Here is a 56,399-nt window from a genome sequence, read left to right as displayed (position 1 = left end):
ATCCAACCTCGACCATCCCCACCGTCGGCGCCTCCGGCGCCATCGCGGGTGTCATGGGGGGCTACTTGCTGCTGTTTCCGAAGGCCCGCATCGACATTCTCGTGATCCTGATCATAATCTTCCGCATCATCCCGCTGCCCGCGTGGATCGTGCTGGCGCTGTGGTTCGGCATGCAGCTCTTCGGCGGCTTCGGCAGCCCGGCCGGAGCGGGCGGCATCGCATATTGGGCGCACGCGGGGGGCTTTGCCATCGGCGTCGCCCTCACCCTGCCGCTCTGGCTGCGGCTCGGCGGCCCGCTGTTCTGGCAACGCACCCATGGCCACCCGCCGCATCCCGTCGCCCGCTATGCTAATTCGACAACCCGCATCCCAAGGATCCCGCGCCGATGACCGACCCCGTCAAAGCCACCTGCCACTGTGGCGCTGTCGAACTCCGCATCACGCTCTCCGATGGCTTCAATACCGCCCGCCGCTGCGACTGCTCCTTCTGCCGTCGCCGCTCCGTACCAGTTGTCTCCACTCCGATCGACGGCATCGATATCGTCCGAGGAGCGGACAGGCTGACGCTATATGAATGGGGGACAAAAACAGCCAAGCACCACTTCTGCTCGGTCTGTGGCATCTACATGTTCCACCGCCGCCGCTCGAACCCCAACGAATACGGCGTGAACCTTTATGCCATCGAAGGCGTCGAACCCAAGGACATCGAGCCGGTGCGATGGAACGATGGTGTCAACCACCCATCAGACCAGCCTCGGGACTGAACCCCACCAAAAATTGGATATTTGAACAGAGAAGAAACAAAGGGCGCAGCGCTCCAGACCGGCACCGCGCCCTTGGCTTCTTTTCTGCAAAAATATCCCCGCCGGAGGCGGTCCTACCCGTGGCTCAGACCGAGCGGATGATTTTCGCGAAGGGGTCGAAGATGTTGTTACTTGCGCAGAGGATTGAGCCGGACTCAAGCGGGTCCTGATCCTTGCGTACACCCTCCAGAAGCGCGCCCGCTTCCTTGGCGATCAGCGTCCCTGCGGCGATACGGTACAAGTCCAGCTCGCGCGCCCAGTAGCCATCGAAGCGGCCCGCAGCCACATAGGCCAGATCGAGCGCCGGGGCACCCCACTGGCGGGCGCCGGCGCATTCGGGCATCAGTTTGGCGAGGTCCTTGATCGTTGCGGGCAGCGTGCGTTTCGTGCTGTGCGGGATCTCTGTCGCAAAGAGTGCCTCCACCATGCGGTGACGGCCAGACACACGCATGCGCTTGGAGTCGTTGAGCCACGCACCCGAGCCGCGCTCGGAGTAGAACATTTCGTCCTTTGCCGGATCGAAGACCACGGCAGAGACGATCTGCCCCTTGTGCTCCAGCGCGATGGAGATGCACCAATGCGGCAGGCCATGCAGGAAATTGGCCGAGCCGCCGAGCGGGTCGACAAGCCAGCGGCGCGTCGGGTCCTGCCCTTCGATCTCGCCCGCCTGACCGCCCATCCAGCCGTAGCCGCGCACGCTCATCAGCTCTTCGCGCAGGATTTCTTCGCAAGCCGTATCGGCGCGGCTGACGAAATCGCCCGCCCCGCGCAGCGACACCTGCAGGTTCTCCACTTCGCGGAAGTCCTTGACGAGGCTGCGGCCCGCCTTGCGCGCCGCCTTCATCATGATGTTGAGATTTGCGCTGCCCTGCATCGGTACGGCCCTTCATATGCAATCAGGCCGCGCGTATACGCGGCCTGACCCGAAATGCCAAGAGCGCGCGGACCCTGCCCGCGCCGCTATCGTATTTAACGGTAAATCACACCCTTTTCGCCCGCGGGCGCGTAGGCTGTCGGGGCCTTGCGCTTCGGCTGCGCCGTGTATTTCGCCTTGCCGGCGCGGTTGATGTAGGGGCCCGCGTTCGGCGAGCCGCAGCAGATCACACCGCCCATGGTCACCGGCTGCAGACCGGCGGGGCAAAGGTTCTCCGCCGGGTAGCTGTGCATCAGGAAATTCGAGTTCGGATCGTTGGTGGCGTCGCCCATGTACATGTCGCCCCAGGCGAAGGCCGCCCCGGCGGTCATGGCAAGGCCCGCAGCAAGGCCGAGAGTTCCGAGAATACGCATGATGTCCCCCATCGTGACCGGAAAAAATAATGTGCTGACCCTCAGGCTACCAGCCATCCTGCGCAAGTCAATTTTTTACTGAGGGAAAACGGGGATTTAATCGCTCGGTTTGCGTGCATCTCGGGATCGGGCAGGCCCGCGCGGCGTCTGTTTCCAGCGGTGTTGCCAAAATGGCGCAAAGCGGGCGAAGCCCGGCCGGCGGGTCTGCAGGCGCTCAGGCGGCGTCACGGAAGAAACGGTCGGCACGTAAATAGAAACGTCAAAACTGTTCGGAAAGTCTGCGCCATGGTCCGGGCGCGGGCGGAGGTAGATGAGCAAGAGCGGCGTTCTGCCGTTCAATCAGCTCTTTGCCGGTAAAGCACGGACCCAGCGGCCTTCTGCCTGCGGGGTTCGGCCTGACGAGGCTCAGTAAATGTACCGGATCTGATCGGTCCAATACCGCTCGACGCGGCGCAGCGAGTTGGTGATCTCGTCGATGCCGTCGATGCTGAGCACATTGCGCGACTGCAGCCCCTCGGCATGACGCCCGAACAGGTCGGTCACGATGTCACGGATCTCGCGGCCGCGTTGCGTGAGACGCACCCGCACAGAGCGCCGGTCGATCTCGCAGCGCTGATGGTGCATATAGCCCATCTCGACCAGCTTCTTGAGATTGTAGCTCACGTTCGATCCCTGGTAATAGCCGCGCGACTTCAATTCGCCCGCCGTCACCTCGTTCTCGCCGATATTGAACAGCAGCAGCGCCTGCACTGCGTTGACATCAATGATGCCGAGCCGCTCGAATTCATCCTTGATCACGTCGAGCAGTAGCCGATGGAGCCGTTCCACCAGGCTGAGCGCGTCAAGGTAACTGGCCATGAAACCCTGCTCACCGGGTTTGGCCACCGAGGAATGTATGCTCATATTTTTCTCCGCCGTTATTCGGTGCCAGCGGAAACTGCGATGGAAAGACCAATATAGCGTTAAATCAGGGCGATAATGTGGAAAATGCGACGGATATTTTCGTCGCATTTCAATCGAACCGAACAGGGATGGCGGGCCCGGCGCGGCGGGCCGGCGCCGGGATCAGCCCGCGCCAGAGGCCACCTCGCGGATGCTTTCGATCAATGGAACAAGGGGTTTGGGCGCCGGGACCTGCCCGGAAATCCACTGGTAGAGATCCTGGTCATTCTCCTCCAGAAGCGCCTCGTAAGCGTCCAGTTCGGGATCGCTCATCGTGGCCAACCGCGCGTCGCTGTAACGGATCAGAAGGATGTCCATCTCCTTCGTGCCGCGCCGCATCGACCGCATGGCGAGCCGTTTCTTCCGAGTCTCGCGATCCTCAGGCATCTCCGTTCTTGTCCTTCAACAACAACCGCAGGGACTTCTCCAGACGTCCCAGCTTTTCGGCCTGCCCCTTCATCTTGGCCCGCATCGCGCGGATCTCGCCGAGAATATCCGCCACTTCGGGCGACAGGGTCTCTTCGTCCGGGGAGCTGACACCCTCGCCTTCACCCGTGATCAGCCAGACCATCGACACGTTCAGCACACCCGACAGCATCGACAGCTTGTTGGCACGCGGCTCGGACACATCGTCCTCCCAGCCCTGCAACGTGGTCAGCTTCACGCCCAGGCGCTTGGCCAGAACCGCCTGTGTCATGCCCGCCGCTTCGCGCGCGGCGGCAAGACGATCGCCAAATGTGGCCGCGTCAGGGCCGTACCAATCGGTATCCGCAGTGGTCTCGCTCATGTCTTCCTTCCTTTCCGGGGAATGCCCCGAGGGCCACGGCAAATCCCGCCATGGCGATGTGACGCGCCCGGATTGCAGCCTTGAATGCTCGTCGGGCGCAAACTAAGACAGACGGCGGCACATTACAAATGGATGACCCGCATGTCCTTCCTCTCCGAAACGCTTGCGCGTGTGAAACCCTCGCCAACCGTCGCCATTTCGCAATTGGCGCGGGACCTCGCAAGCGCCGGCCGCGACATCATTTCGCTGAGCGCCGGTGAGCCTGACTTTGACACGCCGGACAACATCAAGGCCGCAGCGATTGCGGCGATTCAAGGCGGGAAAACGAAATACACCGCGCCGGACGGCATTCTCGAACTGAAACAGGCGATTTGTGCCAAGTTCGAGCGCGAGAACGGGCTTGGCTACAAACCCGGGCAAATCTCCGTCTCCACGGGGGGCAAGCAGGTGCTGTTCAACGCCCTGCTGGCCACGCTGAACCCCGGCGACGAGGTGGTGATCCCTGCGCCGTACTGGGTCTCCTACCCTGATATGGTCCGCCTTGGTGGCGGCGCGCCCGTCATCGTCACCGGCGAGCGCGACACCGGCTATAAAATCACCCCCGAGGCGCTGGAGGCGGCGATCACCCCGGCGACCAAATGGTTCATCTTCAACTCGCCCTCGAATCCGACCGGGGCGGGCTATACCCGAGACGAGCTGAAGGGGCTGACGGACGTGCTGCTGCGCCACCCGCACGTCTGGGTGATGTCGGATGACATGTACGAACACCTTGCCTACGACGGCTTCGAATTCTGTTCGCCCGCGCAAGTGGAGCCAAAGCTCTACGAGCGCACGCTGACCGTCAATGGTGTGTCCAAGGCCTATGCCATGACCGGCTGGCGCATCGGCTATGCCGGGGGGCCGGAACATCTCATCGGCGCCATGCGCAAACTGCAGTCGCAAAGCACCACGAACCCGTCGAGCATCTCGCAATGGGCGGCGGTCGAGGCGCTGAATGGCCCACAGGACTTCCTCGCCGAGCGCTGCGCCGCGTTCCTGCGCCGCCGCGACCTTGTGGTGGCCGGGCTGAATGCCTGCCCCGGTGTGATTTGCCCGACGCCAGAAGGCGCGTTTTACGTCTACCCCGACATCACCGGCTGCATCGGCAGGACCAGCAAGGGCGGCACCCTGATCGAGGACGACGAAACCTTCTGCAAGGCGCTGCTCGAAGAGCACGGCGTCGCCGTTGTCTTTGGCGCGGCCTTTGGCCTCTCGCCCTGCTTCCGCGTCAGCTACGCCGCATCGGACGAGGACCTGACAGAGGCCTGCGCACGCATCAAGGCGTTCTGTGACGGCCTGAGCTGACCTGTGCCGGGGCGCCCCCTGCCCCGGCTCTTCCCGCTTCGATGGAGGGTGCCATGTCAAACGACCTGCCCGAGTTCTACTTTCGCACCCGCGACAATGGCGCGATGGTCTACCGCGTCGATTCCGAAAACCGCCAGCGCCGCATCGACCTCGACCAGATCGCAGTGGTCAACCTCAACAAGGGCGAGATCCGCCCGCACGGCGACCACAGCCTGACGGAGGCCGAGACAGCGGCCATCGAACAATGGATGGACACCCGCCGCGCCACCCTCGCCGCGCGCGAGTTCGACGACATCCGCCGCACCGTGGACCAGCTCCACCACGCCGCCCAATGGGCACAAAGCCGCGCCACCGCCGACGCGCTTGAGGCGGTCACGGACGATCTGCTCCTGGCCATGCACGACCTGCGCCTCGTGCTGGTGCGGAAAAAGGCTGACCGGCTGCTGAAGGACTGATCCGGGACGCGCATTTTGCCAAATAGCTGCGAGGGGGGGGCGCGGCACCGGGAGGTTTTGGGCGAGGGGCAAGATGTGGCAAAGGTGTTGGAGCAGATCGCTCTTGCATTCGGGGCCGTTGCTGCTTTCCTGGCGCTATGGTGAAACTGGTTCTATTGCACAAGGCCGACTCGATTTACGAGGACGAGCCGGACGTCGTCTACGATTTCCCACGGACGTATCTCAAGGCTGTTCAGGCCGCCGTCGGCGATTGGATCATCTACTACGAGCCCGTCAAAGCCGGCCCGCGCGGCTATTTCGCCGTTGCCCAGATCGACCGGGTGATCCCCAAGCCCGGGGTCAAGGGGCGCTTTCTCGCCCTGATCCGCGAGGGGAGTTTTCTTCCCTTCGATCAAACCGTGCCGCGTCTGATTGACGGCACGCCACTGGAGACTGCCCTGACCGAACCGGATGGCTCTGCGAAAAAGGGCGGTGCGGTCCAGTTGGCGGTTCGCAGGCTGCCCGACGCGGACTTCGCCCGGATCGTCGATATTGGTCTGCCGCAGGACCTCGAACAGATCGAGGCGATCCGCTACAATCCGCGCGGCCCCGGTCTGGACGACAGCGCACAGCCTTTTGACCGCCCCGTGCTCGAACGCCTCACCCGCCGTCCCTATCGCGATGTAGCCTTTCGCAGGAGGGTGCGCGCGGCCTACGGCTACCGTTGCGCCATCTCCGGGCTGATGCTGCGCAATGGCGGTGGACGGCCTGAGGTCCAGGCCGCGCATATCCGGCCCGTGGAAGCGAAGGGCAGCGATTCTGTCCGTAACGGTCTTGCCCTCTCCGGCACACTGCATTGGATGTTCGATCGCGGTTTGATTTCGGTGGCGGACGATGACCGCACGATCCTCGTCTCGCACAACAAGGTGCCGCGCGACGTGGTGAGCCGCCTACTTTCCCCGGATGGCCAGCTCATCACTCCCGAAAACCCGCAGGACGCGCCACATCCTGCCAACCTGCGCTGGCACCGCGAAAACGTCTTTGGTCGTGTAATCGCCGAGGAAGCCGCGCCCTGGGAGTGACCCGACGCACACCCTATTGGCCCGATTTCCTCCGGCGCAGTCGCCCGCAAGGTAGCGGAGGCAGCGCCTCCGACTACCGCCGTCCAGACAGAACCATCACCTGCAATTCGCGCTTGAGCTTGCGCACCATGGCCGCCTCGAAATCGGCAAAGCCCAGCGCGGTCTCGACAAACGCCTGCTCTCCTTCGATCACATAAGCCCGGAAATAGCTGACCAGCGCCTCCGGCTCGCTCCCCGTCACCACCAGCGCATTGATCGTCACCCCGCCGGGGCGCACGTCCTGAGGGCGCGGGCCGGTGTTACTCTCGCCATCGCCGGACAAGTCCAGCACCCGCCGCCAACAGCCCGCCTGCGGGGCAAGCAGCGCCGCGCCGTAGCGTTTCGCCTCGCCCAGCGCCGTCGACGGGTCCTGCGCCACCCGCGCCGTGCCACGCAGCCGCTCCGCCACATCCGCCAGCACGCCGACATCCGTGACCGTCACCCAATCCTGCAATCCCCGCTGGGCGAACTGCCCGCTCCATTCAAAAACCGCAAGGCGCACCGGCGCATCCGGCATGGCAAGGAACGCCGCCACCACCTCCGGCGTCTCCAGCGCGGCGGCCAGCCCATCGAGCTGCAGCCGGTACTCCTGCGCATCGACCGAGCCGGACACATCCAGCCCCAGCGCCAGAGCCTGACGGCACGCTGCCTCCGCGCCCCCCGCCCAGAGCAGCAACAGCCCGGCCAGCAGCCGCCTCATTCCACCGATCCCAGAATACGCACCGCGATCTCGCGCAGCAGCTTGCGCTCCATCGCCTCGCGGAAGCCTTCGTAGCCGTCAGAGGTTTCGATAAAGGCCCCCGGCCCCTTCAGGACGAAAAATTCGTAGTGATCCCGCACGCCGGGATCTGCACCGAGCACCGTAAGCCCGTTCACCGTCACCCCGTCGAACGGGAAATGCTTGTAGGCCAGATCCGGGCCGAAGCCATCGTTGGTGATGCCGTCGCCCGACACGTCGATCACCTGCCGCTCGCACACCGGCGCGCGCTCCAGCATGGTCGCCCCGAACCCCAAGGCAAAGCCCAGCGCCGTGGGAAAGCGCGTGTAGGACCGCTGTGCCCCGCGCAGCCTGTCCGCCGCCGCAGCGATATCCGCCTCGCCGCGCAGCACGGTCCAGTCGAGGATCACCGTCGACTGCCGCCGTCCGCTCCATTCATACACCCCGAGGGCCACGGACCCGCCGCCGCCCTCAAGGATCGCCCGCTTGACCGCAGGCGACATCAAAGCCGCTGCCGTGCCATCACGCTGCAGCGCATATTCCGCCGCATCGACGGAACTCGACACATCCAGCGCCAGCAACAGCGCAAGGCGGCAATGGCTCTGCGCCTGCGCTGCCATCGGCAGCACAAGCAGCAGCGCCAGAAGCCGCCAGAGCCTTACCAATGCCCCGTGTTCTCCATCGAGGCCCAGGGCTCCTGCGGCGGCAGCGCGTCGCCCTCCTGCAGCAGCTCGATCGACACGTTGTCCGGCGAGCGCACAAACGCCATATGGCCGTCGCGCGGCGGGCGGTTGATCGTCACACCGGCGTCCATAAGCGACTGACACATCTCGTAGATATTCGGCACCGTATAGGCCAGATGGCCGAAATGCCGCGAATCCGACGGCAGCCCCTCGTCGCCATCCCAGTTGTAGGTCAGCTCCACATCCGCATGGCCGTCCGCCTGCTCCGGCGGACAGAGGAAGACCAGCGTAAAGCGGCCCTTCTCGTTCTCGCTGCGGCGGCGCTCGACCAGCCCCAGCATCTTGTAGAATGCGATGGATTTATCCAGATCCTTGACCCGAACCATCGTATGAAGAAAGCGCGTTCCCATAAGAACTCCCATTTTCCTTGTCATCCGAACGCCGCACCCGGGGCGTCTCCCCGATGCATCCGCCTCAAACGAGGCTCAGAATACCGACTTGAGGCCCAGCCGCAAATCGGCACCCTGCGTTTCGTACAAAGAGTAATTGGAGCTTCGGTCGCGGAAGGAAACCCCGACCTCCGGCGCAAACCCGAGATAATCCATTTTCGGCAACAGCACGTCCACCGACAGGCCCCATTCCTCGTCCCTGCGCGGGTCCACCCACCAGGCAAAGGGCGATTGCTCGTAATCCACCGCCTCATAGCTCAGCGTCAGGCTCGGCAGCAGGCCCATGACCGGGCGGGTCATCGCGTATTTCACCGCCGCGCGCTGGCTTCGCCGCGCCACAAGCCGCGAATCCGAGTGCACATCCGCCGCGCTCAACGACAGGCTCACCGCGCTCTTGTCGAAATGCCGGGCCAGCGTCAGCCCGACCTCACCGGTCTGCGCGCTGCGCAGGCTGGCATCCTTCCGTGTCTCATCCTCAAGCGCCAGCCGCAGCGCCCCGGTCCAGCCTTCGGCCAGCCGTCGCGAATACCCAAGGTCCAACCGCGCTGCGTCCGAAATATGATGCCCCCCGCCCCAGTAGCGCGACACAGAAAGCTGCGCATGGGCCAGCCAGTCCTTCTGCGCGCCCATCCGTTCATAGCCGACCGAAAAGCCAAGCCGGTCACGGCGGAAATCCGCATCGTCGATCCACGGCACCCTGTCCCGCGCCGAGGCGGAGAACCGCACCCGCTCGATCCCGCCGGTGGCGCCGAGCGTGATCCGCGCGCGCGCGCCGGTTGCAATACGATAGGTAAAGCGCGCATCGCCGCCATAGCGCAGCCCCGACAGCGGCACCGCCGCCGGGTTCACGAAGGTCAGCCCGGCAAAACTGAACTCATTGGTCTTCGGCGCGGCGTTGAGATTGTCGGACGGCTCCGCGAACAGGTTCAGCTTGAGCCGCCACGGCGTGCTGCTGCGTACAAAACGAAAATCGCGCACCGCCATCGCGCGCATGCCTTCCGTCGGCGCAACCTCCGCCGCGCGGCGCAGCCAGTATTGCGCAATGCCCTTTCGCCCGTCGGAGGCCTTGGCCTGCGCCGTCACCAATGCTGCGAAAAAGCGGTCCTTGTCGGTGCCTGCGGCGCCCCGCGCCTGCGCCGCCACGGCATCGGCTTCGCCAAAACGCCCCATGTCGCGCAGGGCGCGGCTCTTGAGCACCAGCGCCGGCACATCGTCCGGCAGCCCCTTGAGAATGCCCTCCGCCAGCAAGAGCGCCTCGCGCGGGCGTTTTTGCTGCAACAACAGCCCTGCCATGTCGCGCGCCGACTCGACGCTCACACGCGTCTCGGCCTGTGCCGCCTGCGGCAGCACCAACGGCCCCGCCGCCCCGAGAAGGCCAAGCCCCGCAAGCGCCATCACGCGCAGCGCCCCGCGCAGCGCCCCGCGCAGCGCCCCGCGCAGGCGTCCGGCGCGCCGGGGCAAGGCCCCTGCGCCGGACCCGTGTCGTCTCGGGGCCTGTGTCAAAACGGAACGCAGGCCATCCTGCAAGGCCATGTCCGGATCACCGGGAGCCGACAAATCCGCCAACTTCGCGGACCTGGACTTCGATATACTCGCCGGTGGCGGGATCAATCCCGATCGGACCGTTGCCCTCGACCACGACAACCCCGGCAACCTCTTCGCCGTTCGGACCCGCGAACAGGCCCTCCCATGTGCCGGTCGCGCCGACACCATTGGTATTGTTGCCGCCATAAACCGACGCGGTCGAGCTCTCGATCGTCCAGTTGTCAAAGTTGATCTGCGCCGTGCCAAGCGAGATGCGCTCGTCGCTGCCGTTCAGATCGTTGATCGGAATGCCCGCATTGTCAAAGAACGTGCGATTGGCAATGAAGCCCTCGACAGCGCCAATGTCGTCAAAGTCCTGAATATCGACGCGCACGCGCGCCGTGCCGATCACGTACTGAATCTCCGAGCCGGTATCGGGGTCAATGATCGTCCGCACGGCGGCATATTCGCCGTCATAGATATAGCTCTGGTTGCTGTCCGGCAGCGCCCCGTCGCCCGACAAACGCTGCGCCGCAGCCCCGCCAAAGCCAAAGGTGACATAGTTGTCCGTGCCGACCGCCGTGACCTGCGCATAGGCCTGATCCGACTGGCGGAACACGGCGTAATAGCGGTTCGTGCCCTCGGTGTTGCGATAGGCGTCAAAGCTCGATCCGGCGGTCTGGAACGCCGCCGAAGCCCCCGCCGTCCGTGCATAGCTGTTGTTGCCATCGAACGGCAGGTTGTTGAGAACAAGCTCCCCGGTCGCCGCATCGAACTGAACGTCGTTCATCGTCAGGTCATCTTCGATGTCGCCGCCATACACGTCCGGCCCTGTCGTACCGCCGCCCTCATCGGGAACGGTCGTCGGCATCGGCTCATCGACCAACGGCTGCGTGCCCGTCCCGATCCCGTCTTCACCGTCATTCGCCGGGTTGCCGCCCGAACAGGCGGCAAGCACACTCGTCAACGCGAGCGCTGCAATATATCGTTTCATCTGACTGCCTCAGGTCTTGCCCGTTTATATTTTCCCACCAGCCTGCGCATCCCGCCCCGCACTGTCAAATCCCCGCCCCCGCAACGCCGCAATTTCATCAAATGTGAGGCAATTCCGCCTCTACCGCATCTCGCCCTCCCCCTCCCGCTCCACACCAGATATAGTCAAACCCGACTCATCCAGTGCAGCCTTCCCGGGAGCCTCCCATGCAGCAATATCTCGACGCCCTGCGCACCGTGCTCGACCACGGCACGCCCTCCACCGACCGCACCGGCACCGGCACCACCTCCTACTTCGGCCTGCAGCAACGCTACCCGCTGGCCGATGGCTTCCCCCTCGTGACCACCAAGAAACTCCACCTCAAATCCATCATCCACGAACTGCTCTGGTTCCTGCAGGGCGACACAAACATCCGCTACCTGCAGGACAACGGCGTCTCGATCTGGAACGAGTGGGCGAATGAGGACGGCGATCTCGGCCCCGTCTATGGCCACCAATGGCGCCACTGGCCCGGCCACACCGGCGAGATCGACCAGATCGAAACCCTCCTGGACATGATCGCCAAAACCCCGGATTCCAGACGCCTCATCGTCTCCGCATGGAACCCCGCCGACGTGCCCGACATGGCCCTGCCCCCCTGCCACACGCTCTGGCAGGTGCGCATCGCGGGGGGCAAACTCCACCTGCAACTCTATCAGCGCTCCGCCGACATGTTCCTCGGCGTGCCCTTCAACATCGCCTCCTACGCGCTCCTCGCGCACATGCTCGCCCATGTCACCGGTTATGAGCCCGGCGATTTCATCCACGCCATCGGCGACGCGCATATCTATTCCAACCATATGGATCAGGTCGCCGAGCAGCTCTCCCGCGCGCCCCGCCCCCTGCCGACCCTGCGCATCACCCGCGACGTCAAATCCCTCTTCGACTTCCGCTTCGAGGACTTCGCCTTCGACGGCTATGACCCGCACCCGGCGATCAAAGCTCCGGTGGCCGTCTGATGCTGACCCTCATCGCCGCCCGCGCCCGCAACGGAGCCATCGGCCGCGCCGGGGACATCCCCTGGCACGCGCCGGAAGACCTCGCGATGTTCAAACGCGAAACCCTGGGCGGCGCTTTGATCATGGGCCGCCGGACGTGGGAGAGCCTGCCCGTCAAACCCCTGAAATCCCGCCTGAACGTGGTGGTCACGTCAAACCCGGACCTCACCGAACACACCGCCCCCTCCGTCAAAGCCGCCTTGGAGATCTGCCGCGCCGAAGGCTATTTCCGGACTTACGGCATCGGCGGTCAAAGCATCTACGAAGCTTTGCTTCCCATGGCCGACCGCCTTCTGGTCACGGAAGTGGATTTGTTCGTGGATGGGGCGGATGCGTTTTTCCCGGCGTTTGATGAGGGAGAGTGGCGCGAAGTGGCGTCAGAGATGTTGAGGGAAGAGGGGCCGGGGTGTAGGGTGAGGGAATTGGTGAGGGGGTAGTGGGATGAGAGTTTCCGAGCGTTTTTCCTTAGCGGCGAATTTTGAAAGCTTTTGCATCGAAGTGCTGAAGATGGCAGGAGCAAGCATCACCGAAATCGAGGGCTTTGGCAACGGACGCGATCAAGGTTATGACTTTATCATTAATACAGAACGAGGAGCAATCGCCGTCGAGGTGAAAACTCGCTCAAAGCATAACCTCTCCTACCGAGAAATTCGATCAATATACGAAAGAATACACAATGGCTCTGAGGTGCATTCATTTAAATACTCGCTCCTAATCACCAATACGGAAGTGACCGACAGCCAATTCGAAGAAATTCGACGTGAAATGCCGCACCTGATTGTCTTGGATGCGGGTAGCCTCTGGGAGTTAGTCGCAGGCGACGAAAAGACTCTCAGAGATTTGCAGGGAATCCTAAGCAACCTCAATCCTTTCACCGGAAACTCACCCACCACGCACAGGTCAAACGAGGTCACTTTTCGGCTACTTGGGTTGACGCCCATCGGTGTGCCAACTGACCTTCTGCCACCATTTTTGTGCAATGATTTAAAGGCAATACCCTCCGGTCAGCCGAATTCCAGTAACTTCGAAAATGCACTCACTGAGACTTTGAAGTTCCTGTTTGATGGCGAACTCACGGCGTGGTCGTTCCAACAGAGGACGGACACGGGCATGTCCATCAACGATTTACTTGCTCGCAACAACTCATCCCAAGGTTTTTGGAAAACCCTAAGAGAACACTTTGAAAGCGTTTATGTAATTTTTGAGTTTAAGAACTATTCGAATGCCGTTGCACAGTCCCAGGTATATTCTACCGAGCGATACCTTTACCGATCCGCGCTTCGCAACACGGCAATAATTATTTCCCCAAAGGGGTTAAATGAGAACGGCCAGAAAGCGGCACGAGGTGCTCTTCGCGAGCATGGCAAATTAATCTTGAGCATTACAGTAGATGACGTGTGCAAAATGATTGCAGCCAAGTTGAACGGTGATGATCCGTCGATTGTGCTCTCTGAGTTGCTTGACACCATGTTAATGAAAATCGAAAGATAGATTCTGCATCGCATTCCTTTGCGTAGAGAAAAAGTATAGCTAGTAGCCGCACTATTTCCCCGCAGTCCCGGACTTGATCCGGGACCTCATCGGGGCATGTGGCTCCCGTAGCCCCCGGAATGACTCCTGTGTGGGCGTCGACACTTTTGCGGGCAAAAGTGCGACCTTGCCCACTGGCCGAAAAAGACGGGGCTTTTTCGGCCGGATTAACCTTCTTTCTTGGTGTTTTTTGGGGACCGGCAGAACAAAACGGCATTTTGTACCAAACTCGGCGGAAAACGTACCAAACGTCTCTCTACGTGTCTCCGGGGCCCCGGACCGGCTCCGGGAAATAGTACCAAACTCGACGAATTTTGTACCAAAAAACCGACAAACGCCCCACGCAACGGGGCAGCGAGCGCTCCGTTACTGTCAACGCACGGTGCCTTAATCCGCGCTTTTCCCCCGCCCCCTGCTCTGCCATACTGAGCCTCAATCCCATAAGAACAAAAAGGGCACGAGCATGGCCGATGATCTGTTGAACGTTGCGGCAACCAGCGACTACGACGCCTCCTCCATCGAGGTGCTCGAAGGGCTCGAACCCGTGCGCAAACGGCCCGGCATGTACATCGGCGGCACCGATGAACGCGCCCTGCATCACCTCGTGGCGGAGGTTCTCGACAACTCCATGGACGAGGCCGTCGCGGGCCATGCCAACCGGATCGAGATCACCTTACACGCTGATTATGCAGTGGAAATTCGCGACAACGGGCGTGGCATCCCGATTGATCCGCACCCCAAGTTTCCCGGCAAATCCGCGCTCGAAGTCATCCTCTGCACGCTCCACGCGGGCGGCAAGTTTTCTGGCGACGCCTACGAGACCTCCGGCGGTCTGCACGGCGTCGGCGCCTCAGTCGTCAACGCCCTGTCCGATTCCATGGTCGTGCAGGTGGCCAAGAACAAGGAACTCTACGAGCAGCGATTCTCCCGCGGCATCCCCCTTGGCCCGGTCGAGAAAATCGGCGCAGCCCCCAACCGCCGCGGCACCACCGTGACCTTTCACGCAGACGAAGAAATCTTTGGACATCATAGGTTTAAGCCCGCCCGCCTGTTCAAGATGGTGCGCTCGAAGGCCTATCTTTTCTCCGGCGTGGAGATTCGCTGGAAGTCCGAGATCGACGACAAGGAAACCCCGCAGGAGGCCACCTTCCACTTCCCCGGCGGCCTCGCCGACTACCTGACGGAAACACTTGGAAAGTCAATGACTTACAGCGAGCGCCCTTTCGCGGGCGTGGTCGATTTCAAGGAGAAATTCGGCGTGCCGGGCAAGGTCGAGTGGGCGATCAACTGGACCCCATCCCGCGACGGCTTTATCCAATCCTACTGCAACACCGTCCCCACCCCCGAAGGCGGCACCCACGAAGCCGGTTTCTGGGCCGCGATCCTCAAGGGTGTGAAGGCGTACGGCGAGTTGATACAGAACAAAAAAGCCAGTCAAATCAATAGGGACGACCTGATCACCGGCGGATGCGCGCTGGTCTCCTGCTTCATCCGAGAGCCGGAATTCGTCGGTCAGACAAAGGACCGTCTGGCCACCACCGAGGCCCAGCGCCTCGTTGAAAACTCCGTCCGCGATCATTTTGACAACTGGCTCGCCTCTGACACCAAATCGGCCGGAGCAATCCTTGATTTTCTGGTACTTAGGGCCGAAGAGCGCCTCCGCCGTCGCCAGGAAAAAGAGACCGCCCGCAAGTCCGCCACCAAAAAGCTGCGCCTCCCCGGCAAATTGACCGACTGCACCGCCAAGAATCGGGCGGGCACGGAGCTGTTCATCGTCGAGGGCGATTCGGCCGGCGGCTCCGCCAAAGGCGCCCGCTTCCGCGAAACCCAAGCCCTCCTGCCCCTCAAGGGCAAGATCCTCAACGTCCTTGGTGCGGCCTCTAACAAGTTGACATCTAACGCGGAAATCCGCGATCTCTGCGAAGCTCTCGGCGTTGGACTGGGCACGAAATTCAACGTCGACGACCTGCGCTATGACAAGATCATCATCATGACGGACGCGGACGTCGACGGCGCGCATATTGCCTCGCTTCTGATGACCTTCTTCTTCACCCAGATGCGCCCGCTGATTGATCAGGGCCATCTCTATCTCGCCTGCCCGCCGCTCTACCGGCTGACGCAGGGCGCGAAGCGCATTTATGTCGCAGATGACGCCGCGAAGGAGGCGGCGATGATCAAGGGTCTGGGTGGAAAAGGAAAAATCGACGTTCAGCGCTTCAAAGGTCTGGGCGAGATGGACGCGAAAGACCTGAAGGAAACCACAATGGACCCGGCGACCCGCACCTTGATCCGCGTCACGATCGACGAGGACGAACCGGGCGAGACCGGCGATCTGGTGGAGCGCCTGATGGGCAAAAAGCCGGAACTCCGCTTTCAATACATTCAGGAAAACGCCCGCTTCGTCGAAGAGCTGGACGTCTGATCGTTACTCGAATGTAAATCGGGCGAGCGCCCGAGGGATAGGCGCTCGCCCGAAATTCTGCTAAACTTCTGTCAGAGTTCAGCAACCCACTTGTCGAATTCCTGTTCGGCTTCTTCGCGGGTTTTGCCGTACTTGGCTTGGATCTTGCCGACGAGCTGCTCGCGCTCACCGCGCGCTTCCATCACCTCGTCTTCGGTTAGCTCACCCCATTGTTCACGGGCTTTACCGACCAGTTGCGACCAGTTGCCTTTGACTTGATCAATATTCATGAGAAACTCCTTTGGTTCGTGTGCCTTTGATTGGTAACGCGCCGCACCTGTCTGAGTTGCATCCGGCACAAAAAATATCCGGCTGATCCCGGCTGCCCCCTTGCTCTGGCGGCGCGCACGCGGTCAGATCAAACCATGCGCATCGTTCTGTTTTTCCTGCTTCTTCTCTCCGCGTGCGGCCGCCCTCTGACCACATCAGAGACGGCGTACCTGAAGGCTATTCAGGGTGATCAAATCAACACTGGGCGCATCCGCGTCATTGATGGGCATTTTGCCGGGAGCTACGTCTACACCATCCCGGTGCGTCCAAGGACCACCTGTCAGGAGCGCATCTGGCCGCCGCTGGACAAGGCCAAGACCATCGAAGTCTCGCCCGCGGCCAGCGTCGTCGGCAACACGATGATGATCCGCAAGGATCTCTATGCGGAGGATCTCATGCAAGGTTGGCCGAAGCAGATCGACCTGTTCCAGGCCATGCTGTTTGCCCATGAAGCCACCCACGTCTGGCAATGGCAGAACCGGGCGCGCACCGGCTACCATCCGATGAAGGCCCTGTCGGAACATGCGACAAGCGCCGATCCCTATCTCTTCGATCCGGACAACACGCGCGATTTCCTGAGTTATGGCTATGAACAGCAAGGCAGTATTGTCGAAGAATACGTCTGCTGCCGTCTTCTGGACCCGGACGCGCCGCGCACAGCACGGCTGCGCGACATGATTGCCCGGCACATGCCCGTGGACGGGTTGGACCGGGCGCTTGGCACCGGGACGGTGAAATTGCCGTGGTCCGGGGTCGAGACAAAGGGCATCTGCCGCCAATAGCGGCGCCCGTCATTCGACGATCTGGATCTCCCGCAGGTAGGCGACGAGGTCGACCACCGGCTGCGAGGTCAGCACAGGCTGACCTGACGGGGTCTTCATCGGCACGTCAAAGCTGCCGTCGAAGTAGTCCCCGTAGACCGGCATGGGCGAGCCATGGCTGACGAGTGGTTCGCGCCCGTCGATGCGTTTGATCACCCGCTCAAGCGGAAACCTCCCGCCGGTCTGGGCCGCAAGCTCTGTAAGGTTCACCGGTTTGATCAGCATCACCCCGGCCATCGGACCATCACCCCGACCCTCAAGCCCATGGCAGGTCGCACAGTGGGTCCGATAGAGCGCGCGCCCGACATCGGCGTCCTGCGCCAGAACCGCCCCCGGCAAAACCAGTGCGGCAAGAATCGTGCAAAGTGTCTTCATCGTAAGGTCCTCCGGTGCCCCGGGGACCAATGTTGCACCGTTTTCGGAGCGCCGCCTTGATCCCGGTCAAGCCACCCTGACCGGCCCGCAAAATGCGGCGGGCAACCGCCGATCAGACGACCGCAGTCAGATGCACCTCCGGACGTTTGGAAAAGTCAGGCCAGCCGAGCCATTCAGCCCCGGCCCGCAGCGCGGCATGTCCGCGCCCGATGGACCGTGCCTGCGCCACAAGCTGCAGCGACCGGCCGTCGAAGTCACGCAGTGACAGGCTGGCGGGCCGGTTGTCCGCCTCCAGTGTCTCGCGCAGAAGCTGCAGGGCTATGGATTGGCCAAAGCGCATGTCCTGATGGTTTTCCGCGGGAAAATAGCCGCCGGAGATCACGCGGGCCATGGCAAAATTGGCCACTGCCTTGTCCAGTTCGAGCCCGAGGTCCATGCCGGTGTCCACCGACCCAACCAACTGCAGCCGACGCGGCTGGCTCGTGTTGAAGACCGCTTTGATCAGCGTGGCAAGCGCTCCGGCCACGATCAGATGCGCGGCGGCATCGGAGGGGTAGATCGGCGTGTCGCAGCGCCCTAGCGGCAGGAACAGGCTTCGATCAAACCGGCGGCGGCCACGCGACAGCGCATTGGCGCTCCCGGCCCAGTGCAGCAGATCGGGCGCGGCAGCGGCCAGATCATCTGCGGCCTCTCGGTACGGTGCAGAGACCGGCGCGGCACTCCGCTCTTCCTGCGCGAGATAGACCGTCATTCTGGCGCCGGTAACCGCCGGGCGGGCGGCCCGATCGGTCGCCGCCAGCCGCGTCAGCGCAGCCCGCCGCGCCCGGCGCTCGGCCTCGGCCAGCAAAGCAAAGAGGCGCGCTCCGGTCCAGGGAGTCTCGGCCCCCTCAGGCGCGCGCAAACCTTCATCGACCGGCGCCGCATTGGCTAGTGCACTCAGGGTCACGCCGTGAAACAGACGGGCGGCGGGCGCGGCGAGGACATGCGCAGCCATGCGTGCCGGTGTATCGAGCACAACGGGCGCAGAGCCATTCCCGGGCAGGCCAAGCGCGGCACCACTGTGCCTGGCGCACCAGCGCACCCAAACCGACAGAGGCGCGGCCTCGGACGGAGCCGGCAGCGGCCCTTCGATGTCCGACACGGCGTGATCGCAATCGAACAGCGCCGAAAGACCGGCCTGCCCGACCGGCAGCGCGACACCGCAGCGCAACAACGTCCCAAGCGTGAGCTGCCGGTCGTCGTTCCAGCGAAGCCTGCGCCGCTGCTGGGCCTGAAGATCGCCGCCCGAGCCCGCCTCCCCGGCGAGAACGGCGGCATCGCACCAGGGCACCGTCCGCATCTGGCAGAGCAGTTCGTGCACCGTGAACCGGGCCTCCGGCGCAAGGTGCACCGTGGCGTGCGGGTCGGCGTGGCGGTCGAACGGCATGTCGGCCAAAAGCGATACCGCAAGGATTTCCGCCATGTCCGCGGCAAGCTCCGGCGCACAGAGAACCGGCGCATCGGGAGGGGCGACGCTCGATTGTGGCGGGAGTGGGGCGGATGTGGTACAGTCGATCACTCGGAAACAACGGTCGTTCTGGAGCGTGGGGCGTGTCATTGATGTCACCTTGTGAGGAGCAGCGAGCAGAGAAGGTCAGTTAACCATGCGTTAACCTCACATTGCTCACCGCGCGTGACCGGTCCGCAAATCCTGCGTGAACACTTGGTGAATCCCGCATAACACGGGCGAAAAAGCCCCCACTCACATGTGAGGGTGCGTGAATTTTGCGTAAACGTCGGGCGGTTTCTTGACGGCGCGACCCTGCGCGGCCTTACCTGACTGCATAGACGACAGGACCTTTTCAGGGAGTTTCCCATGTCACTTTCATGGACGAATCCGACGACTGCCGATTTTGACGATGCCTACCTCGATTGGTCCGGCCTGCTGGACCGCCGACGCGCCGCCCTCGCGCCGCAGGAGCCGGATGAAGGGAACCTGTACACGCCGATTTTTGTCCGGTTGACCGGCCCAGAGGCCCGACCGCGCCTCCTCGACGCGCTTCAGGGCAGTGATGCCCTTCTTATGGATGGTCATGAATTTGCTGAACTGAGCGCGCGCGCCGCGTCAAACGATCCGCTCAATGGGCTCGCGGATGAATACGCACTGTACCAAAAGGCCGGGATCGCCGGCGCGCGCTACGACTCGCTGTTCACGGTTCTGGACCGGGGCGTGCCCGTGCGGATCTTGCCCGGTGGGGCGCCGTATGCGCCGTCCAGACCCGCAGCTCCGACCACATGCCCGGGCGCGCCGATTGTAGCGGTGATCGACGATGGGCTCGGCTTTCTGAATGCGCGGTTTCGCCGCCGCGCATCGTCGGGCCAGGATACCAGCCGGTTTCACGCGCTCTGGGTACAGGCCCTGGAACAACGCAGCGGCAGCGATCGGGTCGTTCTGGGCGAGGTGCTGACCCAGGACGAGATCACAGCCCTGCTGCCTCAAGAAGAAAGCGCCGCCTATGCCGCGTTGAATGCACGCCTGTTTCGGGGCGACGCGCGGCAGATTACCGGATCTGGCACCACCCATGGCACGCATCTTCTCGACTTGGCCGCCGGGGCTGACCCTGCTTCGGACGATCCCGCGCGGGACTGGCCGCTGCTTGCGGTGCAACTGCCGCCGCAGGCCATTGAGGACACCTCCGGCGCGCGCTTCGAAAGCTACGTGGTACAGGCGGTACGCTGGACCCTGCGCCGGGCGGGCGAGGTTGACAAAACCGCGCCCGTGATCATCAACCTCTCGCTTGGAGTTCTGGCCGGACCGAAGGACGGCACCCGGTTTGTCGAGTATCAGGTCGCGCGCGAGGCCGAGGGTTGGGAGCGGGTGACCAGGCAGCCGGTGCGCATAGTCTGGTCCTTCGGCAACAATCATCAAAGCCGCCTCGTCGCCCGCCACGCCTTTGACCCGGCCAAGGCGGGTTGTGACCCAGAGCGCAGCCTGACGTGGCGTGTACAGACCTGCGACCAGACGCCGAGCTACATGGAGATTCGGGTGCCACGCACGGACATGGCGGCCCTGGCCGTGGCTGTCGAAGCACCGGGCGGCGTGGCCTCCGGATTTCAGGAAATCGCACCGGGGCAGTATCGCAGCCTGACCGCAGCGGGACAGCCCGTCGCCCGCATCTACCACATACCGGCGCGCGATTTCGGACAAGGCACGGTCAGCCCGGCACATTTCGTCATCGCCCTCGCGCCGAGCGAGGCCCGCAAATGCGGTGAACCGGAGGCCCCGTCCGGCGCTTGGCGGATCGCCCTGCGGCACGACGGAGCCGACCCGCTGGAGGTCATCTGCCAAATCCAGCGCGACGATGGCTTGCGAGGCTACCGCGCGCAGGCACGTCAAAGCTATTTCGACGATCTCGGGGCATATGCCTGGGATGACACGGCACAGGAGTACTCGGGACTTTCGGACGATACCCCGCTCACCCACGCGGGAAGTCACAGCGCCATGGCCACGGCTCCGGCGCGGCAGGTTTTCAGCGTGGCATCGGCCATGGGCGGCGCACGCCATGAGGACGCGCACGCCGCGCGCTATTCCGGTGCCGGAGCCGCTTGGTCGGTGGACGGGCCGAGCCTTGCCACGATCGCCGAGGACTCCCGCTCTCACTCCGGCGTTCTGGCCAGCGGAACCTTGAGCGGCAGCGCCCGCGCCCTCGGCGGAACCAGCGCCGCCGCGGCGCGGTTGACGCGGGCGCTGGCGCTTTGTGCGCCGAAGATCAAGGCCAATTCGGGCGGCACCCCGCGCCGCGCCGATTTCGATCCGGCCAAGGTGACGTTGGTGCCCGTGGCATCAAAAGACAGGGCGCGGCTTGGCGACACCCTTGTGATCGTCCGGGACCCGTTCGACCGGATCATGCGTGACAGCGCCATCGGCGGCCTCGTCTGACGCCCACAAAAAACCGGGACGCCCAGAAGGCGTCCCGGTGCACTGGGTAACCATCAGAAAGGACAAACGCCCCATCCGCACCTACAAAATACTGATTACCACTCGCCCTTTGCCGTCTCCCACATGGTGGACAGCCAGCTTGGGACCTGATCACTCGGCAAAGGCGCAGTGCCGGACTTGACGACCGAGGCGTCGTCCAAAGCCGAAGAAAGCAAAGAAAGATTAAAATCCCCCTTATAAGTATTGCCGAAGTATGCGCGTGTGGCGGTTTCCGACTCTCCGTCGAGCAATCTCACCAGCGCCTCCGCGACCGTCACGCCGAGCACCGCTCCCGCCATGCTGTCGGTCGGGAAATGCACGCCTGCAACCGTGCGGTTCATCGCGATCCGCGCTGCGTGGCGATAGAGTTCATTGCCGGCAGCGATCTCCGCTTTTGGATCGAACGCACGGTTGTAGAACAGCCGCGTCAGAAGCGTAGCCAGCGCAAAGGATTCGGTCGCATGACCCGAGGGCCAGGCACCATGGCCCGGGGTCTGGATGATCGGCTGCACCTTGTAGGACATCGAAATCGGCCGGGCGACGTCAAAGCCGAACTTCAGAGGGTGCTCGATGCTCTGGATCATGCGCAGAGCCGCGAAATGCAGCATCAGCGTCCATTTCGTCGCCGCCGGTGACATATGCCCGACAAGGCCAAAGAACGAACGAAGGTTGCTGATCTGCACCGATATCTCACCGATCCTGTCAGGCCGGAGATCAGCTGCGGTACGCAGGTAATGCAGCTGATTGTCCGCAAGAAAATCATCGGTTGGCTTGTTGAGGGTGACGATCGTCTGACCAAAACATTGCACGGTTCCGCAGGTGTTCGCTTTGTCGGCATCGCTCAGCGTGACATCGAAATACCCGCCAAGCGCTGCATCCAGAACCTTTGCCTTGGGCTTGCTGCCAAGTGTCTGGTAGGCTTCCCAGCTGCTGCGCCCAGTGCTTTTCGGGGTGCGATCCGCAGTGCCGTTCCAATACCCTACGGTGCCATCACGGGCCGTCCCAAGAGCGCCACTGGGCGCCCGGCGTGCGCCGCCGTCGTACCCATCGTAGCCATCATATCCGTCGTAACCGTCATAGCCATCGTAACCATCGTATCCGTCGTAGCCAAAACGCGGCATAATCCATCCCTTTTGAAATACATTTCTCCCCTTTTACCACAGGTCAGGCCGGGTCAAAGCGCGAAGGCGCACCAGCACTGGTATTAACGGAAAATTCACGAGTGTTGCCGGGTGATCGGCGTGGTGCTAGGCTCGCGCGATATTTCAAAGCTTATTGGTGCCATGACCGATCTGCAAAAATCCCTTCATGTTTCAGTCTTGGGTCCATTTCAGCTGACTGGCCCGGACGGGGAATCGCTTACGCCAAAAGGCGCCAAGAATCAGGCGCTTATCGCGCTGCTGACGCTCAGCCCCCGCATGTCGCGACCGCGCCGCTGGCTGGAGGACAAGCTATGGTCCACCTTCGGCCCCGAACAGGCCAGCGCAAACCTGAGGCAGGCTCTGAGCAAGCTGCGCACCGCGCTCGGCCCCTGCGGTGCGCTTTTGCAGGCCGATCGGACGACGGTCTCTCTTGAGCGTTCCAAGGTCAGCGTCGATATGCTGGACGAGATGCTCGCCGTCGATGAACGGATCGAGCTTTTGCAGGGACTGGACGTGCGTGATCCGGAATTCGAAGAGTGGCTGCGCATGGAGCGCGCCGAGCTCGAAACCCGCATCAGCCGCGCCCGCCCCGTGCCCGCCACCGGCATCTTGATCAACTGCCAGTCCGTGAGCGACGGAACCGTGCAGGAGGCGATCATGGGCGAAGTGCTGGCCAATCAGGTCGGTGAGAACATCAGCGAGCAGATCCGCGCGTGGCGGCAATCGCAGAACACGCCGGAACTGGCCGAACATATGCCCGCCGCCGATGTCTCCGTCACGTCGCAGCTTTTGCGCGACGACACCGGGCATTCGATCTTCATCAAGGCCGTGCACCAATCCAGTGGCCGCATTTTGTATTCAAAACTGCAGCACGTCGACCGGCTGAATGACATCCTCGAAACCCATGAAGACATCGGCAAGACCGTTTTCGAAGCGGCGGATCAGATCATTGGCAAGCTGCCGCAGGTTCTGGATGGCGGGCGGCCCGAGGCCCGCGCCACCGCCCTGTCGCGACTTGGACTTTACCGCATGTTCAGCTTCGAGCGCAGCGCGCTGCGCGAGGCGTATGGCCTCATGACGCAAGCCTATGATCACGATCAGAACGGCATTTATCTCGCCTGGACCGCGTTGATCCGGACGATCCAGATCGTCGAACTGGCCGAGGGCGACCCCGAAGCCCTGCGCGAAGAAGCCGTCGATCTGCATTACAGGGCGATGGAGCTCGGCGCGGACAATGCGCTGGTTCAGGCGCTCGCGGGCAAGATCAGGGGCACCGCGCTGCGCGACGGCGCGGGCTTTTTCGAGCTGGCCAAGCGCGCGGTCGAACGCAATCCGGCCAATGCCATTGCATGGAATTCCCTGGCCGAAGCGCATCTCTTTGCCGGCAATCACGAGGCGGCCCTCTCCGCGTCAAAACGCGCCAGCTACATCGCCTCGACCTCCCCGTTCAAGCATTGGTGGGACACCGGGCGGTGCCTCATTGCCATCGCTTGCAACAAACCGGACGAAGCGATCGAAGCGGGTGAAGCCGCGACGCGCTCCGCCCCACTGTCTCGCCCGGCCCACCGCCAGCTACTGGCGCTTTATGCGATGAAGGGTCAACTGGAAAAGGCGCAGGCCGTCGCCGACAAGCTGACGAAGATCGAACCCGGGTTCTCGCTCGACCGTATCGTCAACGATGGGACTTACCCGGTCACGACCCTGCGCAACAATGGCATGCTGGAGCCGATCCGGGCGCTGCTCTGATCCAGCTTATGTCACGCGCGCCAGCAGGGCTTTCGACGGCGTTCCGGTGACCGGCAGCCCCTCGGCCTGCTGATAGGCGCGGATTGCGGCCTCTGTCTTCTTGCCGATCACGCCATCCGCCTTGCCCGCGTCATAGCCGCGCCGCGTCAACCCGGCCTGCAGGGCCTTGCGATCCTCCAGCGTCATGCCGTTGCGGTCCGGTCCAAAATCGCCGGAAAGCGGCCCGGTGCCATTGAGGCGGTCCGCCATATAGCCAACGCCCAGCCCGTAATTCTCCGACGGGTTGTAGCGCAAGATCATGTTGAAGTTGTGATACACAAGGAACGTCGGCCGCCCCGTCCCCATCGGGGCCAGCAACGCGGCCGGCCCGTGATCCGGCAGACCGCCGCCCTTGGCAGCCCGGATGCCGAGCGCTTGCCATGCCGAAACGCTCTGCCGTGTGCCGCGCCCGGTCGGACCGGAATAGCCCTGAGGCACCGTCACTTCGAGCCCCCAGATCTGCCCACGGCGCCACCCGGCCCGCGACAGGAACCGCGCGGTGGTGGCCAGTGCGTCGGTCGGATCATCGGTCCAGATGTCGCGCTTGCCGTCACCGTCGAAGTCGACAGCGTTGGCCTGATAGGCGTTCGGGATCAATTGCGTATGGCCCATGGCTCCGGCCCAGCTGCCAACCAGCTGCGCGGGCCGGGCGTCGCCGGTCTGAACGATCCGCAGCGCATCCATCAGGTTGGATTCAAAAAACGTTCCGCGCCGCCCTTCCCAAGCCAAGGTCGAAGTGGCGGAAATCACCGGGATGGTGCCGCGCTTTGTCCCGAAATAGCTCTCAAGCCCCCAGACAGAGGCCAGGACATGCGGTGGCACGCCATATTTGGCTTCGATCTGCGCCAGTGTCCCGCGCTGCCGGGCAAAGAGCGGGCGGCCGAAGCGCACCTTCTCCTCCGGTGCCACGATGGCCAGATAATCCTCCAGCGAGCGCGTGAATTCGGTCTGGTTGCGGTCCCGCTCGACCACGCCGGGCAGGTAACCCTGCCCGCGAAAGGCCGCGCTCAGGGTCTGGGCGGTGATGCCCCGCGCCGTGGCCCGCTCCTTGAATGCGGCCACCCAGGCGTCGTAGGACGCGTTCGGTTGCGGTCGCAAACCGGGGTCGCTGGCCGGGTCCGGACGGGACACCGAGGGCATCGTGCCAACGCCCACCCCGCCACATCCGGCCAGCCCGAAAGCCATTGCACCAAAAGAAAAATGTCGCCTGTTGATTGACATGTCCGGTCCCCCGTCCTGCCTGTGCCCGTTGTTATCTGTGGCGAGCGTATCGCGCATTTGGCGCAACGGAAAGTGCGGTGCGCTGCATCGGCGGGTATCGGCGTGATTACCCTTCAATCAACTTCAGGTCGTTGACACAGAGACCTGTCGCGCGCAAAATCTGCCAGAGGAGACCGGGATGAGCATGCGTAGGCTGTTTCTTGTTCTGGCGGCGCTGATCCTGTTCGGGAGTGCCGCCGCGCTTGCCGAGGCATGGCTCGGCGGCGCTGTTCATCGGCGCGACGCCAGTACCGTGCTCGCCGGTTTTTTCGTTGCGGCCGTGCTGTCCCTTATGGCCGCGCTTCTGCTCCGCATCGCCTTTTGCAAGTCTGACCCGGCAGAGCCGCACCTCGGCGAGCAGGAAGACCTGTCGCCCAACCCATGACGACCTTCAGAGCGCCGCCTGCATGATACGGTTCAGCGCCGCCTCATCCAGCATTACAGGATTGGCCTTCATCGAGGAGGAGCTTGCCGCCATGCGCGCAGCAGCTTCGCGATGCTCAGCGGTCACGGCCAGCGCGTCCAACCCCGGCAGCCCCTGCTCCCGGGACCACCGCGCAAGACTGTCAAACGCGTCCGAAGGCGCGCAGTCCAGGGCGTTCGCGATCCAAACCCGGATTTCGGCGAGGCGGTTGCGCGGCTGTGCATCCGTGACCGCCGCGTCGTTCGCCGCCAGACAGTGGGGCAACAGCGCGCCACAGATCGCCCCGTGGGACGCGCCGGACAGCCCGCCGAGGGGACCGGCCAAACCGTGCACCACCCCAAGACCGGCATTGGCAAGCGCCAGACCGCCACTGAGGCTGACCCAGGCCATGGCGTCGCGCGCCGCCGCGTTTTCGCCCTGCATCAGGGTCCGGAGCGCGCTCAGCCCGCGCGGAATCGCATCGCGGCAAAGGGAGTCGGTCAAGGGGTTGGCCTTGGTACAGATGTAAGGTTCGATCACTTGCGTTATGGCATCGAGCCCCGAAGCGAGGGTGATCGCGCGCGGGCAATTGTCCGTCAACGCCGGATCCACAATGGCCAGCGCCGGAAGCATACTGGGATCGCGCAGGGACACCTTGCGCTGTGCGTCCGGTACGGCGATAACCGCGTTGCGCGTGACCTCCGCACCCGTGCCCGCCGTGGTTGGAAACGCCGCGAAAGCAAGGGGCGCCGTGCGCAGGGGCAGCCCTTTGCCCACCACCTCAAGATAATCGAGAATCGGGCCGCTGGCCGGAAGGAGCGCAGCAATCGCCTTGCCAGCGTCGATCACTGCACCGCCGCCGATTGCGATAACGGAGGTCGCGCCGACCTGCCGCGCGGCATCGATCCCCGCTTCGATCAAGGCGACATCCGGCTCGTTTGGAACGGGAAAACACATGACAGAAACGCCCACCTCGCCGAGCGCCTGCACCAGCCATTCGGCGCGTTTCGGCAAAGCGCCCGTGACAAGCAAGGCCCGCCCCCCGAAGCTGGCGAGAGTCGGAACCGCCGCCCGCGCCGCGCCGCGGCCGAACCGGATTTCCGTGGCGGTGGCAAAGCCAAAGGCGGGCAACGGTCCCATGTCTCAGACCTCCAGCGCGGCGATCATCCGCACCGCGTCGGCCGCCTCTGCGCCCTTCTTGACGAAATGCTCGGAGAAGAAACCGATGTGCTCCGCCGTGGGCTGGAAGTGATGCGGGGTCAGCGACACCGAGAAGGTCGGCACGCCCGTCTCCATCTGCGCCTGCATCAGCCCGTCGACGACGGCTGCGGCGACAAAATCGTGGCGATAAATTCCGCCATCCACCACCAGAGCGGCGCAAACGACAGCATCAAAACGGCCACTTTTGCCCAGTTTCTTCGCCAGAAGCGGCATCTCGAACGCGCCGGGGACGTCATAAGCCGTAACCTCGCACGCCTCACCCAAAGCCGCCATGCGGTCTTCGAAGCCTTTCAGCGCCTGATCGACGATTTCGGCGTGCCAACGAGCCTTCACGAAGGCGATTTTCAGTTTTTCAGTCATGGAACCATCCTTGAGCTTTACAAAATGGCCCCAAGGCGTCTCCAGCCGGACAGGTGCCCTGCACCCGCCGGTTGGTTCTCTTCCATCCGGACTATGACCGTCGGCGCCGGAATTTCACCGGACTCTGCTGACCCTTTCGAATTGCTCCGAAAGGCGCTCGCGGGCTGTAACCGCCGGTAGGGAATTTCACCCCGCCCTGAGAACGGGTGCAGGTTTGGCCGTCGCAGCGCCGGAAAGCAAGAGACAAAAGCCGGTTTTCCGGCATCGTGAGAGACTGTTGATCCCTCAGGCCCGTCAAATCAACTTGCTTTCGCATTGGGCTGCATGAACCGTCCAATGCACATGCTCACAAGCGGCTGACAACGGATGAAGGCCAACCTCCGGTCCGAATACGCAAACGGGACCGTTGAGTGTGGTTGACACGGAAAAGGCCCTGCTCTGCAGGTTCAAATCGCCAGGCGGGACAGCGGCCTGTCGGTCAGAGCGTGGTTATTGGCGATCCCTGAAGGACTCGAACCCTCAACCTGCTGATTAGAAGTCAGCTGCTCTATCCAGTTGAGCTAAGGGACCGCACGTTGCTGTGTTTGCCGATTTTCGCGGGGCGGGGCAAGCGTCTGCGTCCGTTGGCAAGCGAAAAACTGTTCACAGCTTGCGCACCATGAAGACGCTGAGCGGATCGGGCACGTAATCGGCGAACGGGGCGCAGTAGTCGAACCCGGCGCTTTCATAGAGCGCGCGTGCCGAGGCAAAACCGGCCTCTGATCCGGTTTCCAGATAGGCGACGTCCATGCCGTCGCGGCGGGCCTCTTCGATCAGATGCCGCAGCAGGCTCCTGCCATGGCCGCGCCCGCGTGCGTCAGCCAGAACATGCATGGACTTGAGCTCGACCGCACCGCCGCCTATCGGCTTCAGCGCGCCGACAGCACAAAACCCGCCACCATCGCTTGCCATGGCATAAACCCGCGCGCCGGACGCGCGCAAAGCTTCGGAGGTCATCACATGGCAGCTCTCCGCCGGGGTCGCCTCCGCCATGGCCTGATAATGCGCGGCGAGGATCGCCTCGACTGACGGGTCCGCGCTTTCGATCCGGACGATACGGCTCATTGCAGTTTCCTCTCGACGCTACACCGAAAACTTTGCCTTCCAAGTCACTGCTGGCGCAAGACAAACTGCCAAAAGGATGCAAATTTGCAGCAGTTTGCCGGCAAGGCTTCGCCCAGACCGCCTGCCAGACGTCATAAAACCGTGCGTTTGCAAAGGTTTTCGCCTATTGTGGAAAAAACACATGAGGCGGGGGGCCGGATTTGGCCGCAAACCCCCATAGCAGTGAGCAGAGCATGATGCAGTGCGCGATGCGATCCGGGCTTGAGTCCGGCAACGCCGTCAATCCGGCCCGTCGGACCCGCGGCCTGAAACCGTTTGTTTTCGTTATTCTTTCCCTTGCCTTGTCCCTGTCATCCATGGAGGCGCGGGCCCAGGTCACGTTGAACCTGCGCGATGCGGACCTGCGCAATTTCGTCGAAATCGTCTCGGAGGCCACGGGCCGCAGTTTTGTCCTGGATCCCGGGGTTCGCGGCACCGTCACGGTGCTCTCCCCCGACGAGATGTCCAACGCGGATCTCTATGAAGTCTTTCTCAACGTGCTCGAGCTGAACCGGCTGACCATTGTTCAGGGCGTCGGGGCCGACCGGATCGTGCCGATGAACACCGCGCGGGAACTGGCCTCCGGGCTGACCGCCCTGCCCGGCGGCTTCGAGACCCGCGTGATCCGGGTTACCAATATCACCCCGCAGGAGGCCATCGAGGTCGTCCGCCCGCTGCTGCCCTCCGAGGCGATCATTTCATCCGTGCCGAATTCGCAGCGGCTCATTCTGTCGGACCGCGCGGCGAATATTGCCCGGATCAGCGCGCTGATTGATCAACTGGACAAACCAAGCGCGACCCAGCCGGTGGAAATCATCCGCCTGCAAAATGCCAATGCCGCCGACGTGTTGCAGGTGGTCCAATCCATGGAGATCATCGAAAACGGCGCCGCGGTCAGCGTCGATCGCCGCTCCAATGCGCTGTTGGTTTCCGGCTCGGAAGCCATGCGCCACAGGGTGCGGGTCCTGGTGTCAGAGCTGGACACCCAGCGCGACACCGTCGTCAGCCGCGCGATTGCGCTGAACTATGCCGATGCGGCCTCCATCGCCGATGTGGTCACCCGGACCCTGACCACCGAGGATCCCACCGGGACCCGTGCGCCCATTCGTATCGTGCCGGAATTGCAGACCAATTCGCTGCTGGTCTCCGCCCCACGCGAGCGCATCAACGAGATCGCCGAGATGGTCCGCTACCTCGACAAACGCCCGACGCAGGTACTTGTCGAGGCGGTGATTTTCGAGATGACCGTAGAAGGCCTGTCGGATCTTTCGGCGCAGTTCGGCGCGGTCCTCAACGATGCGCTGATCGGCGGCACGCAGTTCACGCTGCCCGGCAGGACCAGCCTTGTGAACCTTGTTTCCTCCCTGAACTCAAGCGGCACGGCGGACCCGGGCCCGGGCGGCTCTGTCGGCATTGATCGGCGGCGCGGTGACAGTGGTTTTGTCGGCCTTTTGACCGCGATCACCTCGGTCAATTCCACGCGGTTGCTCTCAACGCCCTCGATCCTGACCCTGAACAATCAGGAGGCGGAAATCGTCGTGGCGCAGAACGTGCCCTTCGTGACCGGAAGTTTCACCACCGTCAGCGACAGCGCCGTCGAAAACCCGTTCCAGACCATCGAACGGCAGGACGTGGGCCTGACCCTGAACGTCACGCCGCAGATCAACGCCGACCGCACCGTGCGACTGCTGATCAAGCAGGAGGTGTCGAACCTGACCAATTCCAACGCCTCCTCTGGGGGCGAGATCACCACGAAGCGCTCGCTCTCGACCACGGCTCTGGTCAGTGATGGCGCGGTGATCATGCTGGGCGGCCTTTTGGAAAACGGCAATGGCACATCCCGACAGGCGGTTCCGGGCCTGTCCAAACTGCCGCTTCTCGGCGGACTGTTCCGGGGCAAGAACGCCAATCGCAGCCAGCGCGTCCTGCTTGTGATGATGCGGCCTCAGGTAGTTTCGAACGATCATGAGGCCCACCGGATTGCACAGCAAATGGCCCGCAAGGCCAAGGAAACCGCCGCTTCCATTGCGCCGCTGGATGATGGAAACTACCCGGCATCACAGATCAACACCCTGCCCTTCGACGGGGTTGACCTGAACCAACCTTTTGATGCCGGATTCATTGATGACGTCGCCCAAAGCAGAAACTTCCCCCCGCTCCCGGGCCGCCTCCGCTTCGACGGCAAGTAACGGCAGCACCGCCGGGCATCTGCCCTTCGCCTTTGCGCAGGATCAGCAGGTCGTGCTTGAGGGCGCGCGGGTGACGCTTGGGCCGAACGCGACGCAGCTCGGGCTGCGCGAGGTGCAGCGGCGGGTCGGACTTGATCCCGTCGAAGTGGTCACGGTCGATCAGATCGCCTTCGACAAGGCGCTTGCCGATGCCTACCGCGATGGGGACCACAGCCGCGCCGCAGCCGGAGACGACATCAGCTTTGATCTTGAAGAGGCTGAATTTGCCCGCCGCCAGCGCGACCTGCTGGACGAGCCGGGCGATGCACCGGTGATCCAGCTGGTCAATCAGCTTCTGCGCCGTGCCGTGCAGAGCGCTGCCTCCGATCTTCATATCGAACCACATGAAGGCGGTCTGCGCGTTCGGATGCGCATCGACGGGGTATTGGAGGAGGTGATGAACCGGCCCGACGTGCCGGTCCGCCGCATCGTCTCGCGCCTGAAAGTCATGGCCGGTCTGGACATCGCCGAAACCCGCCTGCCGCAGGACGGGCGCATTGCGCTCTCGCTCGGGGGACGGGTGATCGACACAAGGGTCAGCTCCCTGCCCGGTCATTACGGCGAACGCATCGTGCTGCGGATTCTGGATCGCTCCACCGGCCTCATGCCGCTCGCCGATCTGGGCCTGTCTGAAACGCAGGAACGCCTGCTGCGCCGCCTCGCGGCCTTTCCAAACGGCGTGATCCTTGCAACCGGGCCAACCGGGGCGGGCAAGACGACGACATTGTATTCCCTGCTGCAACTGGCCGACCGGGACGCGCGGAATATCGTCACGGTCGAGGACCCGATCGAATACGACCTGCCCGGCGTCAGCCAGAGCCAGATCAATTCGGAGATCGGCATGACCTTTGCCGCCGGTCTGCGCGCCACGCTGCGGCAAGACCCCGATGTCATCCTTGTGGGCGAGATCCGCGACGGCGAAACCGCCAGCACCGCGGCCCAGGCCGCCCTGACCGGACATCTCGTGTTTTCCTCCCTGCACGCCAACAGCTCGGTCGGCGCGATTGTCCGGCTGCGTGATCTGGGCCTGGAGAACTTCCTGATCGCCGCCACTCTGCGCGGCGTCATCGCGCAGCGGCTCTTGCGCAAGCTCTGCACGGCCTGCGCCCGGTCGAAGCCGCTCGACCGGGAGGACAAACGCCTGTTCGACCGGCACAAGATAGCAGCGCCCAAGGTCACGTTTCACCCTGTTGGCTGTGAGGCCTGTAAAGGATCGGGCCACGCGGGCCGTATGGGGATTTTCGAGATCACCGAAGTGGACGAACGACTGCGCGCGGCCATCGACGGCGGCGAAAGCGAAGCCGCGATCAAGACCATCGCCCTGGCCCCCGGCGATACGCTGACCGGGCAGGGCCTGCAAGCTGTCGCAGGTGGCCGTGTCAGCCTCGAAGAGGCCCTGCGCGTTGTCGGGGACACGGCGTGAGAGCCTACAGCTACATTGCCTACACCAGTGCCGGACGGCGAAAAACCGGGACGATCGTCGCCGAGACCGAGGCCCATGCCACGGAACAATTGGCCGCGCAGGACCTTTTCACCTCCGAGCTGAGCGAGACCGGCGCGGCGGGAAAATCCGGGCGCCGGGCGCTCTTTGCCCGCAAGCTAATCCCCGACCTGCAGGCCGTTTTCACCCGGCAGATGGCCGTGATGTTGATGGCGGAGCTGCCCGTGGATGCCGCGCTGGAGGCCGTGCGCACGGGAGGACATCCGGCGCTTGAGGCGGTGGCGGCACAGACGCGGGCCGAATTGCTGGACGGCGCGGCGCTCTCGGATGCGCTCGAAGGCTCAGGCGCGGGCTTTCCGCCCTATTACCTTGCGGCATTGCGCGCGGGCGAGGAGGCGGGCGAATTGGGCGCCGTCTTCACCGAACTCGCCGACCACCTGGAGCAGGAAAACACCGGCAAGGCACAGATCGCGACAGCGCTGATCTATCCGGCTTTTGTCGCGGCTGTGTCGCTGCTGGTCTGTGGCATTCTGATGGTCAACGTCGCCCCGGAGATCGTCGCGATGTTCGAGATGACCGGCCGCCCGCTGCCGCCGTTGACCGTGTTCGTCATGGGCGTTTCGGATGCCATCCGGGCGCATTGGGAGATCCTGCTGGGTGGTGTTCTGGCTTTTGCCGCGCTGATCGTTGCCATCCCGCGTGTGCCCTCGCTGAAACGGGCACGGGACCGCATCCTCTTGAAGACCCCGATATTCGGCCGCCTCGCCCGGCTGGCTGAAGCGGTGCAATACATGCGCACGCTGGCGCTTGTCCTCGGCTCACGCCATGCGGTGCTGAGCGCAGTCGACAGTGCCGCCTCCGTGCTGACCATCGAGCAATTCAAGGAAGAGGCGCGGCAGGTCGGCACAGGGGTCCGGCAGGGCCAGACCCTTGCCTCGGCGCTGGAGGCGCTGAGCATCCTGCCTCCGGTATCGCGGCAGCTGATTGCCGCCGGTGAGATTTCAGTGCGCCTGGCCCGTATGACCGACCGCGCCGCGGCGCTGACCGAACACCGCCTGACCACGGAACGCAAACGCATCGCCGCCCTGCTGGAGCCGATGCTGATGATGATTGTTGGCGGCATGGTTCTGGTGATCGTTCTGGCAATCCTGCTGCCGGTCTTCGATCTTCAAGCCGCAGTGGCCGGGTAACGTTCACTCACCGTTCGCATCCGCCCCGGGGCGCAGGTCTCTATTCCGCGAAACCGAGAAGCTCCGGCGCGTCGCCGTCCCGGGACACCCAGACGCCTGCCTCGTCGATCCGCACAACTTCGATCCCGTCCCGCAGCATATGCCCCGGCCGCACCAGTTGCTCGCCCGTGGCGTGAAAGACCATGGCCCAGGTCACGTCCTGCATCTGCACCAGGCCCTTCAGCTCGTAACCAAGGGAGTCGATCGGAGGCTTTGGCGGTTTCGGCGGTTGCGGCTCCGCCTTGGGAGGCTCGGGCGGAGGAGCGGGTGGTTTGGGCGGCTGCGGCTCGCCGAACAGCGCGGGCCAGCTGCGCGGCGGCGCTGGCGGCTGCGGCTCGGCCCCCTCTGCGCGCGCGTCCGGAAGCGCCGCCAGGGTGACCGGCGGCTCCGGAGTGTTCACCTCCGTCCAGAGCACAAAGCCGGCCTGACCGGCAAAGGCCAGTAGCGCAAAGGTCACAATCCACGCCAGGATGCGCATGTTTTTCCTTCCAAGGGGCCGATCAGCCAGCCGAAGATGGACGCAAACCCGCCCAAAGGCTATAGTTGCCCGATAATACGCGACTGAAAACAAGCGTAAAAGAGAGCAGACATGCAGGTATTTCCCATCCTCCGGGCCGGCGTCGCCGGTTTGGCTCTTCTCGCAGTGAGCAGCTGTGACGAAACCCCCTCGGGCGGCAGCGGTTTCAAAGCGAAATATGCGGTCGCGCGCGACGCGCTCGAAAACGGGCAATATGACCGCGCCAAGCGGCAGTACCTCCGGTTGATCAAGGACGCGGGGCCCCTCGCCCCCCGGCTTCAGCTTGAATACGCCCACGCCGAATTGCGCAGCGGAAATTATGCGCAGGCCGCCAGTATGGCGTCAAACCTGGCGTCCTCGCAGCGCGGCAAAGCGCGGGCGGCCTCGCTCTCGGTTCAGGGCACGGCGCAGCATGAACTGGCGCTGGCATTGCTCGCGGAAGGACAGACATCCGGTGCCAAGCAGCAGTTGAGCGCGGCGCGGGCCGCGTTGGCCGAGGTGGTCAAGGACCACCCTGACCTCGATCCGATCGGGTCGCTCTCCGGGCGGCTGGCCAAGATCGACGCGCGCCTCAAAACGCTCTGAGCTATCGTCCGGCGCGCGCTTGTGCCATCTGCTGCGCCTCTGCGATCTGGCCCGGTGTCATCCGGCTGGCCAGGGTCGCGCTGAGATCGAGCGCCGGGGGAAATCCCGCCGTGCCCGCAAGCACCAGCCACATATACCCTAGCGCATAATCCTGCGGCACCACGCGTCCGTCGAAATACAAAAGGGCTAGATTGGTCATCGCCGCCGCATTCCCGGCCAGAGCCGACGCGTGGAACAGACCCGCTGCCTGACGAAATTCGGCATAGCCCGCGCCTTCGTCCTGCATCAGCAGCCATCCGGCGGTAAAAAGCGCCACCGGATCACCCGCGCGAACACCATTTTGAAGCCGCTTCAGGCCCTCTTCGCTGGTGTCGGGCGCGGCGAGACGTGGATCGAAGACAACCGCCGGGATGGCATCGGCGTCGCCAGGCGCCTTGCCGTCCCGCGCAGCCCGCCGGTACAGTTCATGCGCCAGCGCTTCATCGACCGCCACGCCAAATCCGTTTTCGTACATGACCCCGAGATTGCGCAGCGCAACGGCCAGCCCTTGATCGGATGCCGCCTCGAAGAGGGAAAAGGCACGATTGTAATCCTGCGGGACGCCCTCGCCACGGACATACAGCAGGCCAAGATTGTTTTGGGCCCGCGCGTGTCCCGCCTCTGCCGGTCCTTCGTACAGGGTGCGGGCGCGATCCAGATCCTTCGGCACGCCCTTTCCATTTTGATAGAGCACACCGAGGCTGACCTGCGCTTCCGCGTGGCCGAGATCAGCGGCCTTTTGGTAGACCTCGGCAGCGCGGGTCAGATCTTTCCCTGCTTCTGTTCCCGTTTCCAGTGCCACGCCCAGATCGTAAAGATACTGCGCCGCACCCGTCTCCGCCGCGGCCTCCAGCCACGCCAACGCAGCATCGCGGTTCTGATCAACGCCCAATCCGGCAAAATAATATTGCCCAAGACGATGGGCCGCTGCGGCATTGCCCTGTTTCGCCGCGCGCGCGAACCACTCTGCCGCGAGGGCATAATTCTGAAGCACGCCATCCCCAACCTCCAGCCGCCGCGCAAGCGCATATTGCGCCGCCGCGATCCCCTGATCGGAGGCCGCCTGGACCTGTGCGAGGTCCGCGTCAACCCATGGATCGGCTTGTTGGGCAACTGCAGGCAACGCCGCAAGACAAAGGCAAAGTGCGACGGACCCGAAGCGCAGGCGCATCACGTCACCCGGCATCATTGGCCGTCGCCCGACGGCTGCTGCGGTGCGCGGGCCTGCTCAAAGAAAGTCCGCGCCGCCCTTTGCGCCTCGGCGACCTGCTCCGGCGTCATGAGATCAGCGGCCACACCGCGCATATCCAACGCCTCGGCACTGCCGCCCGCCGCCGCGACATTGAGCCATTTGTGGGCCTGCACATAGTCCTGATCGACGCCTTTGCCCCGGATATATAACAGTCCCAGTTGATGCTGGGCCTCGACATCGCCCGCCTCGGCGGCGCCGGTCAGCAGCGCGGCCGCCTCTTCCGGCGCACCCTCATGCGACAACAGCCAGAGCGCCATGGCGGTCTGCGCCGGGCGCAGTCCTTCATCCGAGCGGGCCTTGAGCCAGTCCAGCGCCTTGGCATCTCCTGCCTGTGCGGACGCGCTCGCCCATGGCACCACCCGGTGCGGCGCCAGAAGCCCGTCCAGCTTGCCCGCGCCAGCGCGTTGTCCGAGCATCAACACCGCCTCTTCGCTGCCCGCCTCGACCGCCTTGCGGTAATACCCCAGTGCAGCCTCCATGTTCGGTGCCTGCCCGTCAAACCCGTTTTCGAGCATCTGCCCCATGCCGATCATCGCGCGCGGCAGGCCCGCATCCGCAGCCTCCGAGAAAAGCCGTATGGCCAGCTCCGGGTTCGGCGCCACGCCCTCCGCGCCAAGATAGGCCTGTGCCAGGTCGCTCATCGCAGCGACATCCCCACGGTTCGCGGCCTGCTGAAGCCAGCGAATCCCCTCGGCGGCGTTACGCTCGGTGCCATCGGCATTCAGATATTTGCGCCCCAGGGCCGCCTGCGCCGGAACCAGTCCGGCCTCCGCCGAACGACGCAGCCAATTCAGGGCTTCCCCGCGGTTCTGCGCGAGGCCCCGCCCGCTGTCGAGCGCGAAGGACAGGTAGTATTGTGCTTCGGCATGGCCCGCCGATGCCGCCTCCGTAAGCCAGCGGATCGCCTGCTCTTTGTTGGCCTGGGCCCCCAGGCCCCGCGAATAAATCCGGCTCAGTTCGAACATGGCGGGCACATGGCCATTCTCTGCCGCCGCCAACATCCAGGTCAGCGCATCCTGCGGGCTCTGCTCGGTCCCAACGCCGTCCGAATACAGCATTCCGAGGTAATATTGCGCTTCCGCGTTGCCCCGGGCCGCTGCGCTTTTGAACAAGGTGGCGGCGCGTTCCGGATCATACGACGGACCGCCCTGCGCCCGGCTCAGATAGAGCCGCGCCAACAGCACCATCGCGTCGATCTGGTTTTCGGCTGCCGCCTTTTCGAGCCACGCCGTGGCGCCGGGAAGATCGCTCGGCCCCCCACGCCCCTCAAGCAGCACCCGGCCATAGCGATACATCGCAAACGGGGTGCCCTCGCTTTCGGCCAAGACCCTGAGCCCGTCCCGCACGGTGACGAAATCGCCGGCCGCCCAGGCCTCTTCGATCTGGGTCATGGTCAAAGTCCCGCCGGTCTCGGTCTGGGCCTGCGTTGGCAGCGGCGCAAACGCCAGCATCAGGGTGACGGATAATGCAGCTTTGGAAAATGACATGGGGCTCTCGATTGTTGTGACGGCCACAGGGTGGCGCATTCGGCCTTTGGCAGCGCGAGCCTAGGCCGTAAGTCGTTCGACTTCAAACGCAAGATCCTGCACGGTCACGCAGGAATGAGCATCGCCGCCCGCAGAATCCATATCAAGCCGGCCGCCGCGCAGAGCGCCGCTCCGAACGGCAGACGCTCGGCCCCGCCCGGTAGTCCCTGCCGCGCCATGACCCGTTGCGCCAGCACAAGACCAAGTGCCCCGACGGACGCCAGAAATACAAGAAGCGGCAGATGGAAGACCCCGGCAAAGGCGCCAAGACCAGCCATCAGCTTGACGTCGCCCATCCCAAGCCCCTCCCGCCCGCGCAGCGCCCGATATCCGACACGGAGAAGGAGAAACGCGCCAAGACCCGTCGCCGCACCGATCAGTGCCGCCGCCACGCCCGCGCCGCCGGGCACAATCGCCAGCGAAAGCGTGCAGAGAAACAGCGCGGCATTGAGCAGATCCGGCAGCCGCATCCACACGATGTCGGCCACGAAGAGCGCCATCAGCAGCCAGAGCAAGACCGTATTGAGCCACAGGGCGACGCCCTGAAATCCCGCCGCCACAGCACAGAGCGCCAGGCCCAAGGCGCTGATCTCCATGTACAACAGCCAGGTTGGCAACGCTGTTCCGCAATGCCTGCACCGCCCTTGAGCGAGAGCGAATGACAGGACCGGCACAAGATCACGCGCGGCGAGACCCGCACCACACGACCGGCAAGCCGACCGACGGCGCACCACATCCTCGCCGCGCGGCAACCGGTCGACAAGCACCCCGAGGAACGATCCGATTGCCGGGGCCAGCACGATCAGCAACAGCACCGGAACGCTCATGGCAGCGGCGTCGCAAAATCAGGGCTGGTCATCGGGGGCCTCATGGTGCGAGGAATGGACAAGCGTTAGAAGCCTCCTTTATCATGTCCTTGTTTATCCGAAAGCCTATCATGACGACAGCCGACCACCCCAACACCGACCAAAAAAGCGCCAAGCGGGACGCCGGGTTTTCGCTTCTGGAGCTGATGGTCGTTGTCGTGATCCTGTCGATACTCGCGCTGGTCATCGTCCCCCGCGTGATCGACCGTCCGGATCAAGCCCGTGCCGCGCGGGCGCAGTCGGACATTGCCGCGATCGTCAGTGCGGTCAATCTCTACCGTCTCGACAACTTCCGATATCCCACGGGGGCGCAGGGACTGTCTGCTCTGGTGACCAAACCGACAAGCGATCCGATCCCTGCCAATTATGCTGCAAACGGATACATGGATCGCATGCCCGTGGACCCCTGGGGGCAGCCGTACCAGTATCTCGAACCCGGGGTGCATGGCGAATTCGACGTCTTCACCTACGGCGCGGATGGCGTGGCGGGTGGCACCGGGACGGATGCGGACATCGGCTCATGGATCCTGCAATAACCAGACACGACGCCAATCAGGACGCGGGTTTTACACTGATCGAACTTCTGGTCAGTGTCGCAATTCTGTCGATCCTTGCGGTCGGGGCCAGTCTGGCGCTGTCGCGTGGCAGCGCCGCGCGCGAGACCGACATGGCGCTGTTTCAGGCGCGGTACGAAACCGCCCGGCAGCTTGCCATCCTGGGACAACAAAGCCGTGGCCTAGAGATTGGTCCCGACGGGTTGCGCGGGACGGTGCGCGACTTCTCCGGCTGGCAGAAACCCGGTCAGCTTCAGCGCTGGCGCGGCCGCGTCACGCTCTCGGCGCGCCCCTCTGCCGGCCCGGGCGTGCCAGCGCCGGACATCGTCTTTCTGGCCAGCGGCCAGACAAACGCCTTCCGCGTTGCCTTCGGCGCGTCCGGCACCTGTGCAAGCGACGGTTGGTCGGGGCTTACATGTTCGGGCCGTTAAACCGCCTGTTCCGCCGCCGTGATCAGGGCATGACGCTGATCGAACTGGCGGTCGCGATCCTTGTGCTGACCATCGGCAGCATTGGCGCGCTGCGGGCTGCGGATCAATCCGCGCGCAGCGTCGGGGGCGAGATGCCCCGCCTGCTTGCCCGGATCGCCGCGATGAACCGTGCGGAGGAATTGCAGCTTGCCGCGCCCGCCTTCGGCGCCCTGCCCCGGACGGTCATGGTCGGCGAGACCACGATAACCTATGACACCGAAACGGAGCGGACCGAGGCGGGGCTGATCCTTGCGACCGTGACGGCCCGCGCGGACACCGGCGAAGGCGCGACCCTCGTTGTATACCTGCCGGGAGCGGGCCGATGAGCGCCGCGCGGCCATCGGACCGGGGCCTGAGCCTGATCGAGCTGGTCGTCGCCATGGCGATTTTCGCGCTGGTCGCAATCATGGGGGCACAAGCACTGACCGGCATGCTGCGCATGCGCGATGGTGTCATGACCCGTTCGAACCAGGCCGCCGCACTGGCAGAGGCCTCAAGCCTGCTGCGCGCGGACCTCTCCGCTGCGGTGCCCGTACTCTTCTACCCTCCCGGCACCCCCTTCGCGGAGTCGGCGGTGACGTTTCGGAACGGCACCCTATCGTTATCCATCGGAGGCCAGCCGTCGCTGATGGGCGGCGCGGAGGATTTCCCGCTCACGCGCACCACATGGCGAATCGAAAACGGCACCCTTGTCCGGCAAAGCTGGCCAACACTGATCCCCGCGTCTTCGGTGCAGCCTGCTCCGGCGCAGCCTGTCATGGAGGGTGTCGAAGCGCTGCGCCTGCGCAGCTACGTGCCCGAAACCGGATGGGTTGCGGGGCTGCGGACACCGGGCGCAGACGTCGCACCGGGCAGCGGCGACACTGACGAAGGCGGGGCAACCGGGTCCAGCTACTCCAGCGCCCTGCCGCCTGGGCTCGAAGTCACATTGGTCACCCGCGACTATGGCGAGATTTCAATCGTGCAGAGCCTGCAATGAAGGGGGATCGCGGATTTGTTCTGGTCAATGCCCTGATCCTCGTCGCGGCGCTCTCTGCTGTTGCCGTGCTGCTGCTGAGCCGGTCGGAGGCGGGTCGCGCCCGGCTCGAAGCCGGATTGACGGCGGATCAGCTTGCGCTCAATCTCGACGCTTTCGAGGCGCTGTCGATCACCACCCTCGCCCGCGATACCAACGGCATCGACCACCTCGGTGAAGCCTGGGCCAAGCCTGTGCCCCCGGTCGATCTCGCGCGGGGACGCGTGAGCGGAACACACGAGGACCTGCAGGGCAAGTTCAACATCAACTGGCTGGCGATCCCAAACCTGACGCTGCCGGGCGAGGCCTTTGACCGGCTGCTGGCGGGCCTCGGGATTGCGCCGGAAACCGGGGCAGCCATCCGCGCCTTTGTGCAACCGGGCGGCCCATCCGACCGGGCACGCTGGCGGCAACAGGTGCCCGCGCTGGAGGCACGGGGCGGTGCCATTCTGGACATCGGCCAGCTGCGCCAGATCCCGGGGCTTTCGGACCGCAATCTGGAGCGGCTGCTGCCCTTTATCGCCGCCGTTCCCGGGGTTTCCGCGCTGAATGTGAACACCGCCTCGTCAGAGGTGCTCGGCGCATTCTTTCCCGACATCCCCCCCGCGCAGATGGCCCGGCTTATGGCGAAGCGACGGCAAGAGCCTTTCCCCTCCAAAGCGGTCTTTCTCGGCGAAGTCGGTCTTGCCGAAGGCGACGCCGGACAAAGCGGCGGCGCTTCGGAGGATGGCGAGGAGCAAACCAGCGAAGAGCAAGGAGCCGAAGAGGAACGTCAGGCGCAACGCCGGCAGGAACTCGAACGTCTGGTGTCCGTAGGGTCCGACTGGTTCCGCCTCGACGCGCAGGCCACCTATCGCGGACAAACCATTCGGAGGATCGCCGTTTTACAGCGCAAAGGTGTTCCTGCCAAGGTCGCCGTCACGTGGCGCATGACCTTTCGGCCATGAAACCGTTTGGCCCATTGCAGTTAGACCCGGACGCGGTGCATCCTTTGCAGGAAACTCAGGGGAAACGAGTGGCCAAGGCGCGGCAACCCAACAGCAGTCCACGTGAGGACACCACATTTGTCAGGCACGGCGCGGGCAGCGCCGGGGCCCGTCAGGTTGTGCTTGTCCCCGGAAGTGCTGTGCCGCTGGTGGCGATCGACCTGCCGGATCGCTTGCGCGGTCAGGCGCGCGAACAGGTGGCGCAACGCCGCTTGGCCGATCGGCTTGGGCTGCGACCGGAACACATCGCGATGCGCCCCTTCACCCCGAGCGCCAAAGGCGAGAGATCCCCGGATGTCTGGACCCGCGTCCTGACCGCCGACAAGGGCTGGCTCGACAGCCTGCGCGACGTGCCAGGCCGGGCGGTTCTGCCCGATTACCTATCGTTGCCAACGGCAGAGGGTCTCTGGACTGTGCAAGCCTGCGAAACCGACGGGCACCCGCAACTCATGGTCCGGTTTGGTCCGCAGGACGGGCTGACTGCCCAGCCCGCGCTGGCGCTCGCTGCGCTGCGACAGGCGTCGAGCACATTAAGCAAACCCAAGGCCTGCCTGGTGATTGGCGCCATGCCAGCGGGTTTGGACCGAGTGACCGAACAGCCGGGCATCCCGATCATCACGGATATCGCGGCGTTGGACGCGCTTGGCGTCGCACGGCCCGTAACGCTCGGTTTTGGCGAGCTCGCCTGTGATCTGCGCAAGAACCCGATGGCAGCGCGGGCGCGCCTCGCTCGCCGCGTGCTGCCTTGGCGTTGGACGGCGTTGGCGGCGCTGCTGGCCGCCGTCGTTTGGGGCGGCTTGCAGTGGTATGTCCTTGACCGGACCCAACGACAAACCCGGGAGATCACCCAGGCCACGAACGCAGTTGTGCGCCAGACATTTACCGCGAATGCCCCCGTTCTGGACGTTCGGCTGCAGGTCTCCCGCGCACTTGCCCAGATGCAGGCCGCACAAGGGGTAACACCGACCGACACGGACGCACTCGACCTCGTTCACCGCGTATCCGAGGTTCTGCATGGTGGTCAGATCGTGCCCGAACTGATCGAGTATCGCGCGGCAGAAGGGCTGCGGATCATTGCCGGACTGCCCGATTTTGCCGCCGGGGACCGCCTCGCTGCCGCGCTGCGCGCCGACGGGCTGCGCGTCGAACTCCGCGATTCCCGCACCGAAGAGGGCGAAAGCGGCGTGCGTATCGAATTGGCCATCGCTCCGGCAGCGCCGCAGGCGACACAATGAGCGCGCGCCTTTTGGATATGCTGCTGCGGTTGAGCCCGCGCGAGCGCAGCCTGCTTGGGTTGATGGCGGGCGTCGCCCTGCCACTCGGGATCGGATTTGCCTTGCTTCTGCCGCTCGCGGAGGCCCGGCAGAAGGCCGAGGCGGCGCAAGTCGAGGCTTTGGCCTTGCAAGGCTGGGTCACGACCCGCGCCGCCGAAGCCCAAGGGTTGACCCGGACGGAGCGGCGCGAAGAGCGCTTTGAACCGATTGGCCTGTCCGGTATTGAAGAGGGTCTCATCGCGGCCAACCTGCGCGGTGCCCTGACCAGCATAGGAACCGAAAGCGGCGGCGTGATCGCCCTGCGGTTTGACAGCGTGGATTTCATCCGGCTGGCGTCCTGGCTGTCTTCGGCGCATCCTGAATGGGGTTATCGGTTCCAGACCCTGCGCCTCGAAGATATCGGACAACCCTCCAGGGTTCTCGCCCGGATCGCACTCAGCCCCGCCGAAGACTGAGCTTGCGCGGCCAGAACGCTGCCATCCTTTAAAACGACGGCAAGACCGCCATCCAGCGCCGCCCGCTCAGAACCGGCAGCGCTTCGGCACAGATCCGTTTTGGCGGAACGGCAATGACCCGAAGAATGCGGCACGGGCCCAGGGCTGGCACCCCGGGCCCCGCTCCGTGATCAGAAGTCCAGCGTTACACCGTGTTCGACAGTCACCGCATCCGGAGCGGGCATCGACAGACGCGTGACAACTGCGCCCTGACCCCGAGCGAACTTGCGCTCGCGAGTGAAGTCCAGCGTCAGGCGGTTGAGATCGTTCATGCGCTCATAGTCGAGCTCGAACCCATAGCTCAGGTGCTTGCTCGGGCGGCTCATCAGGACCGATACGTTCAGACCGGCGCTGCACTCCGTCCCGTCGCCATAGCTGGAGAACTCGCAGGCCACACGCGGCGTCAGGCTCATATCGGTCAGCATCTCGCCAAGCTGCGCCGCCCCGTCCTTCGTTCCCAGACCGCCGAACTCGATCTCGGCAAAGAACCGGCCGCCACTGAAGTTCGGCAGATCGATCCGGCCGGTGTCCGTCTGGCCCAGTTGCGAGGCCGAAACGCTGGCATCCGAAACCCACGCATGGGCGAGATCGAGACCGACGCGCGGGCTCATGGTGAAGCTCTCATACTCCCGCACCCCGCTCAGCGCGATACCGCCAAACACCGCCGCATAATCATAGCTGCCGGTGGCGTCGATATCGCCCGCTGCCGCGTCAAACGTCAGATCATAGCGATGTGTGCCGACGGCCGCCGAGGCGTAGTAGTCAAGGAACAAGCCCTGCGCCACGGTCCGCGCCCCATAGACGCCGCCATTCAGACCAAAGCCGTTGATGGTGCCATCAGCCAGCCCCTCCACGGCGTTCCGGCTGTAATACCCACCCCAGAAAAAGCCGTGCAGCGCCGTTTCGGACAGGAACTTTTCGCTCTGGCGCGAGAATTGCAGCATCGCCTGCGTGCCCGCATCCGCAGACCAGTTCAACGAGAAGCTGCCGTCGAGGATTTCCCGCCGCATGGTATAGCAGTTGTAGACATCCCAACCGAATTTGCCGTCGCTGCTGCCGGTGTCGTCCTCGATGCTCAAGCGACCATTGACGTCGGGCTCGGTGATCGAGCCGCAGTCCTGCGCATCCTGCCCTTCCTTCAGGCGGGTCAAAGCGCCCTTGGCAATACGGCTGAAGCTGCGTTGCTGGGTGCGGACCGTCTGTTCCAGATCGTCCTTGAGGATCTCGGTCAGCGGGTCGCGGATCTGATCGACAAGGTCATCGGTCACCACCACCTGGCTCAGCGCCAGCGCAAAGCCGTCAAATCGGCTATCCCCGGAGGCCACCGTTACGGTCGGCTGACAACTGTGCGTGCCTTCGACCTTCTCGTCGTTGATCGCACTGATCGTCAGGAGTTGCGGGCTGTCGTAGTTGCCAGGAGTGAACGTAATCGTCGCCGGTGACACCGTACACTGATCGTCCCCGGCAAGGCTAAGCGTCACATTGCTCGATGGCCGACCCATCAGGACAAACCGCATCGACGCATCGTCATTGCCACTTTCGGAGGTGGTCAGGTCGAGATCCGTCACCGCAATCACCGCCGCATCGTCATCGCGGATCAGCGCGGTCGCACTGCGCTCTGCCGCGTCTGCGCTCAGGATGGTAACCGTATCTCCCGCAGTCACATCCGTGAGCGTCAGGGCAATGGTTTCGTCGCCTTCAATCAGGCCATCTTCCAGCACAGGGACAGAGAGTGTCACCGAAAGATCCCCGGCCGGGATTGTCGCCACGCCGCCCGGCGCAGTGTAATCGACATCCGACGTTGCGCTTCCGGACAGGGTATAGGAGACCGTGGTCGCCAATGCCGACACCCGCCCCTGCGCAATCACGAACTCTGCGGCAACCGGTGTCCCGTCATTCGCCTCGGCCCCGTTGACAAGCGCGGTGACACTGACCGGGTTTTCCGCACATTGGGTCATCGGGATGTTGTTCGTCAGAACATCCGGGTCCCCGGCCTCGATCACGAATGTCGAGTAGAATGCCGGGTTGGCGCCAAGCGAGCCGTCCGCAAGGAAACCGGTGCCGCCCACTTCGGAGGAACCGAGCACGCCGGGGTTATCCGGCAGAATGCTTGTCACATCCAGGGTGCCCGCCGACGTCCGCGCGGAACTCGGCAGCCCCTCATCCGTCGGATAGTTGTAGGTCACCGAATAGGTTCCGGGGCGCGTGGCGAACCACTGGATTTCACCGGTAGAGCCGTCCCGCACGATATTGATGTCATTCTGCAGGCCAAGGCTGCTGTTCGATCCGGAGGGTCCGCTGACCGTGATCCCCCCTCCGGGGAGAATGCGCCCGTCGTCCTCGCAGTAGAAGTACCCTTGCGGGTCATAGTCCGACGCATCGGGAATGCCATCGCCATCGCGGTCACCGGTCTCGTAGATATCCGGCACGCCATCACCATCGCTGTCGGCCGGCGGGGTGGGGTTGGGTGTCCCCGTCAGGTCCGCCGTCGCAACAGCCGCGTCCGACGCCTCGTTGACGTTGCCAAACCCGTCCTGTGCCACGCCGGCCAGCACGGTCACGCTGACCTCGCCATCATGATCGGGCGTCAGGGTAAAGGTGTAGGTGTCTCCACTTCCGGCAAGAGCGGATGCGGTGCCGTTCTCGATCTCAAGGCCCGTGAGGCCAAAGCCGTTTACTGGCTCGCTGAAAACAACCGTCACCTCGAAAGGATCGGATTGCGCATCCTCCGGAACCGTCAGCTCCGCCGTTGGCAGAACAACCTCCTTGCTCACCGTCGCGGTGACATCCGCGCCGGTATTCCCCGCCGGATCCGTCAAAACGACAGTCAGCGTCAGCGTCCCGTCGCCCAGCCCGGACAGGTCGAGCCCGGAGATCTGCTCCGCCGCGCTTGCGATAGTGCCGCTTCCGCTTACGGGGGTTCCGGTGTCCGATGTGATCTCGAAGGTGTAGGCTGCGCCGACCTCCGCATTGCTGAAGGTAAAGTCAACGGCGGTTGCATTGGTGCTGTTGACCGGGTCCTGATCGAAGCCCACGCCGTACCCGGATGGCGCCGTGGTGTCCTTGACCAAGGTCGCGGCCTGCTGCGGTGCCGGATTTCCGGCTGCGTCGGAGACATCTGCTGTCAGAGACAAGGTCCCCTCCGCAAAGCCCGAGAGATCCAGTGTTGCGCTCCAGACGTTGCCCGTCACGGTGACAGTCGCCGTCCGCGCAGTGGTTCCGGTACCCGCGACGCCAATCGACACGGTCTGGCCATCTTCCACATCCGTGGTCGTGCCACTGATCGTCACTGCCGTGGCTTCCGCGCCATTGACCACATCGTCGCTCATCAACGGACCGTCGAAGGCCACGCTCGGGAGCGCGACGTCCTTGAGGCTTTCGTCCGTTACCGGAACCGCGGCATTGCCCGCTGCATCGGTCAGGACGACCGAAAGCGTAACTGTTCCGTCGGTCAATCCTGTCAGATCGAGACCGGTCAGCTGCTGATCTGCGGTGGCCACTGTACCGCTGCCAGTGACAGGCGTCCCGCCCGCATCGGACGCGATGCTGTAGCCAAAGCCAGCACCGACTTCTGCCCCGGTAAAGGTGAAGCCTATGGCGCTCACGTTTGCCAGGTTGATCGGGTCCTGATCGAAGGCCACGGAATGGCCGGTGGGCGCCACCGTATCCTTGACCATGCTCGCAGTGGCCTGTGCCGCCGGGTTGCCCGCGACGTCCTGTGCATCTGCCGTCAGGCTCAGTGCGCCCTCCGCCAGCGTTTCGAGATCGAGCGTCACGCTCCACGCATTGCCCGAAACCGCCACGGTGCCGGAAACGGACCCGCTTGCGCTGTCGGATACGGTCACGGTGACACTCTGGCCATCGGGAAGGCCGTTCGATGTTCCCGAGACCGTCACCGAGGCCGCTTCCGCTGCATTCGCGACGCCATCGCCCGCGAACGGACCGTCAAAGGCCAAAGTTGGCGCGACGACGTCTTTCTCGACCGTATTCGTTTCCGGAGCAGAGGCGTTCCCCGCCGTGTCCGTCACCACGACGCTCAGCGTCAGGGTGCCATCACCGAGCCCGCTTAAGTCGATCCCTGTGACCTGATGCGCGGCATCGCTCACCGTTCCGGTGCCTGTCGCGGAGGTGCCGCCGCCCGTGCTGTCAATCGTGTAGGCAAAGCTCGCGCCGGTCTCTGCGTCGCTGAAGGCAAAGCTGATGGCCGAGCCATTCGCTGCATTTACCGAAGTCTGCTCAAAGGCCACGGTAAAGCCCGCCGGCGCCGCGACATCTTTGGTCAAGGTTGCGCTCGCCTGTGTCGCCGGGTTGCCCGCGACGTCCTGCGCATCCGCCGCAAGGCTCAGTGCGCCATCGGCCAACGATGACAGATCGAGCGTCACGCTCCACGTGCCGCCAGAAACGGCCACACTGTCCGACACGCTGCCGCTGGCGGAATCGGACACCACAACAGTGACAGTCTGTCCATCCGTCAAGCCGCCGGACGTCCCGGACAGCACAACCGAAGCCGCTTCTGCCGCGTTCACCACGTCGTCGCCTGCGAAGGGACCATCAAACGCCAGTGTCGGCGCAACAACGTCCTTTTCTACCGTCGCGGTCTGGGCGGGCGCGGGATTGCCGGCGGTGTCGGTGACGACGACGCTGAGCGTCAGGGTGCCATCGCCAAGACCGCTGAGGTCAAGACCGGCCACCTGCAGTGCCGGCTCGCTGAGCGTTCCGCTGCCGGTGACGGCCGTGCCGCCCGCCGAAGAGGTCACGCTGTAGTCAAAGTCCGCGCCGATCTCGCCGCCGGTGAAGCTGAAGCTGATCGCGGCCTGGTTCGCCGTGTTGACCGACGTCTGATCGAACGCCACGCCGAAGCCCGCCGGAACGCCGGTATCCTTGGTCAGGGTCGCCGCCGCTTCGATCGCCGGGTTGCCGGACGGATCGTTCGCATTTGCAGTCACGCTCAATGGCCCATCCGCCAGTGACGCAGCATTGACCGTCACGGACCATTGGTCCCCCGTCACGGTCGCGTTACCTGGAACCGTTGCGCTGAACTGGTCCGACAGCGATACGGCCACGCTCGATCCATCCGGCAGACCGCTGGAGGAGCCGGACAGCAGAACCGCACCGGCCTCTGCAGCGTTCACCACATCATCTCCCATCAGCGGCGTATCAAAAGCCAGAGCAGGGGCCACGACGTCTTTCTCGACCGTCGCGGAGATCGGTGCCGCGGCATTGCCTGCCGGGTCGGTGATGGTGACGCTCACTGTCAAAATCCCGTCATTCAAACCCGAAAGATCAAGGCCGGTCACGCTATCCGTTGCTGTCGTAAATGTCCCGCTGCCGCTTACCGGCGTTCCGCCGCCTGCCGATGTGATCTGATAGTCAAAACCTGCGCCAGGCTCCGCTGCGGTAAAATCGAAACGGATCGCCGTGACGTTCGCCGCGTTCACTGCGGCGGCGTTGAAGGCCACGCTTGCGCCGCTCGGCGCCACAGTGTCCTTGGTCAGGCTGGCGCTTGCCTGCGGCGCCGGGTTGCCGACGGCGTCATTCAGATCAGCGGTCAGACTCAACGCGCCGTCTGACAGTGTCGACACATCCAGATCGGTGCTCCACAGACCGCCCGTCACAATGGCCGATCCGGACACCGTCGCGCCGCCATCGTTTATGGCAATGGCCACGCTCTGCCCGTCTTCGGCGCCCGTCGAGCCGCCGCTGATCGTGACTGCTCCGGCCTCGGCTGCATTGACCGTATCATCCACCATCAACGGGCTGTCGAAGGTCACGGTCGGTGCATCGATATCCTTGACGATGCTCGCCGTCACCGGCGCCGCCGCGTTCCCAGCGGGGTCCGTCAAAACGACCGAGAGCGTCAAGGTCCCCTGCCCCGCAGCCGTAAAGTCGACGTTAAGGAATTGCTCGGGGTCGGCGGTCACGGTACCCGTGCCGCTGGGAGCCACGATGGTCCCGTTCGTCACATCATAGGCCACGGCGGCGCCAATCTCGCCGCCGTTGATATCAAAACTGATAGCGCCCTGGTTGGCGATGTTGATCGCAGACTGCGCGAAGGTCACGCTTTGCCCACTCGGCGCCACGGTGTCCTTGGTCAGGCCAGCGCTCGCCTGGGAGGCGGGGTTGCCGGAGGCATCGCTGAGATCAGCACTCAGGGTCAGCGCACCATCGTTCAAGGATGACAGATCGACAACCGTGGTCCAAACGCCGCCGCTGACCGTCGCGCTGGCTGCAACACTGGCGCTGCCATCGCCGATGGCAAGTGTCACGCCCTGACCGTCTTCTGCATCGGTCGATGTACCGCTGATCGTCACGGCCGATGCTTCGGCCGCATTGAAAAGATCATCCCCCATCAGAGGGGAGTCGAAGCTGACCGTCGGAGCTACCGCGTCCTTCTCGATTGTGTCGGTGACCGCAGGCGCGGCGTTGCCGTTGGCATCCGTCAGCACGACACTCACCGTCAAGGTGCCTTCGCCCAAACCGCTGAGATCAACCCCCGTCACCGATTGCGGATCCGAGGAGATCGTCACCGGCCCGCCAGAGACAAGTCCGGAACCACTATCGGTGATCTGATAGGTGAAGCTTGCACCGATCTCGCCAGCGCTCAGGGTGAAATCCACAGCGCTTTGATTGGCAATGTTGACCAATGCCGGATCGAACGCCACGGATTGCCCGGCGGGCGGTGTCGCATCCTTGCTCGCCACTGCCGGCGCAGCCGAGGCTGCCGAGCCGTTGGCGTCTGACACCGTCGCCGCAAAGCTGATCGGACCGTCCGCCAGGGCGCTGACATCAACCAACAGGCTGTAGGAGCCGCCCGCGACGGCCACGCTGTTGCTGGCGGTCGCGCTTGAACCATCCGTCGCCGTAACCGTGACGATCTGGCCATTTTCCACGGAGACGACAGAGCCGGACACGCCGACGCTTCCCGCTTCTGCGCCGTTGATGATGTCATCGCCCGCAATCGGTGTGGTGATCGTGATGCCCGGCGCGCTCAGCGTGGCCGTGGCCGTGCCGGAGTTGCCGAGGCTGGATGTAAGATCACCCGTGGTGTTCACGGAACTGCCGTTATCGCTCAACGTGACGTCAACGGTGATCGTGCAGGAACTCGATGCCGCAACGGATCCCCCCGAATAGCTGACCGTGCCCGACCCGGCAGACGCCGTCAGCGTGCCGCCGGAGCACGAAGTCGCGGCATTGGATGGTGTCGCGACGCGCATATTGGCGGGCAGGTTGTCCGTGACGGCAAGCGATGTCGCCGCAACAAGCGCGGTGCTGTTGTCGACGGTCAGCGTCATGGTTGTCGCACCATTGACCGGAATGCTTGTCGTTGCGAAGGTCTTCTGGAAGGTCGGGACTGGCGCGTTCGTGACGATCAGGCTGGGCGATGTTCCGGTCTCTCCCCCGATGCCGGAGCTCAGGCTTCCAATCGGTTGCGATTTGGAACCGGCAGTCGTTGTCACCACGTCAAACGACACGGTGCAGGTGCTGGCCACAGAAATCGTCCCGCCCGAGTAACTGAAACTCGTGCCACCGGACACAGCGGTCAGCGTGCCGCCGGTACAGGTTGTGGATGCGGAGGACGGGTTGGCAATCGCAAGCGAGCTTTCCAGCGTCCCGGAGAAGGCAACTGCCGTCGCCGCGGTGCTTGAACCGGAGTTATCCAGCGTGAAGGTCAGCGTGCTGACAGCGCCCTGGACCACGGTGCTGGGCGCAAAGCTTGCGGCAAAGCCGGGGTTCGGCTCGACGGTGAAGCCCGCCGAGGCCGGATCAGCCAATCGCACACCGTTGCTTTGAAGAAGGCTGCTTGTGGTGGTGTAACTGCCCGGACTGGCGGCGGCCGGAACGATGAGGTTCATGGAGACTGTGCAGCTGGACGACGGCGCAACAGAGAGCGCGGACGCCGTGACGCTGCCACTCCCGCCGCCGGAGAGGCTACCCGTCGAACAGGTTGTCGCAAGTGAGCCGGTTTCTATGACCAGACCACTGAGACCGGCGCTGAAATCGGCAATGAACTGCACATCATCGAGTGTGGTCACGCTGTCAGTGTTTTGAATGGTGAACGTTGCAGGCAGCGAACCGCCCTGCCCGACAACACCACCGCCGTGGGACAGCGAGAAATTCGGAAGCGTGAATCCACGCACATCGAAGGAGGCCGCAGTGGTCGAACCGGCGACGGCCAGAGCGCCCGACAGTCCCGTTGGCGCACCGCCAGTGGTGGTGTAGATGTCCGCATTCGCTCCGGCGGGAATTGCGAACGTCGCATTGATCACACAGGTGCCAAGCGCGCCGATCGTGCCTCCGGAGAACTCGAACGCGGATGCGCCAGTGGCAACCGCCATGCCGCAATTCGATGTTGGCGTCCCGCTGAGGGTCGTTCCGGCCGGAAAATCGCTGATCAGCTCGTTGAAAGCGACGCTTGTGACCGTGTTATCCAATGCGTTGTCTATGGTGTAGGTAACGGACAGGTCATTGCCCGCCGCGACCGGGTTCGGCGACAGATCCCGGGTAAGTGTCAGCCATTCAGAGCGAATTTCCAGAGCGCTGACAATAGGTTCCACGTCAACCGCAGACCCGCCGACACTGGCGGATTCATTGCTGCTGACCAAGGAGATTTCGCCCTGAGGGGTCCCTGCGCTGAAGACGCCGGTGATGTCAAACGTACAGCTGTCGCCCGCAAGCACGGACAAACCAAGAAATACGAGATTACCCGAACTATTGATGACTTGACTGCTGCCGCCACAGAAACCGGCCGCGAGCGCGTTCACCGTCGTTCCGGTATCGATGCTGCGATAACTGTCTCTGAAGGTCAGGTCGGTGTAGTCAAGCCCTGTGGTATTGTTGATCGTATAGCGCGCGGTGAAGGACGCACCGGGAATGTAAGGATCCTCAAGGAAGACCCGAGTGATCTCCAGCGGCTCGACCGGAAAAACCTGAACAGAGGCGGATGCCGCCGGGGCGGAGATCGGCTCACCTCCGGCGGTGCCGGACAGTGTGCTGGTTGTGTTCGTCACTGAGCCGCTCGAAGCGCCGAGCGGAATCGCCACGTCGAAGATCACGGTACAGCTTGAATCAATAGCCAGAGACGCGATCTCGATCTCGACCATAGAGGTCGTCGATCCCGATCCAAGGGTCGCGCCACACGTCCCGCTCAGGCCGCCGGACAGCGTCGCGCCGGTCACGAAAGCATCGAGATCGTCTGTAACGCTGAGGCCCGTGGCATCGGAGGCGCTCTCCGCAGCGCTGGACAAGGTGATGGTCGTCTCAAGAGTCCCGCCGGGAACCACATAGGTCGCGTCGAAGGACTTCGCCATGGACACGGACGCGCCCCCTTGAACGGTCAAGATGGCCGTGACCGGTGAACCATTGACGGTTTCGGAGCCGATGACCGCGCTGGTTTCCGAGGTCGAGATGGAATATTGGCCCGGGGCAACACCAGCTGGCACTGTGAATTCAACTGAAACCGTACATGTCGCAGAAGCGGCAAGCGTACCAGTGCTCACCGTCAGGACGCCGGAGTCCGTATTAAAGAAGGGGCTGCCACCGCAGGTCGTCGAGACCGCGGTGGCAGTGCGCGTCATCCCTGCAGGATCGGACAAATTATCAGTGAACGAGACCGTGCTCATTGACTGAGTGTTCGGGTTTTCAATGGTATAGACCGCCGTGACCGTCCCGCCAGCGATGGGGTTCTGGAGGCCCGCCGTGCCGGTGTCCGCGTCGTAGGATTTGCTCAGCACCGGCGGAAGCGTGTTGTCAGCAAGAATATAGAGGGTCGCGCTGGCGGTGTTGCTCGTGAACGGTGCGCCATCCAGTTGGCCGCTCAGGGCCGTCGTCTCGTTCAAACGCGTACCGGAACTGGCCACGGAAGACGGCATCGTTACAGGCACGGAAAATGTACAGCTCTCGGCTCCGGCAAGCGTTCCGCCCGTCAGCGTCAGAACGCTGTCCCCACCGGACACAGCCAAAGACGACCCGGCGCCACAGGGATTGCTTGGAAGCGATCCGGTGAACTGGGCCCCGGTGATCATTGTGCTCAGGTCATCGGAGAAGGTCAATCCCGTTGCGGTGGCGACGCGCGCCCCGTTCCGCAGCGTGAACGTCAGATCCAGTGTCTGGCCCGCTCCGACCTGCGGTTCAGCGAACGCCTTGCTCAGCGCGACGGTTCCAGTCGGCAGACTGTTGACCGTCAAGACATCCACGAATGTCGCCGCGGGAGACGCCTGGGTTCCGGTCAGCAAGTAGGTACCAGCGGCATTCCCGGTGATGTCGAAGGACCAAGAACAGCCTGCAGCCGGCGCATAGCCGCTCATACTTGCACTCGTTGCGCCCGCATTCGCGGTGACGTTAGCGGTGCTCGCGATCCCATTGAAGAAGCAGTTGGTCACCCCATTCGGCGGAAAGGCGACCTCGGTCCCGGCCGGAAGCGTCTCGGACAGAAAAATCGACGTAAATCCGCCAGGTCCGGGGCCAATGTCATAGGTGATACGCGTCCTGGAGCCGGGATCGATCTGCGAGTCCGAGAGCGAGCGCTCTGTGGTAAACGACACGGTATTGAGATTGACAGAGGCGGTTTCCGCCGTCTCCGCCCCGAACTCCGTCAGCCAGTTCAGCGTAACGGTCTCGGTGGACGAGGAGGAAATCGCCCCTGTTGTGACTGGAAACCGGATCGAACAACTTCCGCCAAGACCAAGCGCGGCCCCGTCCACTGACAGGCTTGAGCCCCCTTCAACCGCCGTAACCGTGGCCCCGGCACATGAATTTTCGACTCCGCCACTGCCGATGGTCAACGCAGATGGCAAGCTCGATGAGACGTCCAGCGTGGTGACCGGTTGGGCCATACCTCCGTCCGAGAAATTCAGGACCAGCGTGGTTTGCGAATTGGGCACCAGCGAATTGGCAAACGAAGCCGAAAAATCCACGCCAGAGGCCTGGGCAAATGCGAACGACGGGAAAACAGCTAGAATCGCAGGAACAAGGATGCGGCGCAGGAGGCTGGTCATTTGGTGTCCCAATTTATGAATTCTTCAGCCCCATGACGCAGAGGCAAGACGGGCTTTTGACGCTACCCTAAGATCAACACCCAAATGATTGAAAGAAAGCGAACCAATCCGCAGTGTTTTTTCTGCAAGTGTGGCGCAGATGCGGAGGCCTTGTGACACACATCACATGACGCAGGCCTAAACCCTTTATAATAACGCATGTCTACGGAGGAGTGTCCGGGTCAGGCCCGTTCACACGCGGCCAACCCTCACTCAAAAAAAGTGTTTTCCGGGCCTCCGGGGCCGACGCACACCGAAAACCGGGCACCGCCATCACGCGAAACTCAGGCTTGAGAATCACCCATGCCGAGATTATGCCGCGCGGTCGCGCCAAACCCTGGCATAGTCCGCGAGCGCCGTGTTTTCCGGCGCATGGACCTCTGCGGGATCGTCCGTTGCCTCGCCACCGGCAAGCAGCGCCGCTCCCTGAGAGGTGCCTGTCATGCTGTTCGACGTAACGACCGGGCATCCCGTTGCCGCAGCCAGCATCCGGCAGTAACCCGCATTCCGCACGAACGGGCCTTCGACGATCACGTCCCCCCGGTGTCCGATCAGGGACAGACATGTCGCCGTCATCAAGGCCAGATAAAAGCCTGACGCCACCGTCCGTTCCGCAGAGCCTGGCGCAGGCTCGCCGCCTATCCACGCGGATTCCCGTCCCTGGAACGGCCCTGATTCGCGAATCACCGATGGCAACAGCATCACTGCCTCGCGCAGCACCCGATCCTCTGCCTCCGCCGTCCAGGTCGCCGGGTTGTCACCAAGCAAAAGGCCATAGGCCCGCCCGCCCATGAACCGCGCGGAGGGGACCGGGTCGCCAAAGCCGCTCACATTGATCAAGGTGTCGCGCCCGGGATCGAGCGGCACCGGCTCTGCACCAACCCCCATGACGATCACCCATGTCCCGGTGGAAACAACGGAAAACGGTGCCTTCCGTCCGATGACATGCGGCAGGAGCGAGGCATTGGAATCGTGGATTCCGCAGTAGACGGGTGTCTGCGGCTTCAAACCCGTTCGCGCCGCCACCTCCGGCAGAACCGTCCCGAGGATATCCGTCGACGGCCGTGCGGGGGCGATCTTTCCCTCAATCCCGAGCCTGCCGACCAAGGCGGAAAACCGCTTTGCACGCGGCTCCCAAAGATCCGTGTGACAGCCAAGAGAGGACACATCCGACGCCTGTACCCCGGTCAGCCGATATCCCCAGTATTGCGGATAGCTCAGCACCTGTGCCAGTCGCGCGCGCAATCCATTCTGGCTTTCCAGAAGCCAGTGCAACTGCGCTCCGAGGTTCAATCCTCCGGGCAAACGGGGAGACCCGGTTTCCGCGAATGGCGGGCGCAGGGCGTCGTAAGCCCCGGCCATCGCGTCCGGCCCGTCAAATTCATAGTCCAGCACCGGCGTCGCCAGCCCGCCCTCCGCATCCAGCAGGACCGCGGAGGCACCATGCGTCGTCACGGAGACCGCATCCACGCCATGATCGGCCTGAAACGCCCGCAGCGCATCCAGCAGGAAACTCCAATGCCCCTCCACATCGAAATGCGGATAGGGCGGCCCCGGCAGCACCCGATTGGGCCGCGTCAGCACCGCCACTTCGGACAGGGTTTCGAGCGCGACCAGGGCCAGTTTGGCATTGGTCTTGCCGATGTCGATCACCGCGACATGGGTCATGGCAAATGGAAAACCGTCTTGAGCGGCACCGCCACCGGCTCATTGTCCGGCTTCACCTCCATGATGTCCGCCATATGCGCCCACCATTTCCGCATCACCACCTGCGCCGGCAGCGCGTCCATCCCATGGTCATTCGCACGCCAGAGCACTCCGAACAGCAGGTTCGTCTCCTCATCCAGATGAATCGAATAATCCGACACGCCCGCATCCTTCAACAGGGCCACGAGCTCCGGCCAGATGGCGTCGTGCCGCCGTTCGTACTCTTCCCGGCATCCGGGATTGAGCCGCATCCGAAAGGCATATTTCTCCATCATGCCCTCCACATCGCCCAAAGCCGCGGCAGCGCAATCACACCGATCAGCAACAGGCCG

50 protein-coding genes, 1 tRNA gene and 1 riboswitch (2 of these 52 cut by a window edge) are annotated in these 56,399 nt (G+C 63.7%); of the genes, 24 read left to right on the top strand and 27 right to left on the bottom strand.

The window, feature by feature from the left end:
* A protein-coding gene (locus tag ACN2XU_RS02095; RefSeq protein ID WP_419408725.1) for a rhomboid family intramembrane serine protease crosses the window boundary here: on the top strand, positions 1 to 389 show its 3' portion. The gene continues 355 nt to the left of window position 1, outside the view; only the last 389 of its 744 coding nucleotides appear in the window; its start codon lies off the left edge, out of view; its stop codon occupies positions 387 to 389.
* On the top strand, positions 386 to 763 hold the full coding sequence (locus tag ACN2XU_RS02090; RefSeq protein ID WP_419408724.1) for a GFA family protein: 378 nt from the start codon (positions 386 to 388) through the stop codon (positions 761 to 763). Before ACN2XU_RS02095 ends, ACN2XU_RS02090 begins: the two co-directional genes overlap by 4 nt.
* A 124-nt stretch (positions 764 to 887) precedes the next feature.
* Here ACN2XU_RS02090 and ACN2XU_RS02085 read toward each other — a convergent pair whose 3' ends face one another.
* From ACN2XU_RS02085 to ACN2XU_RS02065, 5 genes are all read right to left on the bottom strand, one after another.
* Complete coding sequence (locus ACN2XU_RS02085) at positions 888 to 1,676, bottom strand: inositol monophosphatase family protein (protein ID WP_419408723.1); 789 nt, start codon at positions 1,674 to 1,676, stop codon at positions 888 to 890.
* A 95-nt stretch (positions 1,677 to 1,771) separates the two neighbouring features.
* Positions 1,772 to 2,089, bottom strand: coding sequence for a hypothetical protein (locus ACN2XU_RS02080; protein ID WP_419408722.1), 318 nt, complete (start codon positions 2,087 to 2,089; stop codon positions 1,772 to 1,774).
* Between the two features lie 405 nt (positions 2,090 to 2,494).
* Positions 2,495 to 2,992, bottom strand: a complete 498-nt coding sequence (locus ACN2XU_RS02075; protein WP_419408721.1) for a MarR family winged helix-turn-helix transcriptional regulator — start codon at positions 2,990 to 2,992, stop codon at positions 2,495 to 2,497.
* 162 nt (positions 2,993 to 3,154) lie between these two features.
* Positions 3,155 to 3,418 carry an FAD assembly factor SdhE gene (locus ACN2XU_RS02070; protein ID WP_419408720.1) on the bottom strand — a complete coding sequence of 88 codons (264 nt, stop codon included), beginning with the start codon at positions 3,416 to 3,418 and terminating at the stop codon, positions 3,155 to 3,157.
* Positions 3,411 to 3,818, bottom strand: coding sequence for a helix-turn-helix domain-containing protein (locus ACN2XU_RS02065; RefSeq protein ID WP_419408719.1), 408 nt, complete (start codon positions 3,816 to 3,818; stop codon positions 3,411 to 3,413). Before ACN2XU_RS02065 ends, ACN2XU_RS02070 begins: the two co-directional genes overlap by 8 nt.
* A 141-nt stretch (positions 3,819 to 3,959) precedes the next feature.
* Between ACN2XU_RS02065 and ACN2XU_RS02060 the strand changes: the two genes are divergently transcribed.
* The 3 genes from ACN2XU_RS02060 to ACN2XU_RS02050 all read left to right on the top strand — a co-directional run bounded on the left by ACN2XU_RS02060 (position 3,960) and on the right by ACN2XU_RS02050 (position 6,678).
* Positions 3,960 to 5,162: a pyridoxal phosphate-dependent aminotransferase gene (locus ACN2XU_RS02060; RefSeq protein ID WP_419408718.1), complete on the top strand. Its 1,203-nt coding sequence runs from the start codon at positions 3,960 to 3,962 to the stop codon at positions 5,160 to 5,162.
* A 53-nt stretch (positions 5,163 to 5,215) separates the two neighbouring features.
* The gene (locus tag ACN2XU_RS02055; protein ID WP_419408717.1) at positions 5,216 to 5,617 is read left to right on the top strand and encodes a hypothetical protein; all 402 of its coding nucleotides are present in this window, start codon (positions 5,216 to 5,218) and stop codon (positions 5,615 to 5,617) included.
* Positions 5,618 to 5,754: 137 nt separating this feature from the next.
* The gene (locus tag ACN2XU_RS02050; protein WP_419408716.1) at positions 5,755 to 6,678 is read left to right on the top strand and encodes an HNH endonuclease; all 924 of its coding nucleotides are present in this window, start codon (positions 5,755 to 5,757) and stop codon (positions 6,676 to 6,678) included.
* A 73-nt stretch (positions 6,679 to 6,751) separates the two neighbouring features.
* On the opposite strand, the gene ACN2XU_RS02045 is transcribed toward ACN2XU_RS02050, so the two are convergent.
* The 5 genes from ACN2XU_RS02045 to ACN2XU_RS02025 all read right to left on the bottom strand — a co-directional run bounded on the left by ACN2XU_RS02045 (position 6,752) and on the right by ACN2XU_RS02025 (position 11,085).
* On the bottom strand, positions 6,752 to 7,417 hold the full coding sequence (locus tag ACN2XU_RS02045; RefSeq protein ID WP_419408715.1) for a DUF1194 domain-containing protein: 666 nt from the start codon (positions 7,415 to 7,417) through the stop codon (positions 6,752 to 6,754).
* Complete coding sequence (locus tag ACN2XU_RS02040) at positions 7,414 to 8,100, bottom strand: DUF1194 domain-containing protein (RefSeq protein WP_419408714.1); 687 nt, start codon at positions 8,098 to 8,100, stop codon at positions 7,414 to 7,416. The genes ACN2XU_RS02045 and ACN2XU_RS02040 overlap by 4 nt, the downstream gene beginning before the upstream one ends.
* A complete protein-coding gene (locus ACN2XU_RS02035; protein ID WP_419408826.1) occupies positions 8,094 to 8,528 on the bottom strand; it encodes a VOC family protein in 435 nt (144 codons plus the stop codon). Before ACN2XU_RS02035 ends, ACN2XU_RS02040 begins: the two co-directional genes overlap by 7 nt.
* Positions 8,529 to 8,603: 75 nt before the next feature.
* On the bottom strand, positions 8,604 to 10,100 hold the full coding sequence (locus tag ACN2XU_RS02030) for a surface lipoprotein assembly modifier (protein ID WP_419408713.1): 1,497 nt from the start codon (positions 10,098 to 10,100) through the stop codon (positions 8,604 to 8,606).
* 7 nt (positions 10,101 to 10,107) lie between these two features.
* On the bottom strand, positions 10,108 to 11,085 hold the full coding sequence (locus tag ACN2XU_RS02025) for a hypothetical protein (protein ID WP_419408712.1): 978 nt from the start codon (positions 11,083 to 11,085) through the stop codon (positions 10,108 to 10,110).
* Between the two features lie 206 nt (positions 11,086 to 11,291).
* Here ACN2XU_RS02025 and ACN2XU_RS02020 point away from each other — a divergent pair, with 206 nt between their 5' ends.
* The 4 genes from ACN2XU_RS02020 to parE all read left to right on the top strand — a co-directional run bounded on the left by ACN2XU_RS02020 (position 11,292) and on the right by parE (position 16,074).
* Positions 11,292 to 12,083: a thymidylate synthase gene (locus tag ACN2XU_RS02020; protein ID WP_419408711.1), complete on the top strand. Its 792-nt coding sequence runs from the start codon at positions 11,292 to 11,294 to the stop codon at positions 12,081 to 12,083.
* On the top strand, positions 12,083 to 12,559 hold the full coding sequence (locus ACN2XU_RS02015) for a dihydrofolate reductase (RefSeq protein WP_419408710.1): 477 nt from the start codon (positions 12,083 to 12,085) through the stop codon (positions 12,557 to 12,559). Before ACN2XU_RS02020 ends, ACN2XU_RS02015 begins: the two co-directional genes overlap by 1 nt.
* 4 nt (positions 12,560 to 12,563) lie before the next feature.
* Positions 12,564 to 13,613 (top strand): restriction endonuclease, encoded by a 1,050-nt coding sequence (locus ACN2XU_RS02010; protein ID WP_419408709.1) that lies wholly within the window; start codon positions 12,564 to 12,566, stop codon positions 13,611 to 13,613.
* A gap of 502 nt (positions 13,614 to 14,115) precedes the next feature.
* On the top strand, positions 14,116 to 16,074 hold the full coding sequence (gene parE, locus ACN2XU_RS02005) for a DNA topoisomerase IV subunit B (RefSeq protein ID WP_419408708.1): 1,959 nt from the start codon (positions 14,116 to 14,118) through the stop codon (positions 16,072 to 16,074).
* Between the two features lie 71 nt (positions 16,075 to 16,145).
* Here parE and ACN2XU_RS02000 read toward each other — a convergent pair whose 3' ends face one another.
* Complete coding sequence (locus ACN2XU_RS02000; protein WP_419408707.1) at positions 16,146 to 16,343, bottom strand: CsbD family protein; 198 nt, start codon at positions 16,341 to 16,343, stop codon at positions 16,146 to 16,148.
* Positions 16,344 to 16,478: 135 nt separating this feature from the next.
* On the opposite strand from ACN2XU_RS02000, the gene ACN2XU_RS01995 reads away from it, so the two are divergent.
* Entirely contained in the window at positions 16,479 to 17,165 is a 687-nt protein-coding gene (locus ACN2XU_RS01995; protein WP_419408706.1) for a hypothetical protein, read from the top strand.
* A gap of 9 nt (positions 17,166 to 17,174) precedes the next feature.
* On the opposite strand, the gene ACN2XU_RS01990 is transcribed toward ACN2XU_RS01995, so the two are convergent.
* Together ACN2XU_RS01990 and ACN2XU_RS01985 are read right to left on the bottom strand one after the other, a co-directional pair.
* Positions 17,175 to 17,579, bottom strand: a complete 405-nt coding sequence (locus ACN2XU_RS01990) for a c-type cytochrome (protein WP_419408705.1) — start codon at positions 17,577 to 17,579, stop codon at positions 17,175 to 17,177.
* 112 nt (positions 17,580 to 17,691) lie between these two features.
* Positions 17,692 to 19,176, bottom strand: a complete 1,485-nt coding sequence (locus tag ACN2XU_RS01985) for a hypothetical protein (RefSeq protein WP_419408704.1) — start codon at positions 19,174 to 19,176, stop codon at positions 17,692 to 17,694.
* Positions 19,177 to 19,434: 258 nt separating this feature from the next.
* Between ACN2XU_RS01985 and ACN2XU_RS01980 the strand changes: the two genes are divergently transcribed.
* Entirely contained in the window at positions 19,435 to 21,498 is a 2,064-nt protein-coding gene (locus ACN2XU_RS01980) for a S8 family serine peptidase (protein ID WP_419408703.1), read from the top strand.
* A gap of 95 nt (positions 21,499 to 21,593) precedes the next feature.
* Here the strand turns inward: ACN2XU_RS01980 and ACN2XU_RS01975 are convergent, their stop codons facing one another.
* A complete protein-coding gene (locus tag ACN2XU_RS01975; RefSeq protein WP_419408702.1) occupies positions 21,594 to 22,658 on the bottom strand; it encodes a phosphatase PAP2 family protein in 1,065 nt (354 codons plus the stop codon).
* A gap of 297 nt (positions 22,659 to 22,955) precedes the next feature.
* Between ACN2XU_RS01975 and ACN2XU_RS01970 the strand changes: the two genes are divergently transcribed.
* Positions 22,956 to 24,425, top strand: coding sequence for a transcriptional regulator (locus ACN2XU_RS01970; RefSeq protein WP_419408701.1), 1,470 nt, complete (start codon positions 22,956 to 22,958; stop codon positions 24,423 to 24,425).
* 6 nt (positions 24,426 to 24,431) lie between these two features.
* Here ACN2XU_RS01970 and ACN2XU_RS01965 read toward each other — a convergent pair whose 3' ends face one another.
* A complete protein-coding gene (locus ACN2XU_RS01965; protein WP_419408700.1) occupies positions 24,432 to 25,685 on the bottom strand; it encodes a lytic murein transglycosylase in 1,254 nt (417 codons plus the stop codon).
* A 178-nt stretch (positions 25,686 to 25,863) separates the two neighbouring features.
* On the opposite strand from ACN2XU_RS01965, the gene ACN2XU_RS01960 reads away from it, so the two are divergent.
* Positions 25,864 to 26,109, top strand: coding sequence for a hypothetical protein (locus ACN2XU_RS01960; protein WP_419408699.1), 246 nt, complete (start codon positions 25,864 to 25,866; stop codon positions 26,107 to 26,109).
* Between the two features lie 6 nt (positions 26,110 to 26,115).
* On the opposite strand, the gene ACN2XU_RS01955 is transcribed toward ACN2XU_RS01960, so the two are convergent.
* The 4 genes from ACN2XU_RS01955 to ACN2XU_RS01940 form a co-directional block, all read right to left on the bottom strand.
* The gene (locus tag ACN2XU_RS01955; protein ID WP_419408825.1) at positions 26,116 to 27,258 is read right to left on the bottom strand and encodes an iron-containing alcohol dehydrogenase; all 1,143 of its coding nucleotides are present in this window, start codon (positions 27,256 to 27,258) and stop codon (positions 26,116 to 26,118) included.
* Positions 27,259 to 27,270: 12 nt separating this feature from the next.
* On the bottom strand, positions 27,271 to 27,708 hold the full coding sequence (locus tag ACN2XU_RS01950; RefSeq protein ID WP_419408698.1) for a 6,7-dimethyl-8-ribityllumazine synthase: 438 nt from the start codon (positions 27,706 to 27,708) through the stop codon (positions 27,271 to 27,273).
* Between the two features lie 70 nt (positions 27,709 to 27,778).
* Positions 27,779 to 27,916, bottom strand: a riboswitch (FMN riboswitch).
* A gap of 285 nt (positions 27,917 to 28,201) precedes the next feature.
* Positions 28,202 to 28,278: transfer RNA gene (locus ACN2XU_RS01945), tRNA-Arg, on the bottom strand.
* Positions 28,279 to 28,350: 72 nt separating this feature from the next.
* Positions 28,351 to 28,812, bottom strand: a complete 462-nt coding sequence (locus tag ACN2XU_RS01940) for a GNAT family N-acetyltransferase (protein WP_419408697.1) — start codon at positions 28,810 to 28,812, stop codon at positions 28,351 to 28,353.
* 233 nt (positions 28,813 to 29,045) lie between these two features.
* Between ACN2XU_RS01940 and gspD the strand changes: the two genes are divergently transcribed.
* The 3 genes from gspD to ACN2XU_RS01925 are packed head-to-tail and all read left to right on the top strand — an operon-like array spanning position 29,046 to position 33,710.
* Positions 29,046 to 31,040, top strand: a complete 1,995-nt coding sequence (gspD, locus tag ACN2XU_RS01935) for a type II secretion system secretin GspD (RefSeq protein WP_419408696.1) — start codon at positions 29,046 to 29,048, stop codon at positions 31,038 to 31,040.
* Positions 30,976 to 32,502, top strand: a complete 1,527-nt coding sequence (locus ACN2XU_RS01930) for a GspE/PulE family protein (protein WP_419408695.1) — start codon at positions 30,976 to 30,978, stop codon at positions 32,500 to 32,502. The genes gspD and ACN2XU_RS01930 overlap by 65 nt, the downstream gene beginning before the upstream one ends.
* A complete protein-coding gene (locus ACN2XU_RS01925) occupies positions 32,499 to 33,710 on the top strand; it encodes a type II secretion system F family protein (RefSeq protein ID WP_419408694.1) in 1,212 nt (403 codons plus the stop codon). The genes ACN2XU_RS01930 and ACN2XU_RS01925 overlap by 4 nt, the downstream gene beginning before the upstream one ends.
* A gap of 40 nt (positions 33,711 to 33,750) precedes the next feature.
* Here ACN2XU_RS01925 and ACN2XU_RS01920 read toward each other — a convergent pair whose 3' ends face one another.
* Complete coding sequence (locus ACN2XU_RS01920; RefSeq protein ID WP_419408693.1) at positions 33,751 to 34,227, bottom strand: hypothetical protein; 477 nt, start codon at positions 34,225 to 34,227, stop codon at positions 33,751 to 33,753.
* A 111-nt stretch (positions 34,228 to 34,338) separates the two neighbouring features.
* On the opposite strand from ACN2XU_RS01920, the gene ACN2XU_RS01915 reads away from it, so the two are divergent.
* Positions 34,339 to 34,851: a hypothetical protein gene (locus ACN2XU_RS01915; RefSeq protein ID WP_419408692.1), complete on the top strand. Its 513-nt coding sequence runs from the start codon at positions 34,339 to 34,341 to the stop codon at positions 34,849 to 34,851.
* A gap of 1 nt (position 34,852) precedes the next feature.
* Here the strand turns inward: ACN2XU_RS01915 and ACN2XU_RS01910 are convergent, their stop codons facing one another.
* The 3 genes from ACN2XU_RS01910 to ACN2XU_RS01900 all read right to left on the bottom strand — a co-directional run bounded on the left by ACN2XU_RS01910 (position 34,853) and on the right by ACN2XU_RS01900 (position 38,495).
* Positions 34,853 to 36,079: a tetratricopeptide repeat protein gene (locus ACN2XU_RS01910; protein WP_419408691.1), complete on the bottom strand. Its 1,227-nt coding sequence runs from the start codon at positions 36,077 to 36,079 to the stop codon at positions 34,853 to 34,855.
* On the bottom strand, positions 36,076 to 37,629 hold the full coding sequence (locus ACN2XU_RS01905; protein ID WP_419408690.1) for an SEL1-like repeat protein: 1,554 nt from the start codon (positions 37,627 to 37,629) through the stop codon (positions 36,076 to 36,078). Before ACN2XU_RS01905 ends, ACN2XU_RS01910 begins: the two co-directional genes overlap by 4 nt.
* Positions 37,630 to 37,733: 104 nt before the next feature.
* Positions 37,734 to 38,495, bottom strand: coding sequence for a prepilin peptidase (locus ACN2XU_RS01900; protein ID WP_419408689.1), 762 nt, complete (start codon positions 38,493 to 38,495; stop codon positions 37,734 to 37,736).
* A gap of 110 nt (positions 38,496 to 38,605) precedes the next feature.
* Here ACN2XU_RS01900 and gspG point away from each other — a divergent pair, with 110 nt between their 5' ends.
* From gspG to ACN2XU_RS01865, 7 genes are all read left to right on the top strand, one after another.
* On the top strand, positions 38,606 to 39,070 hold the full coding sequence (gene gspG, locus ACN2XU_RS01895; protein ID WP_419408688.1) for a type II secretion system major pseudopilin GspG: 465 nt from the start codon (positions 38,606 to 38,608) through the stop codon (positions 39,068 to 39,070).
* A complete protein-coding gene (locus ACN2XU_RS01890) occupies positions 39,055 to 39,519 on the top strand; it encodes a prepilin-type N-terminal cleavage/methylation domain-containing protein (RefSeq protein WP_419408687.1) in 465 nt (154 codons plus the stop codon). Before gspG ends, ACN2XU_RS01890 begins: the two co-directional genes overlap by 16 nt.
* Complete coding sequence (locus tag ACN2XU_RS01885) at positions 39,504 to 39,884, top strand: type IV pilus modification PilV family protein (protein ID WP_419408686.1); 381 nt, start codon at positions 39,504 to 39,506, stop codon at positions 39,882 to 39,884. The genes ACN2XU_RS01890 and ACN2XU_RS01885 overlap by 16 nt, the downstream gene beginning before the upstream one ends.
* Entirely contained in the window at positions 39,881 to 40,537 is a 657-nt protein-coding gene (locus tag ACN2XU_RS01880) for a type II secretion system protein GspJ (protein WP_419408685.1), read from the top strand. Before ACN2XU_RS01885 ends, ACN2XU_RS01880 begins: the two co-directional genes overlap by 4 nt.
* The gene (gspK, locus tag ACN2XU_RS01875; RefSeq protein WP_419408684.1) at positions 40,534 to 41,520 is read left to right on the top strand and encodes a type II secretion system minor pseudopilin GspK; all 987 of its coding nucleotides are present in this window, start codon (positions 40,534 to 40,536) and stop codon (positions 41,518 to 41,520) included. The genes ACN2XU_RS01880 and gspK overlap by 4 nt, the downstream gene beginning before the upstream one ends.
* A gap of 68 nt (positions 41,521 to 41,588) precedes the next feature.
* Entirely contained in the window at positions 41,589 to 42,794 is a 1,206-nt protein-coding gene (gene gspL, locus ACN2XU_RS01870) for a type II secretion system protein GspL (protein ID WP_419408683.1), read from the top strand.
* The gene (locus ACN2XU_RS01865) at positions 42,791 to 43,288 is read left to right on the top strand and encodes a type II secretion system protein M (protein WP_419408682.1); all 498 of its coding nucleotides are present in this window, start codon (positions 42,791 to 42,793) and stop codon (positions 43,286 to 43,288) included. Before gspL ends, ACN2XU_RS01865 begins: the two co-directional genes overlap by 4 nt.
* A gap of 170 nt (positions 43,289 to 43,458) precedes the next feature.
* Here the strand turns inward: ACN2XU_RS01865 and ACN2XU_RS01860 are convergent, their stop codons facing one another.
* From ACN2XU_RS01860 to ACN2XU_RS01845, 4 genes are all read right to left on the bottom strand, one after another.
* Positions 43,459 to 54,321 carry a DUF7933 domain-containing protein gene (locus tag ACN2XU_RS01860; protein ID WP_419408681.1) on the bottom strand — a complete coding sequence of 3,621 codons (10,863 nt, stop codon included), beginning with the start codon at positions 54,319 to 54,321 and terminating at the stop codon, positions 43,459 to 43,461.
* Between the two features lie 351 nt (positions 54,322 to 54,672).
* Positions 54,673 to 56,028 carry an FGGY-family carbohydrate kinase gene (locus ACN2XU_RS01855; RefSeq protein WP_419408680.1) on the bottom strand — a complete coding sequence of 452 codons (1,356 nt, stop codon included), beginning with the start codon at positions 56,026 to 56,028 and terminating at the stop codon, positions 54,673 to 54,675.
* Entirely contained in the window at positions 56,025 to 56,339 is a 315-nt protein-coding gene (gene rhaM, locus ACN2XU_RS01850; RefSeq protein WP_419408679.1) for an L-rhamnose mutarotase, read from the bottom strand. The genes ACN2XU_RS01855 and rhaM overlap by 4 nt, the downstream gene beginning before the upstream one ends.
* Positions 56,339 to 56,399: the final stretch of an ABC transporter permease gene (locus tag ACN2XU_RS01845; RefSeq protein ID WP_419408678.1), read on the bottom strand. It continues 923 nt past the right edge of the window; only the last 61 of its 984 coding nucleotides appear in the window; the start codon falls outside the window, past its right edge — the gene reads right to left on this strand; its stop codon occupies positions 56,339 to 56,341. Before ACN2XU_RS01845 ends, rhaM begins: the two co-directional genes overlap by 1 nt.

It is taken from the genome of Pacificoceanicola niger (assembly GCF_048553275.1).
Lineage (GTDB): Bacteria > Pseudomonadota > Alphaproteobacteria > Rhodobacterales > Rhodobacteraceae > Pacificoceanicola.
Note: the sequence above shows the minus strand (reverse complement) of the source record. Positions and strands in the feature narration are given on the sequence as shown.

Excerpts from the sequence above, each read along its gene's own strand:
- ACN2XU_RS02090 (WP_419408724.1), top strand. The coding sequence starts at position 386 with ATGACCGACCCCGTCAAAGCCACCTGCCACTGTGGCGCTGTCGAACTC.
- ACN2XU_RS02085 (WP_419408723.1), bottom strand. The coding sequence starts at position 1,676 with ATGCAGGGCAGCGCAAATCTCAACATCATGATGAAGGCGGCGCGCAAG.
- ACN2XU_RS02080 (WP_419408722.1), bottom strand. The coding sequence starts at position 2,089 with ATGCGTATTCTCGGAACTCTCGGCCTTGCTGCGGGCCTTGCCATGACC.
- ACN2XU_RS02075 (WP_419408721.1), bottom strand. The coding sequence starts at position 2,992 with ATGAGCATACATTCCTCGGTGGCCAAACCCGGTGAGCAGGGTTTCATG.
- ACN2XU_RS02070 (WP_419408720.1), bottom strand. The coding sequence starts at position 3,418 with ATGCCTGAGGATCGCGAGACTCGGAAGAAACGGCTCGCCATGCGGTCG.
- ACN2XU_RS02065 (WP_419408719.1), bottom strand. The coding sequence starts at position 3,818 with ATGAGCGAGACCACTGCGGATACCGATTGGTACGGCCCTGACGCGGCC.
- ACN2XU_RS02060 (WP_419408718.1), top strand. The coding sequence starts at position 3,960 with ATGTCCTTCCTCTCCGAAACGCTTGCGCGTGTGAAACCCTCGCCAACC.
- ACN2XU_RS02055 (WP_419408717.1), top strand. The coding sequence starts at position 5,216 with ATGTCAAACGACCTGCCCGAGTTCTACTTTCGCACCCGCGACAATGGC.
- ACN2XU_RS02050 (WP_419408716.1), top strand. The coding sequence starts at position 5,755 with ATGGTGAAACTGGTTCTATTGCACAAGGCCGACTCGATTTACGAGGAC.
- ACN2XU_RS02045 (WP_419408715.1), bottom strand. The coding sequence starts at position 7,417 with ATGAGGCGGCTGCTGGCCGGGCTGTTGCTGCTCTGGGCGGGGGGCGCG.
- ACN2XU_RS02035 (WP_419408826.1), bottom strand. The coding sequence starts at position 8,528 with ATGGGAACGCGCTTTCTTCATACGATGGTTCGGGTCAAGGATCTGGAT.
- ACN2XU_RS02030 (WP_419408713.1), bottom strand. The coding sequence starts at position 10,100 with ATGGCCTTGCAGGATGGCCTGCGTTCCGTTTTGACACAGGCCCCGAGA.
- ACN2XU_RS02025 (WP_419408712.1), bottom strand. The coding sequence starts at position 11,085 with ATGAAACGATATATTGCAGCGCTCGCGTTGACGAGTGTGCTTGCCGCC.
- ACN2XU_RS02020 (WP_419408711.1), top strand. The coding sequence starts at position 11,292 with ATGCAGCAATATCTCGACGCCCTGCGCACCGTGCTCGACCACGGCACG.
- ACN2XU_RS02015 (WP_419408710.1), top strand. The coding sequence starts at position 12,083 with ATGCTGACCCTCATCGCCGCCCGCGCCCGCAACGGAGCCATCGGCCGC.
- ACN2XU_RS02010 (WP_419408709.1), top strand. The coding sequence starts at position 12,564 with ATGAGAGTTTCCGAGCGTTTTTCCTTAGCGGCGAATTTTGAAAGCTTT.
- parE (WP_419408708.1), top strand. The coding sequence starts at position 14,116 with ATGGCCGATGATCTGTTGAACGTTGCGGCAACCAGCGACTACGACGCC.
- ACN2XU_RS02000 (WP_419408707.1), bottom strand. The coding sequence starts at position 16,343 with ATGAATATTGATCAAGTCAAAGGCAACTGGTCGCAACTGGTCGGTAAA.
- ACN2XU_RS01995 (WP_419408706.1), top strand. The coding sequence starts at position 16,479 with ATGCGCATCGTTCTGTTTTTCCTGCTTCTTCTCTCCGCGTGCGGCCGC.
- ACN2XU_RS01990 (WP_419408705.1), bottom strand. The coding sequence starts at position 17,579 with ATGAAGACACTTTGCACGATTCTTGCCGCACTGGTTTTGCCGGGGGCG.
- ACN2XU_RS01985 (WP_419408704.1), bottom strand. The coding sequence starts at position 19,176 with ATGACACGCCCCACGCTCCAGAACGACCGTTGTTTCCGAGTGATCGAC.
- ACN2XU_RS01980 (WP_419408703.1), top strand. The coding sequence starts at position 19,435 with ATGTCACTTTCATGGACGAATCCGACGACTGCCGATTTTGACGATGCC.
- ACN2XU_RS01975 (WP_419408702.1), bottom strand. The coding sequence starts at position 22,658 with ATGCCGCGTTTTGGCTACGACGGATACGATGGTTACGATGGCTATGAC.
- ACN2XU_RS01970 (WP_419408701.1), top strand. The coding sequence starts at position 22,956 with ATGTCGCGACCGCGCCGCTGGCTGGAGGACAAGCTATGGTCCACCTTC.
- ACN2XU_RS01965 (WP_419408700.1), bottom strand. The coding sequence starts at position 25,685 with ATGTCAATCAACAGGCGACATTTTTCTTTTGGTGCAATGGCTTTCGGG.
- ACN2XU_RS01960 (WP_419408699.1), top strand. The coding sequence starts at position 25,864 with ATGAGCATGCGTAGGCTGTTTCTTGTTCTGGCGGCGCTGATCCTGTTC.
- ACN2XU_RS01950 (WP_419408698.1), bottom strand. The coding sequence starts at position 27,708 with ATGACTGAAAAACTGAAAATCGCCTTCGTGAAGGCTCGTTGGCACGCC.
- ACN2XU_RS01940 (WP_419408697.1), bottom strand. The coding sequence starts at position 28,812 with ATGAGCCGTATCGTCCGGATCGAAAGCGCGGACCCGTCAGTCGAGGCG.
- gspD (WP_419408696.1), top strand. The coding sequence starts at position 29,046 with ATGATGCAGTGCGCGATGCGATCCGGGCTTGAGTCCGGCAACGCCGTC.
- ACN2XU_RS01930 (WP_419408695.1), top strand. The coding sequence starts at position 30,976 with ATGACGTCGCCCAAAGCAGAAACTTCCCCCCGCTCCCGGGCCGCCTCC.
- ACN2XU_RS01920 (WP_419408693.1), bottom strand. The coding sequence starts at position 34,227 with ATGCGCATCCTGGCGTGGATTGTGACCTTTGCGCTACTGGCCTTTGCC.
- ACN2XU_RS01915 (WP_419408692.1), top strand. The coding sequence starts at position 34,339 with ATGCAGGTATTTCCCATCCTCCGGGCCGGCGTCGCCGGTTTGGCTCTT.
- ACN2XU_RS01910 (WP_419408691.1), bottom strand. The coding sequence starts at position 36,079 with ATGATGCCGGGTGACGTGATGCGCCTGCGCTTCGGGTCCGTCGCACTT.
- ACN2XU_RS01905 (WP_419408690.1), bottom strand. The coding sequence starts at position 37,629 with ATGTCATTTTCCAAAGCTGCATTATCCGTCACCCTGATGCTGGCGTTT.
- ACN2XU_RS01900 (WP_419408689.1), bottom strand. The coding sequence starts at position 38,495 with ATGAGCGTTCCGGTGCTGTTGCTGATCGTGCTGGCCCCGGCAATCGGA.
- gspG (WP_419408688.1), top strand. The coding sequence starts at position 38,606 with ATGACGACAGCCGACCACCCCAACACCGACCAAAAAAGCGCCAAGCGG.
- ACN2XU_RS01890 (WP_419408687.1), top strand. The coding sequence starts at position 39,055 with ATGGATCCTGCAATAACCAGACACGACGCCAATCAGGACGCGGGTTTT.
- ACN2XU_RS01885 (WP_419408686.1), top strand. The coding sequence starts at position 39,504 with ATGTTCGGGCCGTTAAACCGCCTGTTCCGCCGCCGTGATCAGGGCATG.
- ACN2XU_RS01880 (WP_419408685.1), top strand. The coding sequence starts at position 39,881 with ATGAGCGCCGCGCGGCCATCGGACCGGGGCCTGAGCCTGATCGAGCTG.
- gspK (WP_419408684.1), top strand. The coding sequence starts at position 40,534 with ATGAAGGGGGATCGCGGATTTGTTCTGGTCAATGCCCTGATCCTCGTC.
- ACN2XU_RS01865 (WP_419408682.1), top strand. The coding sequence starts at position 42,791 with ATGAGCGCGCGCCTTTTGGATATGCTGCTGCGGTTGAGCCCGCGCGAG.
- ACN2XU_RS01860 (WP_419408681.1), bottom strand. The coding sequence starts at position 54,321 with ATGACCAGCCTCCTGCGCCGCATCCTTGTTCCTGCGATTCTAGCTGTT.
- ACN2XU_RS01855 (WP_419408680.1), bottom strand. The coding sequence starts at position 56,028 with ATGACCCATGTCGCGGTGATCGACATCGGCAAGACCAATGCCAAACTG.
- rhaM (WP_419408679.1), bottom strand. The coding sequence starts at position 56,339 with ATGGAGAAATATGCCTTTCGGATGCGGCTCAATCCCGGATGCCGGGAA.